The 56,589-nt window shown below is 42.3% G+C and carries 65 protein-coding genes and 1 tRNA gene (1 of these 66 cut by a window edge); 41 read left to right on the top strand and 25 right to left on the bottom strand.

Annotation, left to right across the window (positions count from 1 at the left end; genetic code table 11):
- Positions 1–602, bottom strand: a 602-nt coding sequence (locus tag AE2B122_RS19210) for an MFS transporter (protein WP_254593488.1), incomplete at its 3' end; no start/stop codon positions are given.
- 136 nt (positions 603–738) lie between these two features.
- Here AE2B122_RS19210 and AE2B122_RS12080 point away from each other — a divergent pair.
- The 4 genes from AE2B122_RS12080 (at position 739) to pdaA (ending at position 3,083) form a co-directional block, all read left to right on the top strand.
- Positions 739–1,143: an OsmC family protein gene (locus AE2B122_RS12080; protein ID WP_371809615.1), complete on the top strand. Its 405-nt coding sequence runs from the start codon at positions 739–741 to the stop codon at positions 1,141–1,143.
- A 63-nt stretch (positions 1,144–1,206) separates the two neighbouring features.
- Positions 1,207–2,001, top strand: a complete 795-nt coding sequence (locus tag AE2B122_RS12085) for a YfkD famly protein (protein WP_175074245.1) — start codon at positions 1,207–1,209, stop codon at positions 1,999–2,001.
- Positions 2,002–2,055: 54 nt separating this feature from the next.
- Positions 2,056–2,202 carry an SE1561 family protein gene (locus AE2B122_RS12090; RefSeq protein ID WP_164072015.1) on the top strand — a complete coding sequence of 49 codons (147 nt, stop codon included), beginning with the start codon at positions 2,056–2,058 and terminating at the stop codon, positions 2,200–2,202.
- 89 nt (positions 2,203–2,291) lie between these two features.
- Positions 2,292–3,083 (top strand): delta-lactam-biosynthetic de-N-acetylase, encoded by a 792-nt coding sequence (gene pdaA, locus AE2B122_RS12095; RefSeq protein WP_095271203.1) that lies wholly within the window; start codon positions 2,292–2,294, stop codon positions 3,081–3,083.
- Positions 3,084–3,166: 83 nt separating this feature from the next.
- On the opposite strand, the gene AE2B122_RS12100 is transcribed toward pdaA, so the two are convergent.
- On the bottom strand, positions 3,167–3,718 hold the full coding sequence (locus tag AE2B122_RS12100) for a flavodoxin family protein (protein ID WP_175074246.1): 552 nt from the start codon (positions 3,716–3,718) through the stop codon (positions 3,167–3,169).
- 114 nt (positions 3,719–3,832) lie between these two features.
- Between AE2B122_RS12100 and AE2B122_RS12105 the strand changes: the two genes are divergently transcribed.
- From AE2B122_RS12105 to AE2B122_RS12120, 4 genes are all read left to right on the top strand, one after another.
- Positions 3,833–4,723 (top strand): LysR family transcriptional regulator, encoded by an 891-nt coding sequence (locus AE2B122_RS12105; protein ID WP_175074247.1) that lies wholly within the window; start codon positions 3,833–3,835, stop codon positions 4,721–4,723.
- A gap of 12 nt (positions 4,724–4,735) precedes the next feature.
- The gene (locus tag AE2B122_RS12110) at positions 4,736–5,608 is read left to right on the top strand and encodes a DNA-3-methyladenine glycosylase (RefSeq protein ID WP_095218712.1); all 873 of its coding nucleotides are present in this window, start codon (positions 4,736–4,738) and stop codon (positions 5,606–5,608) included.
- Positions 5,609–5,719: 111 nt separating this feature from the next.
- The gene (gene mbcS / locus AE2B122_RS12115) at positions 5,720–7,300 is read left to right on the top strand and encodes an acyl-CoA synthetase MbcS (RefSeq protein ID WP_095218711.1); all 1,581 of its coding nucleotides are present in this window, start codon (positions 5,720–5,722) and stop codon (positions 7,298–7,300) included.
- Positions 7,301–7,517: 217 nt separating this feature from the next.
- A complete protein-coding gene (locus AE2B122_RS12120) occupies positions 7,518–9,659 on the top strand; it encodes an ATP-dependent Clp protease ATP-binding subunit (protein ID WP_175074248.1) in 2,142 nt (713 codons plus the stop codon).
- Positions 9,660–9,700: 41 nt separating this feature from the next.
- Here AE2B122_RS12120 and AE2B122_RS12125 read toward each other — a convergent pair whose 3' ends face one another.
- The 6 genes from AE2B122_RS12125 to AE2B122_RS12150 all read right to left on the bottom strand — a co-directional run bounded on the left by AE2B122_RS12125 (position 9,701) and on the right by AE2B122_RS12150 (position 13,907).
- Positions 9,701–10,399: a hypothetical protein gene (locus tag AE2B122_RS12125; RefSeq protein WP_175074249.1), complete on the bottom strand. Its 699-nt coding sequence runs from the start codon at positions 10,397–10,399 to the stop codon at positions 9,701–9,703.
- Positions 10,396–11,256 carry an ABC transporter ATP-binding protein gene (locus AE2B122_RS12130; RefSeq protein ID WP_175074250.1) on the bottom strand — a complete coding sequence of 287 codons (861 nt, stop codon included), beginning with the start codon at positions 11,254–11,256 and terminating at the stop codon, positions 10,396–10,398. The genes AE2B122_RS12125 and AE2B122_RS12130 overlap by 4 nt, the downstream gene beginning before the upstream one ends.
- Positions 11,257–11,258: 2 nt before the next feature.
- A complete protein-coding gene (locus AE2B122_RS12135; RefSeq protein WP_095218707.1) occupies positions 11,259–11,612 on the bottom strand; it encodes a GntR family transcriptional regulator in 354 nt (117 codons plus the stop codon).
- Positions 11,613–11,756: 144 nt separating this feature from the next.
- Entirely contained in the window at positions 11,757–12,344 is a 588-nt protein-coding gene (gene lepB, locus AE2B122_RS12140) for a signal peptidase I (RefSeq protein ID WP_254593489.1), read from the bottom strand.
- A gap of 44 nt (positions 12,345–12,388) precedes the next feature.
- On the bottom strand, positions 12,389–13,234 hold the full coding sequence (locus AE2B122_RS12145; protein WP_245840349.1) for a glycosyltransferase family 8 protein: 846 nt from the start codon (positions 13,232–13,234) through the stop codon (positions 12,389–12,391).
- A gap of 91 nt (positions 13,235–13,325) precedes the next feature.
- Positions 13,326–13,907: a GNAT family N-acetyltransferase gene (locus AE2B122_RS12150; RefSeq protein ID WP_095218706.1), complete on the bottom strand. Its 582-nt coding sequence runs from the start codon at positions 13,905–13,907 to the stop codon at positions 13,326–13,328.
- Between the two features lie 126 nt (positions 13,908–14,033).
- Between AE2B122_RS12150 and AE2B122_RS12155 the strand changes: the two genes are divergently transcribed.
- A complete protein-coding gene (locus AE2B122_RS12155; RefSeq protein ID WP_175074251.1) occupies positions 14,034–14,930 on the top strand; it encodes a ComEC/Rec2 family competence protein in 897 nt (298 codons plus the stop codon).
- Between the two features lie 34 nt (positions 14,931–14,964).
- Here AE2B122_RS12155 and AE2B122_RS12160 read toward each other — a convergent pair whose 3' ends face one another.
- From AE2B122_RS12160 to AE2B122_RS12170, 3 genes are all read right to left on the bottom strand, one after another.
- Positions 14,965–15,273: a DUF3243 domain-containing protein gene (locus AE2B122_RS12160; RefSeq protein ID WP_245609699.1), complete on the bottom strand. Its 309-nt coding sequence runs from the start codon at positions 15,271–15,273 to the stop codon at positions 14,965–14,967.
- A gap of 102 nt (positions 15,274–15,375) precedes the next feature.
- Positions 15,376–15,765: a GNAT family N-acetyltransferase gene (locus AE2B122_RS12165; RefSeq protein WP_245840350.1), complete on the bottom strand. Its 390-nt coding sequence runs from the start codon at positions 15,763–15,765 to the stop codon at positions 15,376–15,378.
- Entirely contained in the window at positions 15,765–15,944 is a 180-nt protein-coding gene (locus tag AE2B122_RS12170; RefSeq protein ID WP_175074252.1) for a hypothetical protein, read from the bottom strand. Before AE2B122_RS12170 ends, AE2B122_RS12165 begins: the two co-directional genes overlap by 1 nt.
- 136 nt (positions 15,945–16,080) lie before the next feature.
- Here AE2B122_RS12170 and AE2B122_RS12175 point away from each other — a divergent pair, with 136 nt between their 5' ends.
- From AE2B122_RS12175 to AE2B122_RS12185, 3 genes are all read left to right on the top strand, one after another.
- Positions 16,081–17,526 (top strand): sodium:alanine symporter family protein, encoded by a 1,446-nt coding sequence (locus tag AE2B122_RS12175; RefSeq protein ID WP_095218702.1) that lies wholly within the window; start codon positions 16,081–16,083, stop codon positions 17,524–17,526.
- A 139-nt stretch (positions 17,527–17,665) separates the two neighbouring features.
- Positions 17,666–17,893, top strand: coding sequence for a hypothetical protein (locus AE2B122_RS12180; protein ID WP_095218701.1), 228 nt, complete (start codon positions 17,666–17,668; stop codon positions 17,891–17,893).
- A gap of 99 nt (positions 17,894–17,992) precedes the next feature.
- Complete coding sequence (locus AE2B122_RS12185; protein WP_175074253.1) at positions 17,993–18,577, top strand: NAD(P)H-dependent oxidoreductase; 585 nt, start codon at positions 17,993–17,995, stop codon at positions 18,575–18,577.
- Here the strand turns inward: AE2B122_RS12185 and AE2B122_RS12190 are convergent.
- On the bottom strand, positions 18,570–18,830 hold the full coding sequence (locus tag AE2B122_RS12190; protein WP_175074254.1) for a hypothetical protein: 261 nt from the start codon (positions 18,828–18,830) through the stop codon (positions 18,570–18,572). The genes AE2B122_RS12185 and AE2B122_RS12190 overlap by 8 nt on opposite strands.
- A gap of 86 nt (positions 18,831–18,916) precedes the next feature.
- On the opposite strand from AE2B122_RS12190, the gene AE2B122_RS12195 reads away from it, so the two are divergent.
- The 5 genes from AE2B122_RS12195 to nadD all read left to right on the top strand — a co-directional run bounded on the left by AE2B122_RS12195 (position 18,917) and on the right by nadD (position 22,699).
- Positions 18,917–19,153: a hypothetical protein gene (locus AE2B122_RS12195; protein WP_175074255.1), complete on the top strand. Its 237-nt coding sequence runs from the start codon at positions 18,917–18,919 to the stop codon at positions 19,151–19,153.
- 114 nt (positions 19,154–19,267) lie between these two features.
- Positions 19,268–20,044 (top strand): NUDIX domain-containing protein, encoded by a 777-nt coding sequence (locus AE2B122_RS12200; protein ID WP_175074256.1) that lies wholly within the window; start codon positions 19,268–19,270, stop codon positions 20,042–20,044.
- An 18-nt stretch (positions 20,045–20,062) separates the two neighbouring features.
- On the top strand, positions 20,063–20,626 hold the full coding sequence (locus AE2B122_RS12205; protein ID WP_175074257.1) for a cysteine hydrolase family protein: 564 nt from the start codon (positions 20,063–20,065) through the stop codon (positions 20,624–20,626).
- Positions 20,623–22,083, top strand: coding sequence for a nicotinate phosphoribosyltransferase (locus AE2B122_RS12210; RefSeq protein ID WP_095271232.1), 1,461 nt, complete (start codon positions 20,623–20,625; stop codon positions 22,081–22,083). The genes AE2B122_RS12205 and AE2B122_RS12210 overlap by 4 nt, the downstream gene beginning before the upstream one ends.
- 1 nt (position 22,084) lies before the next feature.
- Entirely contained in the window at positions 22,085–22,699 is a 615-nt protein-coding gene (gene nadD / locus AE2B122_RS12215) for a nicotinate (nicotinamide) nucleotide adenylyltransferase (RefSeq protein WP_095218694.1), read from the top strand.
- A gap of 338 nt (positions 22,700–23,037) precedes the next feature.
- Here the strand turns inward: nadD and AE2B122_RS12220 are convergent, their stop codons facing one another.
- Positions 23,038–24,396: an arsenic transporter gene (locus AE2B122_RS12220; protein ID WP_175074258.1), complete on the bottom strand. Its 1,359-nt coding sequence runs from the start codon at positions 24,394–24,396 to the stop codon at positions 23,038–23,040.
- Between the two features lie 406 nt (positions 24,397–24,802).
- A tRNA-Ala gene (locus AE2B122_RS12225) sits at positions 24,803–24,875 on the bottom strand.
- A gap of 139 nt (positions 24,876–25,014) precedes the next feature.
- Between AE2B122_RS12225 and AE2B122_RS12230 the strand changes: the two genes are divergently transcribed.
- From AE2B122_RS12230 to AE2B122_RS12245, 4 genes are read left to right on the top strand one after another with little or no spacing between them, the layout of a single operon-like run.
- A complete protein-coding gene (locus AE2B122_RS12230) occupies positions 25,015–25,902 on the top strand; it encodes an exonuclease domain-containing protein (protein ID WP_175074259.1) in 888 nt (295 codons plus the stop codon).
- Between the two features lie 44 nt (positions 25,903–25,946).
- Positions 25,947–26,396, top strand: a complete 450-nt coding sequence (locus AE2B122_RS12235; protein WP_175074260.1) for a hypothetical protein — start codon at positions 25,947–25,949, stop codon at positions 26,394–26,396.
- On the top strand, positions 26,378–28,135 hold the full coding sequence (locus tag AE2B122_RS12240) for an ABC transporter ATP-binding protein (protein ID WP_175074261.1): 1,758 nt from the start codon (positions 26,378–26,380) through the stop codon (positions 28,133–28,135). Before AE2B122_RS12235 ends, AE2B122_RS12240 begins: the two co-directional genes overlap by 19 nt.
- Positions 28,136–28,178: 43 nt before the next feature.
- Complete coding sequence (locus tag AE2B122_RS12245; RefSeq protein WP_164072018.1) at positions 28,179–28,328, top strand: hypothetical protein; 150 nt, start codon at positions 28,179–28,181, stop codon at positions 28,326–28,328.
- A gap of 38 nt (positions 28,329–28,366) precedes the next feature.
- On the opposite strand, the gene AE2B122_RS12250 is transcribed toward AE2B122_RS12245, so the two are convergent.
- The 4 genes from AE2B122_RS12250 to AE2B122_RS12265 all read right to left on the bottom strand — a co-directional run bounded on the left by AE2B122_RS12250 (position 28,367) and on the right by AE2B122_RS12265 (position 32,310).
- Positions 28,367–29,224, bottom strand: coding sequence for an AEC family transporter (locus tag AE2B122_RS12250; protein WP_095271248.1), 858 nt, complete (start codon positions 29,222–29,224; stop codon positions 28,367–28,369).
- A 280-nt stretch (positions 29,225–29,504) separates the two neighbouring features.
- Positions 29,505–31,436, bottom strand: a complete 1,932-nt coding sequence (locus AE2B122_RS12255; protein ID WP_095271254.1) for an LTA synthase family protein — start codon at positions 31,434–31,436, stop codon at positions 29,505–29,507.
- Positions 31,437–31,633: 197 nt separating this feature from the next.
- Entirely contained in the window at positions 31,634–32,065 is a 432-nt protein-coding gene (locus AE2B122_RS12260) for a YkvA family protein (protein ID WP_095218687.1), read from the bottom strand.
- A gap of 71 nt (positions 32,066–32,136) precedes the next feature.
- On the bottom strand, positions 32,137–32,310 hold the full coding sequence (locus AE2B122_RS12265; protein WP_175074262.1) for a hypothetical protein: 174 nt from the start codon (positions 32,308–32,310) through the stop codon (positions 32,137–32,139).
- A 417-nt stretch (positions 32,311–32,727) separates the two neighbouring features.
- Between AE2B122_RS12265 and AE2B122_RS12270 the strand changes: the two genes are divergently transcribed.
- A complete protein-coding gene (locus AE2B122_RS12270; protein ID WP_095271257.1) occupies positions 32,728–33,867 on the top strand; it encodes an alcohol dehydrogenase catalytic domain-containing protein in 1,140 nt (379 codons plus the stop codon).
- A gap of 32 nt (positions 33,868–33,899) precedes the next feature.
- On the opposite strand, the gene AE2B122_RS12275 is transcribed toward AE2B122_RS12270, so the two are convergent.
- A complete protein-coding gene (locus AE2B122_RS12275) occupies positions 33,900–35,051 on the bottom strand; it encodes an AI-2E family transporter (protein WP_175074263.1) in 1,152 nt (383 codons plus the stop codon).
- A gap of 324 nt (positions 35,052–35,375) precedes the next feature.
- Entirely contained in the window at positions 35,376–36,272 is an 897-nt protein-coding gene (locus AE2B122_RS12280; RefSeq protein ID WP_175074264.1) for a TIGR01777 family oxidoreductase, read from the bottom strand.
- Positions 36,273–36,358: 86 nt separating this feature from the next.
- Here AE2B122_RS12280 and recX point away from each other — a divergent pair, with 86 nt between their 5' ends.
- Positions 36,359–37,186, top strand: a complete 828-nt coding sequence (gene recX, locus AE2B122_RS12285; protein WP_175074265.1) for a recombination regulator RecX — start codon at positions 36,359–36,361, stop codon at positions 37,184–37,186.
- Positions 37,187–37,204: 18 nt separating this feature from the next.
- A complete protein-coding gene (locus AE2B122_RS12290) occupies positions 37,205–37,534 on the top strand; it encodes a YfhH family protein (protein ID WP_095218682.1) in 330 nt (109 codons plus the stop codon).
- A 29-nt stretch (positions 37,535–37,563) separates the two neighbouring features.
- On the opposite strand, the gene AE2B122_RS12295 is transcribed toward AE2B122_RS12290, so the two are convergent.
- Positions 37,564–37,728: a YpzG family protein gene (locus AE2B122_RS12295; RefSeq protein ID WP_095230634.1), complete on the bottom strand. Its 165-nt coding sequence runs from the start codon at positions 37,726–37,728 to the stop codon at positions 37,564–37,566.
- 104 nt (positions 37,729–37,832) lie between these two features.
- On the opposite strand from AE2B122_RS12295, the gene AE2B122_RS12300 reads away from it, so the two are divergent.
- The gene (locus AE2B122_RS12300; protein ID WP_095218680.1) at positions 37,833–38,096 is read left to right on the top strand and encodes a YfhJ family protein; all 264 of its coding nucleotides are present in this window, start codon (positions 37,833–37,835) and stop codon (positions 38,094–38,096) included.
- Between the two features lie 28 nt (positions 38,097–38,124).
- On the opposite strand, the gene AE2B122_RS12305 is transcribed toward AE2B122_RS12300, so the two are convergent.
- Complete coding sequence (locus tag AE2B122_RS12305) at positions 38,125–39,120, bottom strand: metal-dependent hydrolase (protein WP_095218679.1); 996 nt, start codon at positions 39,118–39,120, stop codon at positions 38,125–38,127.
- Between the two features lie 72 nt (positions 39,121–39,192).
- On the opposite strand from AE2B122_RS12305, the gene mutY reads away from it, so the two are divergent.
- From mutY to AE2B122_RS12360, 11 genes are all read left to right on the top strand, one after another.
- Positions 39,193–40,278: an A/G-specific adenine glycosylase gene (gene mutY, locus AE2B122_RS12310; RefSeq protein WP_095271267.1), complete on the top strand. Its 1,086-nt coding sequence runs from the start codon at positions 39,193–39,195 to the stop codon at positions 40,276–40,278.
- A 74-nt stretch (positions 40,279–40,352) separates the two neighbouring features.
- Entirely contained in the window at positions 40,353–40,607 is a 255-nt protein-coding gene (locus AE2B122_RS12315) for a gamma-type small acid-soluble spore protein (RefSeq protein ID WP_095218678.1), read from the top strand.
- A gap of 183 nt (positions 40,608–40,790) precedes the next feature.
- Positions 40,791–41,318, top strand: a complete 528-nt coding sequence (locus AE2B122_RS12320) for a DUF402 domain-containing protein (RefSeq protein ID WP_095218677.1) — start codon at positions 40,791–40,793, stop codon at positions 41,316–41,318.
- Between the two features lie 73 nt (positions 41,319–41,391).
- Complete coding sequence (locus AE2B122_RS12325; RefSeq protein ID WP_175074266.1) at positions 41,392–43,170, top strand: ABC transporter ATP-binding protein; 1,779 nt, start codon at positions 41,392–41,394, stop codon at positions 43,168–43,170.
- A 315-nt stretch (positions 43,171–43,485) separates the two neighbouring features.
- A complete protein-coding gene (locus AE2B122_RS12330; protein ID WP_175074267.1) occupies positions 43,486–45,519 on the top strand; it encodes a BglG family transcription antiterminator in 2,034 nt (677 codons plus the stop codon).
- Between the two features lie 5 nt (positions 45,520–45,524).
- Positions 45,525–45,992 carry a PTS sugar transporter subunit IIA gene (locus tag AE2B122_RS12335; RefSeq protein WP_175074268.1) on the top strand — a complete coding sequence of 156 codons (468 nt, stop codon included), beginning with the start codon at positions 45,525–45,527 and terminating at the stop codon, positions 45,990–45,992.
- A 5-nt stretch (positions 45,993–45,997) separates the two neighbouring features.
- The gene (locus tag AE2B122_RS12340; RefSeq protein WP_175074269.1) at positions 45,998–46,276 is read left to right on the top strand and encodes a PTS sugar transporter subunit IIB; all 279 of its coding nucleotides are present in this window, start codon (positions 45,998–46,000) and stop codon (positions 46,274–46,276) included.
- 13 nt (positions 46,277–46,289) lie between these two features.
- Entirely contained in the window at positions 46,290–47,645 is a 1,356-nt protein-coding gene (locus AE2B122_RS12345) for a PTS galactitol transporter subunit IIC (RefSeq protein ID WP_175074270.1), read from the top strand.
- A gap of 14 nt (positions 47,646–47,659) precedes the next feature.
- Positions 47,660–48,607 (top strand): 1-phosphofructokinase family hexose kinase, encoded by a 948-nt coding sequence (locus AE2B122_RS12350; RefSeq protein ID WP_175074271.1) that lies wholly within the window; start codon positions 47,660–47,662, stop codon positions 48,605–48,607.
- On the top strand, positions 48,594–49,241 hold the full coding sequence (locus AE2B122_RS12355; protein ID WP_175074272.1) for a class II aldolase/adducin family protein: 648 nt from the start codon (positions 48,594–48,596) through the stop codon (positions 49,239–49,241). The genes AE2B122_RS12350 and AE2B122_RS12355 overlap by 14 nt, the downstream gene beginning before the upstream one ends.
- Before the next feature lie 2 nt (positions 49,242–49,243).
- On the top strand, positions 49,244–49,468 hold the full coding sequence (locus AE2B122_RS12360; RefSeq protein WP_175074273.1) for a hypothetical protein: 225 nt from the start codon (positions 49,244–49,246) through the stop codon (positions 49,466–49,468).
- A gap of 41 nt (positions 49,469–49,509) precedes the next feature.
- Here the strand turns inward: AE2B122_RS12360 and AE2B122_RS12365 are convergent, their stop codons facing one another.
- The 3 genes from AE2B122_RS12365 to AE2B122_RS12375 form a co-directional block, all read right to left on the bottom strand.
- Entirely contained in the window at positions 49,510–50,388 is an 879-nt protein-coding gene (locus tag AE2B122_RS12365) for an aminoglycoside 6-adenylyltransferase (RefSeq protein WP_175074291.1), read from the bottom strand.
- A gap of 84 nt (positions 50,389–50,472) precedes the next feature.
- Entirely contained in the window at positions 50,473–51,540 is a 1,068-nt protein-coding gene (locus AE2B122_RS12370; RefSeq protein ID WP_095218674.1) for an aromatic acid exporter family protein, read from the bottom strand.
- A 144-nt stretch (positions 51,541–51,684) separates the two neighbouring features.
- Positions 51,685–52,974 carry a glutamate-1-semialdehyde 2,1-aminomutase gene (locus AE2B122_RS12375; RefSeq protein WP_175074274.1) on the bottom strand — a complete coding sequence of 430 codons (1,290 nt, stop codon included), beginning with the start codon at positions 52,972–52,974 and terminating at the stop codon, positions 51,685–51,687.
- Between the two features lie 239 nt (positions 52,975–53,213).
- Between AE2B122_RS12375 and AE2B122_RS12380 the strand changes: the two genes are divergently transcribed.
- From AE2B122_RS12380 to AE2B122_RS12400, 5 genes are all read left to right on the top strand, one after another.
- Complete coding sequence (locus AE2B122_RS12380) at positions 53,214–53,639, top strand: potassium channel family protein (protein WP_254593490.1); 426 nt, start codon at positions 53,214–53,216, stop codon at positions 53,637–53,639.
- Between the two features lie 62 nt (positions 53,640–53,701).
- A complete protein-coding gene (gene bcp / locus AE2B122_RS12385) occupies positions 53,702–54,169 on the top strand; it encodes a thioredoxin-dependent thiol peroxidase (protein WP_175074276.1) in 468 nt (155 codons plus the stop codon).
- Between the two features lie 75 nt (positions 54,170–54,244).
- Positions 54,245–55,342 carry an aminopeptidase gene (locus tag AE2B122_RS12390; protein ID WP_175074277.1) on the top strand — a complete coding sequence of 366 codons (1,098 nt, stop codon included), beginning with the start codon at positions 54,245–54,247 and terminating at the stop codon, positions 55,340–55,342.
- 180 nt (positions 55,343–55,522) lie between these two features.
- Positions 55,523–56,479, top strand: a complete 957-nt coding sequence (locus AE2B122_RS12395; RefSeq protein WP_175074278.1) for a D-2-hydroxyacid dehydrogenase — start codon at positions 55,523–55,525, stop codon at positions 56,477–56,479.
- Positions 56,479–56,589, top strand: the 5' portion of a protein-coding gene (locus tag AE2B122_RS12400; RefSeq protein ID WP_175074279.1) for a cob(I)yrinic acid a,c-diamide adenosyltransferase. It continues 435 nt past the right edge of the window; only the first 111 of its 546 coding nucleotides appear in the window; its start codon is at positions 56,479–56,481; its stop codon lies beyond the right edge, outside the window. Before AE2B122_RS12395 ends, AE2B122_RS12400 begins: the two co-directional genes overlap by 1 nt.

Here is a 56,589-nt window from a genome sequence, read left to right on the forward strand (position 1 = left end):
GAGCCGAACCGCTTCAGAAGTCCTTGCTGCTTTGCGGATTGTGTGTTTTCTTCCGTTGGAAACTCATTCCGCAGCTGGAAAAGAGTGAACCAAGCGATCAAACAAAGAGCACCAGATAAAATGAATGGCAAAGATTCTGAAACTTTAACAAGTGAAGTCATAAGCGGACCGACAGCAAAGCCAATTCCAAAGAAAAGTCCATAAATCGAAATATTCCGACCTCGTACTTTTTCAGGCGATGATGATGTAATCCATGTCTGTGTGCCGAAATGAAGGGCATTGTCACCAATACCAATCAACAGACGCAGAACAAACCAGAACCAAAATGATTTCCATAATGGAAAAGCGAGAAGTGCTACGACGACGATTAGCCCACCTGCCATAATGACTGGCCGATAACCGAATTTACGCAACGGAGCTTCCATGAATGGCGATACAAGTAAGATACCGATGTAGATGGCAACTGCATTAAGACCATTCATAGATGAGGAAAGGCCATCCTGTTCGAATATGATGGCAATCAGCGGAAGCAGCAGCCCTTGGCTAAAACCGGAGACTGCGACAATACTGACTAAAATCCAAAAACTGTACGCATTTCTCATATGTCTATTACCCCTGTATGTAAGATGATTTCCCAATCCTACTGTATAGTTTTTCCTGGATTTGGTCAATCGGGCGGCAGGAGGTTAGAAAATCATCCAAGAGGGAATATAATGCATAAAGAATTTGCAAGGAGAGGTGAGGGAATTGAAGCTGACAATGAAACAGCATGGATTCCGTATCGAACTACCACATCAAACTTTGGATATAGACGGAAATGAGCTTTTCGGTATCCGGCCTTATCAGCTAATGGTTTCCTCGATAGCAGGCTGCAGTGCGTCTGTCTTCCGTAAAATCATGGAGAAACAGCGGCTGGAGATTGACGATATGGAAGTGTCAGCAGAGGTGGAACGGGATGAACTGGCTGCAAACCGTATTTCTAAGATTACACTGACTTTCGTTGTACGCGGTTTTCATCTGGACAAAGGGCAATTGGAGAAGAACCTCCAGCTTGCACACAAAAACTGTTCAATGGTGCAAACGGTCAAGGATTGTATCGAGATCGAAGAAAGATTGGAAGTAATTCATTTGAACCATTATTAAATGTATAGGATAGCCCCTGACTTCAGATACTAGGAAAAAATCTGAAAGGCGGGGCTTTTCTTTATGAAATATGCTAGAATCCTCATAGCAATCATGGCACTGGCTTTGCTGACTCTTCCTTTCTCCATAGCCGGGAAAGCTGAGAATGTACAGAAGAAAGATATGGAAATACCAAATCATGTATTGAATATTTCGAAGGAAAATACTTATCCGAACTCAAACAAGGATCAAATTGTACTAGAACCTAGTGAGCTTGTCAGAGAACTAACGGAAGACAGTGCTATTGTCATCCAGAATCCAGAACTGATTCGAATACTCAATGAATCGACGCTGAAACCATCTCCACTTGCGATTGGGTACCGAGGCATGATTTATATGGGGCATTGGCCGCTCGAATACCAGTCTGCAGAAACAAATATCAACTGGCAGTATCAAAAAGTGAATACGAACCAGCTAAGCAATGCAGGTGGAGAATCGGCGAAACAAATGAATTATGAACAGCAGGAAGAGCGCTACGTGAAAGGCGGGCTTACAGCTGAAATCGATAACCCTAGAGATATCAAGCTGATGATGCTGCAGCAGGCTCAGAAGAACACAAAGCTTCCGCTTTCCTTCCAAACAGTAATAGGAAAAGGCACGAATAAGGAAAATGCATACGGTGTGCCTTTGAATAAATCCGGTATTCTTACTGCGTACGCACCGGCAGTTAATGAAAAAGGTACAATCACTTTCGGGGAAGTTTATCTTGAGTTAAAAGGATCAAGAAAGCAGATTGTTGTTAAAAATGTTACCAAACAGGGAATTGGAGCTTGGATTCCGATTCAAGATCATCTGTCTTTCACCTTCAACGTACAATAACGAACAGTGCTGTGGTATACTGGAGCCAGATAATGCGGTAAAGGGGTTTTATCTTTGGCAACGAGTAAAGTTGACGATTTGAAGCAGCGTCTGTCTGCATTCATGGATTATTTGGATAGTATCGAACCGGAAGAGACTTCCTTAGAGGAAATCGATGAAATGCTCCGGATGCTCGATGAAATGGAAAATAAACTAAAATAAGACCGTGCTGAAGCACGGTCTTTTCTAATTTTTACACCGCATAGCAGAAGCTGATTTGGCACAATCTATCTTTAAGGAGAGTGTGTCATATGCGATGGAAATCAATAATGCTGCTGTTATGTCTGCTGCTGGTCACACCATCGTTTGCATCTGCAGAAAGCCCCGTCAGCTATGGGTGGGGATTTGTTAAGAGCAAGGATGGCAGTATACCTGAAATCGGCAAATACGGGCAGCTTTTGAATGAATATCACAGCTATTATCTAGATGATTCTGGTGAGAAAACAGTATATATCACATTTGATAACGGCTATGAACAAGGTTATACAGGAGATATCCTGGATGTATTGAAGAAGCACGATGTCCCAGCTGCTTTCTTTATTACAGGTCACTATGTATCATCAGCGCCTGATCTGGTTAAAAGGATGGTCGACGAAGGACATATTGTCGGTAATCACTCATATCATCACCCAGATCTGACGAAGGTTTCTAAAGAAAAGATGCAGCGGGAGCTTGAGATGCTTGAGGGTGCTGTGGCGGATTTGACGGATCAGGACGATATGCACTATTTGCGGGCACCCCGCGGTACTTTTAGTGCCCGTTCACTGAAATGGTCTGAAGATCTTGGCTATACAAATGTATTCTGGTCACTTGCCTATGCAGATTGGAAAACTGGCGAACAGAAAGGCTGGCAGTACGCATATGATCAAGTGATGGCCCAAATGCATCCAGGAGCAGTTGTCTTATTGCATTCTGTATCCGAGGATAATGCTATTGCATTGGAAAAATTGATCATTGAATTGAAGAAGCAAGGGTACTCCTTCCGTACGCTGGATGACTTGGTCAAACAAGATATCCTACCGAAAGCCATTACGCAATTTTAAGCTGATCTAATTAGGATCAGCTTTTTTATTTTGTTTGGATGATAGCATGAACAATTTCCATGAAGTAGTCATGCCATGTTTTTTTAGATGTGTCCTTCATCGTTTTCCCCTTTCTGTAAATAACTGCGCAGCCATGCCACTTCAGCTAAGGCTTTTTGGTCAAAGCGTACATCACCGGGTTTGTTACCTTCTGCCAAGACATAATGTTGAAAAGGAATGCCAAGAAAGTCGAATATCTGATGAAACTGTAAGATCAAAGGTAAGCCTTTGATGCGTGGTCGATCACCGCCGACTGCTAATATGATTGCTTCCCTTGGTTTTTGATTTATGAAAGCAGGCTGTCTGAAAACATGACTAAGTCGATCGAGAAGCACTTTTAGCTTTCCTGGTATACCGAACCAATAAATCGGTGCAGCAATAACGATTACATCGTGCTCTAGCAGAAAATCCAGTAAGATCTGTGTACTCTCATCAAGCGATGCTGGTATAGGCTCATGACGGAAATCTTCAAAGTCTGTCAGAGATAATTCTGTAATATCAAGTATTTTGTGTGCCGTACCTTTTATAAGTATGTCAGCAAGTATTCTGCTGTTGCTTTTTGTACGGCTACTGCCAAGTATCAATCCGATGGACAAGCAACCACGTCCTTTCCAATATTTATATAAAAAGTGTATACTGCACTCATACATAGGAAAAGCTGAATAATTTGATTATTATGATCGGAAAAAGCGATTTAGGGAGTGTATGCTTTGCAAATAAACTATTTGAAGACCTTTGCTGTAGCGGCAGAAACACTTAATTTCACCAAGACAGCTCAACTGCTCGATTACGCTCAGTCGAGTGTGACCGCACAAATTAAAGCGCTGGAAAAGGAATATGGTGTAGACTTATTTCAGCGTCTTGGAAAGAGGATTTATTTGACCGAAGCGGGAATGAAAATGCAGAGCTATGCTAAGAGAATGCTGGCTTTGCATGAGGAAATGCGACAGGAATTTGAAGAGGAGCAAGAGGAGAAAGGTACAATTCTAATCGGCGCATGTGAGAGTCAATGCATCTACCGATTGCCTGAGCTCCTTCGCTTTATACGCAATCAGTATCCGCAGGTACAGGTCATACTGAAACCTGTTCCATCTAGTAAAACCTCGGAAAAGATGCTCCAAGAAGGTGAGTTGGATTTAGCCTTTATTATGGAGCGGGACGACCAGCATAATGGTTTATTGGAGGCAGTCTCTCTATTTCAAGAGAAAATCGTTCTGATAAGCTCCCCAAGCCATTCGCTTGCAGTTCACCCTTCCAATAGCCTGGCGGAGGTGATGCAGCATCCTTTGATCTTGACGGAGAAAGGCTGTGCTTATCGAACGGAATTGGAACAGGCATTACAAAATCAGAGTTTGCATCCAGAAAATATAATTGAATTCGGCAGTATAGAAGCCATCAAACAATGCGTAATGGCTGGTTTAGGTTTATCGTATTTGCCTCTCATGACAGTGGAGAAAGAATTGCAAACAGGTGAATTGAGCGCTGTACATCTGGATGAACCGATCACCCAGCCTACTACGAAGCTCCTTTGGCATAAGAATAAGCGCTTGTCGAAAGTGATGCATGATGTAATTGATTTTGCAATAAAACAAATAGGATAGGAGATGCTACTGATGTGGGAAAAACAGCTTACAGGAACACATACATACGATTATCATTATTTGATGAAAAGATGGAGTATGGATCAGCTGAATGTTGTTGATACAGAAGAGCATTTGATGAAGCTTCCTGTTGTATTAGGGGATGGTTCGCAGCATATTGTCGTGCTCCAGTTCAGCGGAAAAATCACATCCCCTGTTGTTAAAGTGTCTTCTGCAGATTCTTCAAGGCAGGAGGACATACTAACTTGGGTGGAAAACTGGCTCCAATGGGATATTGATCTTGCAGGGGTAGCAGCCCATTTTGTCGGTTCTGATTTGGAGCGGCTTTTTTATGCACATGCAGGAACGCCTATCGTAAAAGATACTGATTTATATTATTGTTTGATGAAAACAATCATCCATCAGCAACTGAATTTAAAGTTTGCTTACACACTAACGAATCGTTTCGTGGAAGCATTCGGAACTAAAGAGGATGATATCTGGTTTTATCCCTCACCGGAGAGAATTGCTTCCCTCGAGTATGACGACTTAAGAAAGATGCAGTTTTCGCAGAGAAAAGCTGAATATGTCATTGATACAAGCCGCCTTATGATAGAAGGAAAGCTAGATCTCGCACAGCTTGCTGCTTTATCTAATGAGGAAATAGCTGCAGAGCTAACGAAGATTCGGGGGCTTGGAAGCTGGTCTGCGCAAAACTGGATGTTGTTTGGATTGGGACGTGCTGATTTATTACCAGCTGCTGATATCGGGGTACAAAATGCGTTGAAATTCTATGACGAACTCGCAGAAAAGCCTACGCCATCAGCAATACATACGCGGGGAGAAGGATGGGCTCCTTACCGCAGTTATGCGACTATGACGCTTTGGAGAAGTATTGAGACCTGATACTAATATCAAGTTTTATAATTTGGTAACAATTATTGCTGGGAAGTCGTGCTTTCGTCTGCTATAATTAGTGCATTAGTTAAAACAGGCAGCCATTTAGGAGGCGTAAGTATGGAAAGAAAAGATTTGATTGCACCAGAGCAGTACAATATCGTTGATGAAATGGAGCGTTATGTTACAGATGAAGAACGTAAAGCGCTCATTTGGATGGACGAGGCGGGTAATAAGAAGGAAGTAACGTATAAAACGTTATTTCAGGATGTAAACCGCACAGGTAATGTTCTGAAAGAACTGGGCTTGGAAAAAGGAGATGCAATACTTGTAATGGTACCGCGTGTCGTTGAGGCGTATCATATCTATGCAGCAGCCTTGAAGCTTGGACTTGTGATCATCCCTAGCTCCGAAATGCTGAAGACGAAGGATTTGCAATACCGTATCGATCACGGAAAAGTAAAGAGTATTATCAGTTTCTATAAATTTACTGAGCAATTCGAAGAGATTGAGAATCAAGATAGCTTAATCAAACTTGCAGTTGGTGGTACGGTCGAGGGCTGGAAAGATCTCGGGGAGCTCAAAGAGACAGCTTCAGCTGAACTGGAAACAGTAGAGACATCTAGAGAAGATATTGCATTAATGTCCTATACAAGTGGTACGACAGGTAATCCGAAAGGTGTAGTCCACACACATGGCTGGGGATATGCACACCTACGGACAGCTGCAGAAAACTGGCTGTCTGCTTCCAAAGGAGATATCGTATGGGCAACAGCTGCACCAGGCTGGCAGAAATGGGTATGGAGTCCATTCCTTTCTGTTTTAGGAACTGGTGCAACAGGCTTCGTATATATGGGTCGATTTGATGCTAAAACTTATCTTTCTCTACTAGAGGATTATAAGATTAATGTACTTTGCTGTACCCCGACAGAATATCGTCTCATGGCAAAAGTAACTGATCTTGGAAGCTACAACCTGAGTGCTTTGCATAGTGCAGTATCAGCCGGTGAACCATTGAACCGTGAAGTAATTGATGTCTTCCAGAAACATTTCAATATCATTGTACGTGATGGCTATGGACAGACAGAGAGCACATTGCTGCTTGGTATCATGAAAGGTATGGAGCCAAGACCAGGTTCTATGGGAAAACCGACTCCAGGTAATGAAGTGGTTGTAATTGATGAGGATGGTAATCGCGTTAAAACAGGCGAAGTTGGTGACATCGCTTTGAAACTCGACAGTCCTGCATTGTTTAAGACATATTTCCGTGAACCTGAACGCCGTCAGCAAGCCGAACGCAACGGCTACTTTGTTACTGGTGACCAAGCTTCTGTTGATGAAGATGGCTACTTCTGGTTCGAAGGCCGCAGTGATGATATCATTATCAGCTCTGGTTATACAATCGGGCCATTCGAAGTAGAGGATGCTCTCGTAAAACATCCGGCTGTAGCAGAATGTGCTGTTGTAGCAAGCCCGGATGAAATCCGCGGTAATGTTGTTAAAGCATTCGTCATCCTGCGTGAAGGTGTAGATGAGAACGAACCAAATCTTGTGAAGGAATTGCAGACGCATGTAAAGAACACAACTGCGCCTTACAAGTATCCTCGTAAGATTGAGTTCGTCAAAGATTTGCCGAAGACTTCTTCCGGTAAGATCAGACGTGTCGAACTGCGTAATCAAGAAAAACGAAATGCAAAATAATTAGAAGCATCGCCTTAATTAAGGCGATGCTTCTTTTGTTTTTCTTTCTTATTAGTTTTAATACCTTTTCTAAAAAAAAATAAGAAATGAAAGCATAACACTTGAAAGTCAAAGAAGGTCAGACTATAATAAAGTCACAAGGTCAAAGATAGTCAAAGTCAAAATGTGACGCTTGACCAAATAAACTAATCTAACCTATTGGGGAGGTAATTGTATTATGAAATGCCAACATTGTGGTGAACGAGAAGCTAACGTGAACTTGTTAATGCAATTCAATAACCAAAAACAGCAATTACAGCTCTGCCATACTTGCTATAATGAAATGAAAAATATGTCAAAAAAACCTGCCGGTTTCGCTTCCAATGGCGGAACGATGGATGACTTCTTTAAAAATATGTTCGGCGGAGCACAATCCGGCTTCCAGGCGGGTGCAAACAACCAAGCACAGGCTGGCGGCAATGGCCGAGGACGCGGAGGATTGCTTGACTCACTTGGTAAGAATCTGACAGATGGCGCGCGTGCTGGTCTAATTGATCCAGTCATTGGCCGTGAACAAGAGGTCAAACGTGTCATTGAGACGCTGAACCGACGCAATAAGAATAACCCAGTTCTAATCGGGGAACCAGGGGTAGGTAAAACAGCAATTGCAGAGGGTCTAGCTTTACAGATTGTCGAAGGCAATGTTCCTGTGAAGCTGCAAAACAAAGAAATTTACTTGCTTGATGTTGCTTCACTAGTTGCGAACACTGGTGTGCGCGGTCAGTTCGAGGAAAAGATGAAACAGCTTATTTCCGAATTGCAGCAGCGTAAGAATGTCATTCTGTTCGTGGATGAGATTCATTTACTAGTCGGTGCTGGTACTGCGGAAGGTTCCCAAATGGATGCAGGTAATATCTTGAAACCTGCACTTGCTCGCGGTGAGGTGCAGCTGATTGGTGCAACAACCTTGAAAGAGTACCGTCAAATCGAGAAAGACGCTGCACTTGAACGCCGTTTCCAGCCGGTTATCGTAAAAGAACCGACAGCAGAGCAGGCATTGGATATCTTAAAAGGATTGCAGGAGAGATACGAAGCGTATCATCAAGTCTCTTATACAGAAGATGCCGTCACAGCGAGCGTGAGCTTGTCTCAACGTTATATTCAGGACCGCTTCTTGCCGGATAAGGCGATTGATTTGCTCGATGAAGCTGGATCCCGTATCAACCTGCTTACGGTAACGACTGATGAAGATGCAATTCAAACTCGTCTTGCCCAAATTGCGAAAGAGAAAGAAGAGGCAGCAGGACGTGAGGATTATGAACGTGCTGCATACCTTCGTCAGGAAGAAATACAGTTGGAACAAAAGCTCGAGGAACCAAAAAACGAAGATAAAGCCAAAGTGACGGTTGAGGTCATTCAGCAGATTGTGGAAGAGAAAACGGGGATTCCTGTGACGAAGATTCAATCTGAGGAACAGAATAAGATGAAAAACTTAGCAGCTAACCTGTCCAACAAGGTTATCGGACAACAACAGGCAGTTGATCGGGTTGCCAAAGCCATCCGCCGCAGCAGAGCTGGATTAAAATCCAAACAGCGCCCAATTGGTTCCTTCCTCTTCGTCGGACCGACTGGTGTTGGTAAGACCGAACTTACCCGTGCGTTGGCGGAAGAAATGTTCGGCACACGCGAATCCTTCATCCGTTTGGATATGAGTGAGTACATGGAACGTCATTCTGTTGCGAAACTGATCGGTTCTCCTCCAGGATACGTTGGACACGAAGAAGCAGGTCAGCTTACAGAGCGTGTACGCCGTAATCCTTATACGATCGTCCTATTGGATGAAATTGAGAAAGCACATCCGGATGTACAGCATATGTTCCTGCAAATTATGGAAGACGGTCATTTGACTGACAGCCAAGGCCGTAAAGTAAGCTTTAAGGAAACCGTCATTATCATGACAAGTAACGCTGGAACAGGAGATAAACAGATTTCTGTCGGCTTTACGAATTCCAGCAATGAAGCTGTATCCGTTATTGAAAAGCTAGGCGCTTACTTCAAACCAGAATTCTTGAACCGTTTTGACTCTATCATAAGCTTTGATGCATTGAAAGAGGAAGACTTGGTACAAATCGTTGAGCTTATGCTTACTGATTTGACGAAAAACATGGAAGAAGAAGGCTACCAGCTTGAAGTAACAGAAGCTGCGAAGCACTTCCTTGCGAAAAAAGGATATGATCCTCGATTTGGTGCACGTCCATTGCGCCGTGTCATCCAAGATCAAGTAGAGGATAAAATCACTGATTATATCCTTGAGGAAGAGAATGTAAGTAGTATGGTAGTAGATTTGGTTGACGAACAAATTACTGTAGTAAGTAAATAATTAGAAAAGAGACTCATGCTCTTGGGCATGAGTCTCTTTTTTTATGCAGTATGCTGGGAACTGCTAGTACGGATGAAAAGCCAGCTTATTATATAGGTAATGATCGCGATTGCGCATATCAATCCGAATGCTGGTAGTACAGCTAAGTCCTGCATCCATGAGAGCAAGTCGATTAGACGCTCACGGCTGGCTAGAGTAATAGTTACTCCGATTAAAACAATGCCTCCTAGTATCGCCCCTCCAAGAAATCCAAATTTATATACGACGATCCCCAGTAAAAGTCCAGCAGCAAAGAAAGATAATAGGAAAGCAAAATCTAGCGGTAAACTATACAGAATACTTTTCAGCTCGGTGCTCGCACCGATCGGGCGGAGGATTTGGATATTCGTTATATTGGCTGCCTGAATTACAGCGTTGAATACCAATTGCACAGCGACAAGGAAAATGACCATGACGGAACTGATTAATAATATATAGATACCGACAGCCGTATGATAACTTTTTCTGGTGATACCTCTTTTTATAGCGAATGGGAGGCTTTCTTGAATTGTTTTGAAGCCGAAGATGATCATGAAGATATAAGCTGGTACTGTAATGGTAATATACATCTTATCCGCGACGGCAAAAGCAAGAATGGATAAAATAGTGATGCTGAACAGCAGGATAGAGCAAAAAATGGTAACTGTACGTCTGCTATCGACAACAAAGAAATAGAGTAAAGCCTGTATTTGTTTCATCATGCGCGAGCACCTCTTTTTTCTGTTAGATGAACCATCATATCTTGCAGCGGGACTCCCGAAACTGCCAGGTCCCCAGTTAAGGCAGGTGCTTCTGTAGATAGAAAGTATGCTTGTGACGTTCCCGCAAAACTTGTTTCTTTGATGACTTGTTTACCGTTTGTAAAAGTTTTGACCTGTGCTGCTGGCCCAGAGATGCAAAAACTTTGAGCTCTAAGTTCGTCTGCACTTTTATGCAGGAGGATACTGCCTTTATCAAAGATGATTACTTCTTCAAATAAATTACTGACTTCATCAATTAAATGAGTGGATAGTATGATGATTCTAGGGTCGCTCTGGAATTCTTCGAGCAGTACTTCGTAGAAATAAGCGCGAGATGCTGCATCCAGTCCAATATAAGGTTCATCCAGCATCGTAACAGGTGCTTTGCTTGCCAGTCCGACAATGATACCGAGAGCAGATTCCATGCCCTTTGAGAGGCTTTTTACGCGGAGTTTTTTATTTAGGTCGAATCCATCCAGAAGGTCAGCAGCGAGATCCTTATCCCAATTGGAATAGAGCATTGATGCGAATTTCAGCACTTGGTGAACAGTTAAATCCTTTTTGAAGTTATCTGCTTCTTTGATCAAACAGATATTTTCTGTAACAGCGCGGTTATCGAAAGGTTTCATACCATTTACGTGTAATTCTCCGCCAGACGGCTTGTCGTAACCAGCTAGAAGCTGCATGAAGGTAGTTTTACCAGCACCGTTTCTGCCAAGCAGGCCATAGATTTTTGGCTCTGTAATTTGAAGGTCGATTCCTTTCAAAGCTGTGGCAGTTTTGTATTCTTTAATCAGTTTATCAGCTACAATCGTCATTTTTACTCTTCCTCCTTGAGCATACGGATAATTTCTTCCTTGGGGATATGGAGCTTACTAGCTTCTTGTTTCATTGGAACGATATATGCATTGAAAAACTGCTGTTTCCTCTTTTCAAGCAGAATGTCATGAGCTGTTTCTGTGACGAACATACCGACGCCTCTTTTCTTGAATAATATACCTTCGTCTACAAGCTGATTGATTCCTTTTCCTGCTGTGGCCGGATTTATCTTGTGGTGTTGAGCAAATTCATTGGTGGAGGGCACCCGTTCTCCAATTTGAATGGAGCCGTTGAGGATGGCGTCTTCTAGTTGTTCTTTGATCTGGATAAAGATCGGCTTCGAATCATCAAGCATACATATGCTCCTTTAAAGTTCTAGGGTAGTTGGTTCATTACTCATGTAACTAACTATATAACCAAGGGAAAGGGAAGTCAACCAGAATTTGGAGAAAATAAAAAAACAGTGCAAATACCTGCACTGTTCGTCAACTCAACTTATTTAATTGGTCAATCCCATTTGAGGAAATGGATAATAGCGGAACTTTACTTCTCCGATGACTGAGCTTTGCGGGATTAAGCCGAACATCCTGCTGTCCTTGCTGTTTCTGCGATTATCTCCCATGACGAACAGGTACCCATCCGGAATAGTATCTTCTCCTATAACATCACGAAGCTTGAAGTTATTCGTAAATAACGCATCTTCCTGCATAGCGTTTTTCATTTCTTTTAGGTAGGGTTCTGCATGTTTCTTGCCATTTACATAAAGGACATCATTTTTGTATTCGATCTTGTCTCCGGGAACCCCGATTACCCGCTTTACATAGCTTGCATCCTGATCTGGAGCGTGGAAAACAACTTCATCGAAACGATCGATGTTACCGACGCGGCTAATGAGGATCTTGTTTTGATCTTCTAAAGTTGGAGCCATTGATTCACCATAGACGGTACTAGGGAAATAAAAATAAGAGCGAAAAATGAATAGGGCGATTATAGCGATACCTATCGGCAGCAGCACGGCTAAGAGCGTGCGTCTAGCTTTCAGGGAAAGCACCTCCTTTTGTACTAGTGTAACATATGCGAAGAGCACATAGAAAAAACCGGAGTTATCTTAACTCCGGTTTTACAAACAGTTTATACTGATAAGGAATTTTTGGATTTAGCGGCAAATGCTGTCTTTGCCAAATAGTTATAGTAGCCATCTGTGTAAGGATGGATGGAACCTTCCTGCCAAGGTTTTTCTTCTCCGCAGAAATGGACAATCGATGGTGTTTCCCTTACTGTCCGAAGCACTCGTTCTTCCTTGAGTGATTTCGCTTTATATTCTTTCAGGATGACATGTGTCTGGGCATTCCATTTCGGATGAAGCATGAGCCAATCATTCCATAGGATGGCGTTTAGGGCATCCTGATCATGCCAAGCTAGCTTATCCGGGTTTTCGTTGATGAATGTCAGCACCTTATTCGTAATATTACTGTCACGCCAAGCCTTCATATCAATTAGGATCAGACCGGAGTTAAAATAACGATCTTCTTTTGTGATTCCCATTTTCTCCAGTCGGCGGTGTTCCCCATAGTCTCCGACAGCTGCAACAATATTGCCTTCCATATCGGTCTCGAAAAGTTTTTTGACATCATCCAGTACCAGCATATCGCAATCAACATACAGCGTCCGTTCAATAGCTGGATCCATCATTTCAGGTATGGATATACGATAGTAAGCCGCTTTTGAAATATGGCGGCTGGCAATTGCACCTCCGTAAGCATCCAAATTTACATCTAGGAAATCAAGCGGTGTATTGTAGGCAGCTGCAGTTTCCTTCAGCAGCTGTTTCTTCTCTTGGCTAATTCCTCCATCGATGATTGAAATAACAAAATCCTTAGGGTTTGAAGTGTTTTCAAGTAAAGAACTCAATGTCATACCCAAGTGCTGTGCGTAGTTGTCATCTGTCGATGATACAATATGCATTTTCTTCTCCATTGTTCTTCTCATCTCCTTACTGCATATATAGCCGGTTGGAGATGAGACTAAACACATGTAATGCAATTGTAATTAATTTGATATGAAATAATTATTCTTTGGCCTCATCATCATTTTTCTTGCTGTTTTCTTTCGCTTCCCAATCTTCCAAAAGCATGCCGTAAACATTGTGATTCACATAACCATAAACAAGCTTTTCTGCTTGACGAATTGTTCCTTCAAGAGTGAAGTTGAGTTTTTCCGGAATTCTTCTGCTTCGTACATTTCCGATGGCTGAACGGATTTCCACCCGGTTCAATCGAAGTTCAAGGAAGGCATAGTCCAAGGATTTACTTACTGCTTTTTGCATCAGGCCAAGACCAGTGTACTCTTCTCCGAGCCAATACCCTAAGCTAGTAGATCGATTCTGCCAGTCAATCTTATGAAAGCCGATTACTCCGGCTAAAGCGCCCTGATACCAGATGCCTGCTGTAAATCCGTTATTTGATGCGAACTGATCCAGCGTATGCTGGATGAATTGTCTGCTGTGCTCGACGGACGTGTTCTGATCTACCCAAGGCAGCCATTGCCGCAAGTGCTCACGGGAACTGTCGATCAGCTGATACAGCTTGTCGCTGTCCTGTGGTTCCAAAAGCTTCAAATAAGTGGCTGAGTCAATGCGATGTGTAAACATGATTCGTCGCTCCTTTCAATTGATATTAGTATAGCATGTCCGATCGATTGTTAAAATTAGGAGACAAGTATTGGTGCATACGAACTGTAAGCGGACTGCATCCTATGAAAAAGGGGGCGGAACGCAATGAAGAAACACATGATTTTTATATGTATTTGCCTGATGCTTTGCTTCCCGATGCATACAGCAGCTGAAAGCGAAAGCGGCATTTGGGACTATATTTTTTCGCAGACCGACGAAGCAGGGAAGCTGCAGGTGCATTTTCTTGATGTCGGTCAAGGTGACAGCATGCTAATACAAACACCATCACATTATAATATTCTCGTAGACGGAGGAGACGGAGAGTCAGGGGAGAAGGTGATATCGGAGCTTTCTGCCAGGGGAGTAGAGAAATTGGATCTGTTAGTAGCTACTCATCCGGATATCGACCATATCGGGGGACTTCTGCCGGTACTGGAGAAATTCAAGGTGAAGCAAGTACTGGATAGCGGTAAGCTGTATACAACGAGGACGTATCAGCGCTATACCGAGATTCTGGCGGAAAAAGAAATCCCGGTTACCATCGCCAAGGAAGGTTCCTATATAACGGTTGACCCGCTTCTGTCTATTCAAGTATTAAATGCTAATCATCCAAAAGCAACGAACAATCAGGCCTCGATCGTTTTGCGGCTGACATATCGTACGGTCGATTTTCTGCTTATGAGTGACGCTGAATCACAGCAGGAGTATACGATGAAACATAATTATGAAGTGGAATCGGAGGTCTATAAGGTAGCACATCATGGTTCCCGGACAAGCAACACATTCGCTTTCCTGAAGAAAGTGAAGCCTGATTATGCAGTTGTTTCCTATGGAAGAGATAATCAATTAGGGCATCCGACGAAAGAGGTCGTACGTAATCTGCAAAAAGCAGGAGCTGTGCTTTATGCAACAGCTAAGGGCGGCACAATCAGTATTGAAACGAATGGACTTTCCTGTCAGATTAGCAGCGAGAAGCCTAATCCAATCTTCCGTAAAAAATAAAAAAGCGAATCCAATTTGGATCCGCTTTTTCGTATTAGTTTGTTTGATCTGCAAGCTTCACGAGTGTGTTCGCAAGCGGTCTCTTGTTTTCTTCATCAGCAGCTAGCCACAGCTGTTTGAGTAAATACTCCTCACGGTTGCGAGGTTCCTCTTTATCCGCTAAATAATCAGCTACACGCTGAGCGGCTTTTGTCAAAGCTTCTTCACTTAGGCCGAGGCGTTCACCTTGTTTCACTTTATTTCCTAGATAATCTTGGAAGTTCTGGAAATTGTTCAGAATATCGTTCTTATCTTCTTGGGATAGGTTTTCCACAGCATTCTGTGCGCGATCTTCATGTGCCATTTTCATTACCTCCTCTTGTTGAGTTAGTAATGTATTCCCAATTTGCACATTGACAAACAATATATCGATAAAATATATCATATGTACTAGATTAAGAAGATATTACTCCGCATATGTCTTTCGGAAACCATAAAATGGACGGAATTTCTTCTGTTCATAATACGATTTCGATGTACTTGTCGCCAGCATCTCCATTCGCGTCGAAGGGAAGAGATCATGTGCAGCTTGAAGCAGCTTGCCGCCAACCCCTTGTCCGCGCAGCTTTCCATCGACGAGCAGCTCAGCAACGAGAAGGGTGATGACTTGGTCTGTGATACAACGAATATAGCCGCATATTTCACCGTTATGCAATGCAACAAGAGCAGGGGACGATCCTTTCATAGCTTGATCGAAACGAGAAGGATCAGCTGCAAGGGTAGTCCAGCTCTCATCTTTCAGCAAGTCGGTGATTGCAGCCAAATCTTCTGTCTCGTATGGGCGTATCGTCACCATCATTCTTCCTCCTTTTTCGTCCCTTTTGGCATAGTGCCGAAGACAATGCCCAACATACATCCTACAGCCAGTCCAACAGTAGGGCTCTGAAAAGCGATTCCAAAAAGAATGGCAGTGATGATGCCTACTGTAAATGCCAATAGATAACGGAAAGGTTTCTTATCTTTAGATTGCTTCAATTCATATCCCACCTTGTCTTTGTAATACAAGTATAGCATGGATGATGGCTGACTTTGGAAGGAATAAACATTGCGTATCATGTGAGATTTTGTTACATTAAACTGTATGTGTATACTGAAGTAATGGAGGTTCAATATGCAGGGTTTAAACGATTTTATGAGCACGATTGGTGATGGAATCACTAAAATCGTGACAACTTCTAGTGATTTATTATGGTCAAGTCTACTTATTATTCTATTAATCGGTCTCGGAATCTACTTTACAATCCGACTTGGTTTTGTGCAATTCCGGATGATACCGGAAATGATCCGTCTGCTTGGTGAAAGTGGTAAAGGTAGAAAGACAGGGGTAAGTTCCTTTCAGGCTTTTTGTATTAGTACGGCAGCGAGGGTTGGTACAGGTAACCTGGCTGGTGTAGCACTTGCAATCACTTTGGGAGGACCGGGAGCGGTCTTTTGGATGTGGCTGATTGCTTTAATTGGTTCTGCTTCTGCATTTGTGGAAAGTACGCTTGCACAGATTTATAAAACAAAAGAAGGCAGTACTTTTCGAGGCGGTCCAGCTTATTATATGCAGAAAGCATTGCGTGCGCGTTGGTTAGGCATCATTTTTGCGGTTCTTATTACGATTACATTCGGTCTTGCATTCAATTCTGTTCAGGCGAATACAATCACAAATGCATTCGAAAGTTCCTTTGGACTAAATAAAAACATAATGACAATTATTTTGTGTCTCATAACAGCAGTCATTATATTTGGCGGCGTCAAATTAGTCGCTAGATTATCAGAAATTATTGTTCCTGTTATGGCTGGAGCTTATATTTTGATTGCGCTTGTCGTTATAATAATGAATATAAAAGAACTTCCAGATGTGTTTGCACTCATTTTCACAGATGCTTGGGACGGAACGAAACAGTTGGCAGGAGGAGCTATAGGTGCTGCCATGCTGCAAGGGATTAAGCGAGGCTTATACTCCAATGAAGCAGGTATGGGTAGTGCACCTAATGCAGCTGCATCTGCCACTGTCTCACACCCAGCAAAACAAGGATTAATACAGGCAATGGGGGTATTCGTCGATACGCTGATGATCTGTAGTTCCACTGCATTTATCATTTTGCTTTCAGGTTTGTATAAGTCCTCTGAAAGTGATGGAATCGTATTAACTCAGGAAGCGCTTCAGTCCAGTGTTGGTCAATGGGCAGGTACATTCCTAGCTGTTATCGTTCTGTTATTCGCATTCAGTTCTGTTATTAGTAACTATTATTATGGGGAATCGAATATCGAATTTATCAAACGTAGTAAAGTTTGGATATTTATTTATCGCTTGGCAGTTGTTGCAATGGTAGCATTCGGTTCACTAGCTAGCCTGGATTTTGTTTGGACACTAGCTGATTTATTCATGGGCTTGATGGCTATTTTGAACTTGATTGTTATTGCACTCTTGAGTAATACTGCTGTTAAGGCTTTACGCGACTATAAGCGTCAGCGTAAAGAAGGTAAAGATCCAGTATTCTATGCAGATAGCATTGAGGGTCTTCGCAATATTGACGCTTGGCCTAAAAAAGGTGAATCAACCGAATGAAGATAAACAGCCCATCATGAAAGGGCTGTTTTTTCTTATATCTAACTTCCAAACACTTAAAATAGTTAAGTAATTGGATTCGGTATATGGAAAAGGACTACAATAGACGTAAGCTAATTTTTGACAAGGAGATGTTGGTATGAAAAATAGATCCTTGCTATCTCTTGTATTCGGTACTATCAGCCTGTTCTTTTCCTTGTATGGAATCTTTTTTGGTATCATCGGGTTTGTCCTTGCCATACAAATAATTAGAAAAGACACTAATCCAGAGACCGGACGTAAAATGGCAGTAGGGGGCCTGGTTACCAGTGTCATCGGAGCCGGCTATCAGATAGTAGCTATACTTATTCTTCTCCTGACTGCCTGAACAGAAGCAAAAAGAATGCAGCATATCGCTGCATTCTTTTTTGTAACTTTATTCAATTCCTCGCCGTATAACAGGTATCTTACTTTCAGGAGGAAATTGATGAACGCATTGTTAATATATGCCCATCCGAACCATGCATCACTTAACTATGCCTTTTTTGAGGCAGTGCAGGAAGGTATCAAACATAATCCTGCCATCAATGAAGTGGACACAATTGATCTGTATGAAGAGGACTTCAATCCAGCTTTGGTTTTCCATGAAAAAAAGCGCCGCCGAGATATGCATATTGATCCGGATTATGAAATGTATCGCGAGAAAATTAAGCGAGCTGATTTGCTTGTGTTCATTTATCCTATCTTCTGGGGAAGGCCGCCGGCTATGCTGCTTGGATTCATCGATCAGAATTTCTCAGCCAACTTTGCTTATCGGCACGAAGGTCTGCTGCCGGAGGGATTGCTGAAAGGCAAGCAGGCAGTTTGTGTTTCCACAATGAAAGGCCCTGGGTTTTACAGTCGATTCTATTTAGGAAATGCACATAAGATATTGATGAAACGAGCGTTGTTTAAATTTGTAGGAATCAGTAAAGTGAAAATCTTCGAATTCGGCGGCATGGAGAAAAAGAACGGAAAACAGAAAAAGTATCTGAGCCGTGTTGGAGCTTACTTTCGCAAGCTGGCTAGATAGGCAGCTGTTCCAATTCGTAATATTTATTTCTCACATCCTGTATCTCATTAGCGGCTAGACTGCGGCTGATTTGTTCCAGCAAGGAAGCAAATGTGTGATCATCGATACGCTCAGCTTGCTGAGCTATTCGGGTAGATCCTGCTTCCAAAACTCCTTCGGAAATGTTTCCAATTTGATAAATTCGGAAGTATTTCTGGATCTCTCGGAGGGCAGTTTCTTTATATGTCACTTGCCATTCATCATAAGTTGGCATAATTCATACAACCTTTCTATTCAACAAGAAGCTATGTCCTGTTATACTGTCTATGGTATCATGCGACTTGGAAGGGAAGAAAGCAAATGTTACGGAAAATAAACGCTCTGCTCGCGATCATAGTCATTGCACTCGGCATCTATCGATATATCGACCAGGATTATGAAGTGAATCCTCAGCTAATGCTGCCGCTTTTGTCTATTATGTTTCTATTATTCTCAATTGAGTCTATTTTAAATAAGAAAAAGCTGATGACAGGAGTTTATTTGATTGTCTTCGTTATTGCAGCAAGTGCAACTGTCATGTTCTTTACACAGACTTAAAAGTCTTCTCCTTATAGGAGAAGACTTTTTTGTTTATCATTGACAGGGAGAGTGTATTTTACATATAATACAATTAACAATTAACATAATGTTAATTAAAAGGAGATTAACATATTGAAGTCGAATAAAGAAGAGAAACCTTATGATGTTAGTCGATATCGTACCCCTGATGGTTATACATCGGATATAGCTGTATTCACCATTACTTCTGAAAAGACCAAAGCATATGCACCGCCAAAAATGGAGCTTAAGTTAATGCTAATTAAGCGTGCCGAGCAGGATACCGAAGGAAATTTGAACATCGAACCAGGTAAATGGGCATTGCCAGGAGGATTTGTAACACCGGAAGAAACAGCTAAGGAGGCTGCCAGTCGAGAATTGGAAGAGGAGACGGGAATAGCAGGAATACATCTGAAACACTTTGGTGTATACGATGAGCCAGGACGTGATCCACGTGGGTGGATCGTCTCGAATGCACATTATGCCATTGTCCCGGAACACAGATTATTTGAGAGAAAAGCGCATGATGATGCCGCAGAAGTGGAATTGTTCCCTGTACAAGATCTAGAGCAGCATCTTTTAGCATTCGATCATGCCAGTATCATCCGCCATGCTATAACTCATATAACACGAGATTTACTGCAAACTACAGTAGCAAAGCAATTCTTGCCAGAGCTGTTCACTTACTCGGAATTGCAGGCAGTTCTGCTGACCATAACGGATGACAAATCAATTCAAAATGAGCAAGCTTTTGCACGAAAAATTAAAACATTGCCTTTCATCGAAGCAGTTGAAGGGCAGAAGACACAACGAACATCCAAGCTGCCAACTCAGCTTTATCGGTTCATTGATGCAGAAGTGAAACAATCGATTTATACAGCTCGTCATTAATCCAGAGGAGGATGAAAGATGAAAGCATTAATAAATATCGATTATACGAATGATTTTGTAGCAGAAGATGGGGCACTGACTTGCGGAGTGCCAGGACAGGAAATCGAGGAACGACTTACAGCGATTACATCTGAATTCATTGAGAACGGTGACTATGTTGTTTTTGCGATCGATAAGCATGAGGAAAAGGATGCCTATCATCCAGAAACTAAGCTGTATCCGCCGCACAATATAGATGGGACAGAGGGTCGTGCACTTTATGGCAAGCTGTCGGATGCATATGAGTCTGCCAAGCATGAATTGAATGTCTATTATATGGATAAAACAAGATACAGTGCTTTTGCAGGGACCGATTTGCTGCAGCGGCTGAATGAGAGGGGTATCAAGGAGATTCATGCTGTTGGTGTAGCGACAGATATTTGTGTTTTCCATACACTGGTGGATGCCTATAATTATGGATTCAAAATCGTTGTTCACTCAGATGCTGTTGCAAGTTTCAATCAAGAGGGGCATGCATACGCCCTGCATCACTTTAAAAGCGCCTTAGGAGCAGAGATTACAGAAGGAGGAGCGGAACGATGACACATTATCAGGATGATAGCACGGCATTGCACACGGATCTTTATCAAATCAATATGGCCCAGACGTATTGGAAGGATGGAAAGCATAATCGCAAAGCTGTATTCGAACTGTTTTTCCGCAAACAGCCATTCGGTAATGGGTTTGCTGTTTTCGCTGGCTTGGAACGAGTTATTGATTATTTGAAAGAGTTCCGTTTCTCGGATTCTGATTTAGGCTATCTGGAGCAGGAGCTTGGATATGAGAAGGAGTTCATCACCTACTTACGAGACCTGCGCTTTACTGGAGATTTATACAGCATGCAGGAAGGGGAACTTGTTTTCGGAACCGAGCCGATCATCCGGGTGGAAGCGCCACTTGCTGAAGCGCAGCTGATAGAAACGGCTTTGCTTAATATCGTGAATTATCAAACGCTCATCGCTACGAAAGCAGCTCGTATCATGCATGTATTAGATGAAGGAGATACAGCAATGGAATTCGGCTCCAGACGGGCACAGGAGATGGATGCAGCTATTTGGGGAACAAGAGCGGCATTTATCGGCGGCTTTCATGCCACGTCCAATGTTCGGGCAGGCAAAAAGTTCGGCATACCGGTAGCTGGGACACATGCGCATGCGCTAGTGCAAGCCTATCGTGATGAGTATGAAGCATTTCGGAAATATGCAGAAACTCATATGAATTGCACATTTCTTGTTGATACGTACGATACACTGAAGTCCGGCGTGCCAAATGCGATTAGAGTAGCTAAAGAAATGGGCGATAAAATACGGTTCAATGCCATTCGTCTGGACAGCGGAGATTTGGCCTACTTATCCAAGCGAGCACGGGAGATGCTCGATGAAGCAGGATTTACAGAAACGAAGATCACCGCATCCAATGATTTGGATGAAGAAACTATTGGTGCTCTGAAAGCTCAAGGAGCGAAAATCGACAATTGGGGTATCGGAACAAAACTTATTACAGCATATGATCAGCCAGCATTAGGAGCGGTATATAAAATAGTTTCCATTGAGGATGATAATGGAGATATGGCCGATACAATTAAAATCAGTGCCAATCCTGAAAAAGTTTCTACACCAGGACTTAAACGCGTTTATCGGATCATCAACCGAGCTAGTCAGAAATCAGAAGGAGATTACATTGCGCTAGCCAATGAGAACCCGGAGGAAGAAGAACGACTCAAAATGTTCCACCCAACTTATCCGTACATTAGTAAATTTGTAACGGATTTTGAAGCGAAGGAGCTGCAGCAGCCAGTTTTTCAAAAGGGCGAACTCGTCTACAAGCTACCAACCTTGGATGAAACACGAAACTATGTCACACATAGCCTCACCTTCCTGTGGGATGAATATAAAAGGACACATAATCCAGAAGCATACCCTGTCGATCTAAGTACAGCCTGTTGGAATAATAAAATGGAATTGATCGAGCGCATCAAATCACAGCTGGAGGAGAAATAGCATGGGGAAAATCGGAATCTATGGCTCCTCATTTGATCCGGTCACAAATGTCCATTTATGGACGGCCGGCACGGTCGCCCATCGGTGCAAGCTGGATAAAGTCATTTTTCTGCCTTGCTCCAGCAAACGAAAGGACAAACAGCTTCATACGACTGACGAGCATCGCTGGCAGATGGTGCAGATGGCTATACAAGACAATGACTGTTATGTTGCCGATGATTATGAGATGAAGCAGGAAGCTTGGAATGTTTACACGGAACAGACGTTAACTCATTTCAAGGAAGTTTATCCCGATGATGAGGTCTATTTCATCATGGGAGCTGATTTATTAGAGGATATTGGAGCTGGAAAATGGGGCAACAGTGAAGCACTTGTACGAGATAACCGGTTTATAGTGATGGCCCGCAACGATATTGATATGCTGAAGGTAATCAGCCATTCGCCATTGCTGCGCAATCACGATGACGGTCAAACCTTCCATCTGATTGATAAAGGACTGGCGATGGAGATCAGCTCTACTTATATCCGTGATGAATTTGCTGTTGGAGGGGAGCCGAGATATTTGCTGCCGGAGAGCTGTTACCAGTATATTAAGGAGCACCAGTTATACAATTAATATTGTATAGCTGAATAAGATAGGCCCCATTGTAGTCCAAGAGTGTAATAAAAAGACACCTTCTTATGAAAGTGTCTGCTGTTGTTAATTTTCATGACAATATATGCAGGGGTAAAATGAAAGTCATTGATGTATCACAGCAGTAACAGTGAGCGCACTTGATCGACGATATCTATTTAGGTGTTTTACTTAGTTCACTATTCCTCCTATTGCATAAAGTAAAAATGAACCTAAGTATTTACCTATGTTCATGATAAGGGATTCTTGAGAATGAATCTGATTGTGAATCCCTTATCTCATTTCTAAATCGGAGAGTATATGCCATTACATCCTTGCCCCTAACTAAAAACTATTTTGACCCAGTAATAGAGTAGGAACAAAGCAACTATGGTGGAAATAGGGATGACAATAACCGATACTTTGAGATAGTCCATCCACTTCAATTTAATATCATGTTGATTCAGGATGTATAACCAGATCAGTGAAGCCAGCGTTCCGATTGGCAACAGTAGAGACCCAATGTCGCTGCCGATGATACTTGCTAGATAAATTGTCTTTAAAGTGATTGGGTCAAGTCCCATTTCAGTCATCGTAAATGTTCCGATCATCAAGGCTGGATGATTATTAAAGAAGTTAGATAGAATGGAAACCAGACCACCCATGGCAAAGCTTGCATACATCAATCCTTGGCCGACAATCGGTTCACTATATTTAACAAGCAGTTCTGTTAGTCCGATGTTATGCAATCCGTAAATGATGACGTACATGGAAAAGGCGAAAACGAGTATATGCCATGGTGTTTTTTTGATAATGTCGATTGGGTTTGTACGCAAGTAATACCAGCGCCATGCAAGCAACGCAAGCGAACCGAGAACTGCTACGATTGAAATTGGGATGGCCAGATAAGAGGCAACAAATAGTAGGCATCGCATCAAGAACACAAACAACAACAATATAAGCATGAATCTTGATCGTTTTTGTTTAGTGTCTGTAAATATCTTTCTGCCTTTTATCGGTTTGAAGTGTTGTGTGAAAAAGTTTTCCTCGATATCCTTTACAGATTCCGGTAATAATTTAGGCAATCTTTTCTTCACAACGATGAACATTAGCCAAGACATGAACAGTAATGCTAGTGTCGCCGGAACAAACATCATAGCAGTGTGCATGTAAAGTGACATATCAATTATTTCCAGGGCAATCAAATTAACGAGGTTGCTCACTCCAATCGGTGCACTTGAGGCTGTAGCGATAAGGGCACCACTCAATAAATATGGAATTTGCTGATGTGTCGGTAAGCGGAGATTCCTAAGTAGTAAAATTAGGATTGGTGTTGTAATTAAGATACTTCCATCGTTATTGAATAAGAGTGTCATTAAGAAGCATAAGAGTTGAATGTACCAATATAACCGATACCCTGAACCTCGAGCTAAATTAGCTAACTTTGCAGCAACCCAGTGAAAGAAACCGAAACTCTCCAATATAACCGCCATGACGATTGTGGCCATGATCGTAATAGCGGCGCCTCCAATCTTATCCATTATATCTGCCGCATCAGGACCTGAAACTATTCCTGTCAATAAAATTATCGCAGCACCTACTGCTGCTGGGACAGCTTCATTAAGTCCCCGCGGCCTCCAAAAGATGACCAGCATAGTAGCTAGGAATGTGAATACGGTAATTCCTATTTCTAATGTCATCTTGCACAACTCCTTTCTCCTTCCTTTTTTTATCGGAAGTTTGAACCTCCCCCGACCTGTTTTTTACATGTATATTCAAATTCGGATAGAAGGACTAGATTTTTATACCTAAATTGTCGAAATGTATGTTTGTCTGCTAGAGTGATTTGTCTAGAAAGAGAAATGGAAGGCACCGTCCATGTACGTTTACAGGGGGGCTTTCTACAGGAATTATGGAGACGTAAAGCAAAGGGTAACTAGAAACGTAGGTTCTTATGCTAGATTTCTTATAAATGAATAAGTATAGAAGTGTAAAAGGTAGATAGAAGGAAGGAAATGAGGTTAGAGGAACCTTATAGTTAAGTCTGAGGCACGAGCTTAAAAATGCAATAAGAAAAAACCCTTAAAAATAAGGGTTTTTGAAAGATGGAGCATAGCGGGCTCGAACCGCTGACCTCTTCGCTGCCAGCGAAGCGCTCTCCCAGCTGAGCTAATGCCCCGTATTTGATTTATCGTCACAAAAGTATTATAGCGCTTCTTTCCTTTACTGGCAACATTTTTTCATAAGCACGATTATCGGACTCTACCGGCTGCTATGATATAATCTATTTAACAAAAGTCGATTTGGAGGACGATGCAGTGCGGTTTGTGAGTATAGATTTTGAGACGGCGAATCGATATTGGTCAAGTGCTTGTTCGGTAGGTGTTGCTGTAGCGGATGAGACGGGTGTGATTGATGAATGGTATACCTTGATCAATCCATTGATGGAATTCGAAGAACAGAATATCCACGTGCATGGGATCCTTCCGCGAGATGTGGAAGATGCGCCGACGTTCAAGGAAATTTGGCCGAAGTTAAGCAGTTATCTGGCAGGTAATGTTGTCATCGCGCATAACGCGAGTTTCGATATGGGTGTCATTCGAAAAGCGGTGGCACGTTACGGATTGGAAATGCCGGATTTTGATTATCTATGTACGCGGATTATCGGCAAGAAGGTGTGGCCGGATATGGAGAACCATCGGCTGAATACGTTAGCTGCCAGCAAGGAGATCACGTTCGAGCACCATAATGCCATGGAGGATGCGCGAGTTGCCGCAAATATCTTTCTGCATGCGATGGCGGATTCTGGAGTACAGAGTATAGAGGAACTGACCAATGTGTTGAAGGTCAATCGGAAAAGCATTCATGATACAAGCTCATCTGGCAGCAGATCAAGATACGGGGATATCAAGCCACAGACAGATCAATTTGATCCAGCCCACCCGTTCTATCGGAAACAGGTAATGTTCACGGGGACGATGAAGAGTTTGAAGCGAAAGGATGCCATCCAAAGACTAGTCAATGTAGGCGGCGTGCACACAGATAAAATGGACACGTCTACCCGCTATCTTGTTGTCGGAGCTAGAGATTATGAAAAATTCGCTGCCGGCAAGAAAACGAGTAAACTCATTCAAGCGGAGCGGATGATTGAGTATGGACGTCCGCTGCGGATCATCTCAGAAGAAAAATTCCTATCATTGGTGTAAGGAGTTCTCGGTACGAGAACTCCTCTTTTTATGGAGGGGACACGATGTATGAATTAAAGGAAACCGATCTGACTAAAGAGGCGTATATACAATTGCTGGATAGATTATTTGATAGTTGTGATACAGTCAGTTTTGCCGTGCTTCCTAAGAAGATGATGGGGCAAAAGGAAACGCTGCATCGGCTGCTGCAAGAACTGGAGCCGTATTTCCAGGAAATTGTCCATGATAACGCTACAAGAGCTAACCTTTTCGGTGCTAATGTATCTGTACCGAATTATTATTACCGTATTTGTCCGGAATCTAAGCAGTTGATAATGCAGGCAGCGGAAAATCTTTTCTATTGGCAGCAGCCAGAACTTCCAGAGGATCTGTCTTTTATGAGGAAGGAAGAAGAATATTTCGTGACGAATGCTCATGAAGGATATGCAATGCTTTTTGCAGATGATAAACAATTAATAGAACTTGGGGGAACATTATGGAGCAGAATCAAATAGAAACGAAGAAATTTGATTGGCGCTTATTTCTGGCGTTGGTCAAAGGTACTAAACCGCCTAAGGTGATTGTCATTGTCGCGTTGGTCATGAGTTTATTGACGACAGGGGTAGGATTCACAGTACCGTTGTTCACAAAGAATTTAGTGGATGGTTTCTCCGGGCAATCCATTACTGGCGTGCAAATTGCAATATTGGTTATCGCTTTTGTGCTGCAGGCATTAGCTAGTGGATTGTCCATCTACTTGCTAGCGAAAATCGGCCATCATGTCGTGGCGAAGCTGCGCGAGAGACTATGGGACAAGCTATTGCATCTGCCAATCAGGTTCCATCATGATAATGAGACAGGAGAGACGCTCAGCCGAGTGACGAATGACACAGCGGTTGTAAAAGAGCTAATCACGGATCATCTGACTAGTTTCGTTACAGGTATTATTTCCATAGTCGGGGCGATTATTATTCTGTTAGTTCTTGACTGGAAGATGACGATTGTCATGCTGCTTGCAGTTCCGATCGCAATTGGGATCATCATGATACTTGGCCGCAAGATGTATCGGGTATCAAAAATAATGCAGGAGGAGACAGCGAAGTTCACAGCAGTCCTGAACCAGGTGCTGCCGGAAATGAAGCTTGTCAAAGCCTCGAATGCAGAACATGTAGAAATGGAACGCGGTAACAAAGGTATACGCTCTTTATTTACGTACGGCTTGAAAGAAGCAAAGATTCAAGCGTTATTGTCGCCGCTCATGCTCTTCATCATGATGCTGCTACTTGTAACCATTATCGGTTACGGTGGTGTCCGTGTTGCATCCGGAGCATTATCCGCAGGTGACATGGTAGCGTTCATCTTGTATTTGTTCCAGATCATCATGCCAATGACGCAGCTATCCATGTTCTTTACCCATCTTCAGAAGGCAATGGGGGCAACGGAACGTATTTATGATGTACTTGGAGAAGATACAGAGGATAGTGATAAAGGAGAACCGATACATCGCGTAGATGGAGATTTGCATATCAACCATGTAAGTTTTGCTTATCAAGCGGAACAGGTCTTGCATGATCTCAGTTTTACAGCTCCTGCTGGGAAGGTGACCGCGATTGCCGGCCCAAGCGGTGGGGGAAAATCCACACTATTTGGTTTACTAGAGCGCTATTACGAGCCAACTAGCGGTACAATCCAACTTGATAACACTCCTATACAGGATTTCAAACTGCATGATTGGCGGCGCCAAATCGGATATGTGGCACAAGAGACGGCGCTGTTATCCGGTACTATACGTGAAAATATCTGTTATGGTTTGGAAAGGGAAATATCTCAGGAAGAGCTGGAACGCGTATCAGAAATGGCTTATGCCAAGCAGTTCATAGAAGAGCTTCCTGATAGCTATGAAACAAAGGTTGGCGAGCGGGGAGTGAAGCTATCAGGCGGGCAACGGCAGCGTATTGCGATTGCAAGGGCGCTTTTACGTGATCCGCAGATCCTCATGCTGGATGAGGCGACTTCGAGTCTTGATAGCAGTTCAGAGATATATGTTCAGCAGGCATTACAGAATTTAATGCAAAATAGAACTACCTTCGTAATAGCTCACCGACTGTCGACAATTGTAGATGCTGATCAAATCGTATTTATCGAAAAAGGACGTATTACTGGCATCGGAACACACGAAGAGTTGTTTGAGAGTCATAATCTATACCGGGAATTCGCATCCCAACAGCAGCTGCTTGCGGGTAAAATGGAATAAATCGAACCTTTCTTCGCATACTAGGCGAAAAGGGGGTTCTATCATGCCGAAGAAAAAGCCCAATAATGATCATCAATTCAAGGAAAACAAGAATCATGGCGAAAAACGGAATGGCCGATTGAGCCAGTTCAAGAATAATGTCAATGGACCAGGCCAAGCGGAAAACGAATATATTTCTGCTAAGGAAGACTAAAAAAGCTGCTGCCTCTAAATGTGAGGCAGCAGCTTTTTTCAATTCATCCAATTGACGAGGACGAATAAGATTGGTAAGACAACAATAAGCGAAGATGTCGCAACGATCCAATTTGAGTTGGCCAGCTCCATATCAAGATTGTAAAGCCTCGGCGGTACGAGAGATGCTACTGCAGGCGGCATAGCGGACATTATGAGTAACACCTGTAATAATATACCGTCATATAAGTTGCCAAGTCCGAGTAAATAGGCACCACCGGTGATGACAAGCGGCACAGCCAGAAACTTGATCGGAATCAGCCAAATGCTCAAATTCCAGTATTTCTTCACCGATGCAATTCGCATACTGAAGCCGATCGGGATTAGGAGCAGGATGGATGCTAATGCAACAAGGGTTGAATTGCTTGCGCTCAGCCATTCAAATCTATCTATTGGCGATAGGTTCAGCGCAGCACCAACGACGATAGAGCAGAAGGTAATCATAATGAATGGATCTTTTATGATCCGCATCACACGTGACCCTGAGGCATTATCTTCAATTGTTCCGTATGATTTTGCGATTGGGTAGATGATTGTATAGTATGTGAATTCTTCAAGCAGACGGAACATGGCAGCATATGCGACTGCTTGCTCGCCAATGAACAGCACACAGAAAAGCAATCCGAAGCTTCCAAGGTTGAGGAATGCTCCAGAAACGAACATGGATCCAATCTGGTCTCTCGGCAGCTTCTGCCATTTAGAGAAGAGCAAGGCCAGACCTGCACCTAGGAATATCGTTATAATCCCGAAGATAGGTAAGTAGATCAGTTTGACATTAGTAAGGTCAGCTGACCAGAAGGCACTAATTAAGATAATTGGATTCAGGACGAGCAGGACGACCCGAATCAGCGCATTCATGAAATAATTAAGCGAGAACCATTCCGGAAGCCGATATTTCTCGGCGATTATCCGGATGACCCTGCCGATGATAAGTCCGATCAGAATGATGGATATGGCATAGATGAAACTTCCGATAAGGCCGTTCCTCCTTTTAGCAAGATGCTACATGATGTATTCCCTGTTTTCTATTATATACAGCATTCATAATTGTATCGATATTGCAGGGTATTGTCTAAAGAAATTGGTGAATTAGGCTTGTATAAAAAAACACCTGCCATATTAGGCAGGTGTTCCACAATCATTCTTCCTCTGTCTCCGAACGATTATTATAATCATAATCACTTGCCTTTACTGGCGTCCAGCCTTCCGGATCATAGAAGCGCAGCAGGTCACCATAAAGGATTTTATCGTTGAGACTTAGCATCTTAGCTAATTCCTCTTTTTCTTTTTTGATTTCTTCAATCTTGGCTTCATCTTCGACTATTTCTCCAGTCGCAGTATCGTAATACGTGTCGCCAAGTACGGTGTAATCCTTGCTGATGAAATCACCATTACGTAGGCCTACTACATCGTTATGCTCCTCGGACAGTAGATCTGTACCGAACTGGATATACTTAGATGAATCAATACCGAGCAAATGCTCAAGTGTCGGAAGGACATCAAGCTCGCCGCCGTACGTATGGTTTACACCGCCTTCAAGACCTGGAGCCTTGATCATGAGCGGTACACGCTGCATTTGAGCATTTTGATAATCCGTCATTTCTTTTCCAGTAATCTCTTCCATAGCACGATTGTGGTTCGTAGAGATACCATAGTGGTCTCCGTAAAGCAGGATAACAGAGTTATCATACATTCCGGATTCCTTCAGGTCGATGAAGAATTGTTCCAATGCTTCATCCAGATAGCGTGCTGTCTGGAAGTAGTTATCGACAGTAGAGTCTCCGGTTGTTGCTTTATCGATCGTAGCGTCTTCTGGATCAAGTGTGAACGGATAATGGTTCGTCAGTGTGATCAAATGTGCATAGAATGGCTGATCAAGTGATTCGAGCAACGGCATGGACTCCTCGAAGAACGGTTTATCCTTCAGACCGTAGTTGATCGAGTTTTCCATATTGTAATAAGTGGAATCGAAGAAATGATCGACTCCGAATTGCTTGTAAATTTCATCACGGTTCCAGAATGTCTTCTCGTCACCGTGTAATACAGCGCTCGTATAGCCTTGCTCCTGGTTTAGGATGGCAGGCGCTGCTTGATAAGTGTTAGTACCTTTTACAGAGAAAGCAGATCCTTGCGGAAGTCCGTATAAAGAGTTATCCATTAACAGCTCTGCGTCTGCGGTTTTACCTTGTTCTGTTTGGTGAAAGAAGTTATCGAAATAAGTTATTTGCTTATCATTCACAAGTGAATTCAGGAATGGTGTAACTTCTTCGCCATTCAATTTGTAATTGATCAGGAAGCTTTGGAAGCTTTCCAAATGAATTTTAATAACGTTCATGCCTTCTGCTTTTCCGAAGTATTTCGCATTCGGTTCAGCATAGTTTGCCTCAGTGAATTCTGTCACTTCGGATAAATCACTTGGACTTGCCATAACTCGTTGAGTAGAAGTCTTCGCATTTTGTATCGCATCATAAATTGTATAGTTGTAAGGTCCAAGATATTTCACCAAGTACGTGCGGTCGAATGTGCGCTGCAGAAGCTGCGGGCGATCGACTTCAGCTAGTCCAAGGTTGACTGCGAATAGAGCCACACCGGAGATGATGACCATGGCTGTCTTCCGGAAAGCAAGACGCTCGATATTCCAGTTCTTTCTTGTGTAAATATACAAGACGATCAGCAAGATGATGTCTAGGAAGTAGATGAAGTCATAACCTTGCATCAGTCCAAAGATACTGCCGCCCATACCGGAACTTAAATTATCTGTTTGTTTTAATGTTGGCAGGGTAATGAAATCATTAAAGAATCGGTAGTACAGAACATTGGCGTAAAGCAAGAAGCTCATGATGAAATCAATGACTAAAAGCCAAATCCCCATTCGTCTGCCTTTTGCTAGGAATGCAAGTCCCAGAAATACAATACTCGCACTAAGCGGGTTTATTACTAGCAGGAATTCCTGCATGCCATTTGTTATGTCCAGGTTAAATTCCTGTTTATAGGAAAAATACGTCTTGGCCCATAAGAAAATAACGGCCAGCGCAAAAAATCCTTTCTTTGAAGCCAGGAGCTTCTTCATTATCTTTCACCTCTTCATTTTCTTATCAGGCGTCATATTGAGTTGAACAACGACATAGATTCTATCAATTTATAATCTAAAAAACAACTAAGTCCCAAAACAAAATTGGGCTCATAATCTATAAATATAACAGATTCCTACGAAAAAGCAAAATGGGAAATTTATCCCGAAAAAAAAGAGTGCAATTTGCACTCTTTTTACAATGCACCTGCTGCACCCGTTGTCTGGGTTTCAATCGGCTGCTGATGTTTCCATTGCTTATATGCCGCTACATCCTGTTGGATCTGCTTAAAGGTGAAGGCGATGAGCGCAACGTCATCAAGCAGTCCTCCTGGAATAAAATCAGGTACAAAATCAATTGGACTAAGGAAATAGAGGAAGGTTGCTGCAATCATCAGCAGCGATTTTTTAGGCAGGTGGGTGTACGCACCTTTGCGCCAGTCGCGAAGCATGTCCACCATCAACTGCAAATCTGACCAGATCTCCGCGAGTTTACCTTTATTATCCGTTGCTTTAGTTGATACATTTGCAAGGAGCTCCTTCGATTTTTCCTTATCCTGTAGCAATGCTTTTGCCTTTGGAGTATAAGCATGCCGTTTCTCCAGGAGCTGTTTTAGGTTCCATTTCATAAGGTGTGCCTCCTTGTCTGCTTCTAGTTTCTATTATGAGGAACAATTCCCTGTCATGCAAGGAAGGGGCTTCAGTCAATTTTTTTCACGAGCACCCGGTATCGTTCCGGCAGCGTATCTTTTGCCTTCACATGCTGCATGAAGGATTCTGCTTCTTCATATGTGTCAAAAGTGTATACTTCTCCGTCCTTTCCGACGAATTCAAGCTTCACTTGGTTTGAGTCGATTGCAATGACTTTAAACATAGTGCTCTCCTTTCGAATGCTGACAGCACCATTTGGCCGCTGGCAGAAAGAGCTGAGGTATCAGGTTTTTCCAGCTCAGATGACTCAAGATGATGTTTTTTAAAAATGAAATTAAAAAATAGTTCACCTATCTATTATAAAGAAAGTAAGCAGAGAGAGGAAGCGAGAACTCAAAAATGGGGAAAAGCAGGCAGCGGGGGCTGCCTGCTTTTCTGTTGTTGTTAGAAATAAGTGTGGTGAGACGAACGAAATATGTGGGAGGTAATGCTGTTAGAAACATATTTTATCGTTCTCAGTTATATAGACGTGCGCCAATATGAAATGGTTTCATTTTTTTTAAGAAAAGTTTCGAGAGGTTTAGGTTCAACAGGCAAAAGGTATAGTCTTTCAACTAACAAGATAAAGGAGATTGGTACCATGCAAGCAGTCACGTTCCAAGGTAAGGAAAATATCGAAGTCAAGTCAGTAGAAGCTCCTTCGATCGAGAAATCGACCGATATGATCGTACGTATTACAGCTACTGGTATCTGCGGTTCTGATCTGCATTTGTATCATGGTGGAATTACGCCGGAGAAGGATTATATCATTGGTCACGAACCGATGGGTATTGTAGAAGAAGTGGGACCTGATGTAAAAAACCTGAAAAAAGGAGACCGTGTTGTCATCCCATTCAATATTGGCTGCGGCGAATGCTATTATTGTAACCACCAGATGGAAAGTCAATGTGATAACTCGAATGGCAATCCGCATACTGATGCTGGAGGATTATTCGGGTTTGCAGATCAGTTCGGTGACTATCCTGGAGGGCAAGCGGAGTATCTGCGTGTACCATTTGCTGATTTCACCTCCTTCAAAGTACCTGAATCAAGTGAACTGAAGGATGAAAGTGTTGTATTCCTATCCGATGTTATTCCAACAGCTTATTGGAGTGTAGAAAACAGCGGAGTCAAAAAAGGGGATACTGTCATCATCTTGGGTGCAGGTCCAATTGGCCAGATGGCGCAGAAGTTTGCTTGGCTGAAAGGTGCAGAGCGCGTTATTGCAGTAGATAATGTACCGCATCGACTGGCGCATGCTAAACGGATGAATAATGTAGAAACTTATGACTTTACCAATAATCCTGAAATCGGTTCCTTGCTTCATAGCGATACAAATGGCGGAGCTGATGTTGTAATTGATTGTGTCGGTATGGATGGAACAGTCCCGGAAGGTGTAACATTCGGTTCTGAGCATGACAACCAGTTCGGAACAATTCAGCCAATCATTACAGCTAGTGAAGCGGTCGGTAAATTCGGAACTGTTCAACTGACTGGCGTATACGGAACAGAAGCAAATGGATTCCCAATTGGTGATTTCTTCACGCGGAACGTGACTCTTACAATGGGACAGGCTCCGGTTATCCATCTGATGCCGAAGCTATATCAGATGGTAGAGGAAGGGGTATTCGATCCTACGGATATCATCACACACACAATGAAAATTAGTGAAGCAAAAGAAGCGTACAAAATATTCGACGAAAAGTCGGATAATAACATCAAAGTACTATTGAAGCCATAAAAAAACAGGAGCTGCGAGATGCAGCTCCTGTTTTAGTTTGTTTTGGTAGTTTCTTCATATAGGTGTGATCTCTTTTTGAACCAATGGAAGGAATGCGTGACGATGACCTTCAGAATCGCATATCCTGGAACGGCTAAGATAACGCCAACTACACCGAATAGATTTCCGGCAGTTAGGATAACGAATATGATCGTAATAGGGTGTACGCGAATGTTTCGTCCCATAATCTGCGGAGTAATCAGCTTCCCTTCTACTAACTGAACGATCGTCCAGACAATAATCAGCTTCAGAAGCATGAACGGCGATGTAACAATCGCAATAATGATCGCAGGTGTAATGGCTATCGCTGGGCCAAGATAAGGAACTACACTAGTGAACGCCGCGATGACGGCAAGTACTGGTGCGTAATCAAGACCAATAATCATATAACCGATATACAGCAGGATACCAATGACAAAGCTGACAATTATCTGACCGCGTATGTAGGAACTGATCTGATGGTTCATCTCGGACATTACTTCGTAAGTTTGGCTGCGAAAGCGTACTGGAAGCAATTTTAAAATATAGACTGGCAGTTTCTTGCCATCCTTCAGTAAATAGAAGAGGATGAAAGGCACTGTTACAATAGCTATGATTACTTCTGTTACTGCGCCGACAAAGCTCGTCAAGTTAGTGAACAAATTATTCAGCATGCTTGTTCCGCGAGTCTGTAACTCATTCAGAATCTGATTGAAATCAAAATTGCCTGATTGCTGAATCTGATTGACGATATTGCTGCCTGTTATAGATTGGACCACGTCAATGCCTTGCTCAAAATAGTCGGTACTATTTTCAATCAAGCTTAATGTCTGTTCCTTCAGTACAGGAATAACTAAGCTGATAAGAATTGTCAGTAGTCCAATAATTACAAGGTAGAGGACGATGATGGAATAAATGCGTTTAACACGCTTTTTCTCTAGGTAATTGACGATCGGCACTGTCAAATAATAGACAATACCTGATAATATGATGGGCAATATAATTGTTTTCACGATGACGACAATTGGCGTGAAAATAAATGATACTCGTGAATAGATGAGTACATTCAGCCCGATGATGAAAAGAATCAGCATCGCGATGACAAATTTATTATTTAGGAAAAATTTGCTGAATTTCCCCGGTTTGGTACGTTGTAAGTCTGGCATGGCAATCCTCTCCTCTTTGGCCTGCTGTTCCGTAATTCTATCGTTCCTTCTATCGTTCTATCATTATAGCCTAATATAAAGGCGAATAACCGTTATGTTTATTTTAATCTTATGTACAGAATTAATCTACTTAAGTACTCGATGTAAAGCAAGATTAAGTGTTAATAATTTAATTGGGTAAATTATCAACAACATTATCAACAGTAACATCTTTGTGAATTAAACTAAAAATAGACTTATGCACATTATCCACAACCTTAAGTTGGATAATTGTGCACAAGTCAGTTGGTACTGACATAATGTCAGTATACATCATGCAGATGATTATAAAGCTTGTTCCAGCGCTTCGGATAAGGCAGGGAATCGGAATTGGTATCCGCTATCGAGCGCTTTTTTTGGATAGACACATTGTCCTTCGAGAACTAACGTGCTCATTTCACCCAAAGCTTTCTGTATGACTGGAGCTGGTGCTGCAGTCCAATAAGGGCGATGCAGAGTCTTGGCTAGTGCCTTGCTGAAATCCCTATTCCGCCGCGGAGAGGGTGCAGTGACATTGAGCGGTCCTTTGATGGAATCCTGTTCGATTGCATAAGCAATCAACCCTGCTGCATCTTGGACATGTATCCAGGAAAGCCATTGCTCGCCGCTGCCTATCTTCCCGCCTGCGAAATAACGGAAAGGCAGCTGCATGAGCGGAAGTGCTCCTTTATCACCCAAAACAATGCCAAAGCGTGCAAGGACTGTCCGGATTCCGAGCCTTTTTGCTTGCTTAGCGGTTTCTTCCCACTCATATGTCACGTCTGCCAGAAAATCCTGTCCACGCTTTGTTGTATCTTCGGTGAAAGCGTCTTGTTCGCTTGTACCGTAATAGCCGACAGCAGAACCGCTAACAAAGACTTTTGGCTTCTTCGACATTTTCCCGATCATATCAACAAGTGTTTCCGTAGCTTCCATACGGCTGCTTCTGATATCTTCCTTTTTTTCCTTCGTCCACTTGCCGAATAGGCTGGTTCCGGCCAGGTTGACGACTGCATCAATCTCCGGAAGCTCAGAAAGCGGGTCAAATCCTTTTTTCAGCCATCCAATATACGTGACTTGTTTCGTATCCAGTTTCTTCTCTGGTGAACGAGTAAGGATATACACATGATGTCCCTTCTCAATCAGTGTCTCTGCCAGCTGCTTTCCGACGAAACCTGTTCCGCCGCTAATGACGATATTCATGATTGATTCCTCCTTTTATATTAGGTAAGCTTACAATTTTGTATGGTGTCATTTCGTGTTAAAATAGAGACACAGAGGTGTCGAATATGGTTAAAATCACGAAAATCACGACCCAAAAAAACAATATCGGGCGCTATAATATCTTTCTCGACAACGGTAAAGGCGAAAAGTTTGGCTTCGGTCTCGATGAAGATGTCCTGATCACAAGCGGTATCACTAAAGGACAGGAGATCTCCGAGGAAGCTTTGCAGTCCATTATCGAAAAAGATGCTGCACATAAGTGTTTTACCCTTGCTTTACAATATTTAAGCTACCGGATGCGTTCCAAAAAAGAAATAAAAACGTATTTGATGAAGAAAGAGCAGAATCCGACACATGTCGAAGAGACGCTGACTAGGCTAGAGGAACAGGGATACACCGATGATGCCTCTTTTGCCGGCGCTTTTGTTCGGACGAAGGTAAATACGACAAGCAAAGGTCCGCTCGTCATCCGGAAGGAATTGCAGGAAAAAGGTATTACCGGGGCAGCGGCAGATCAAGCGATGACATTTTACACATTCGAAAAAGAGCTGGAGAAAGCTGTCAAGCTTGCCGGTTCGAAGCTGCAGACAAAAGCAAAGAAATCTCATCAAGAGAAAATCCAGCTTGCACAGCAGCAGCTGCTTTCGAAAGGCTTTTCAAGTGCTGCTGCCAAGGAAGCGGTGTCCTTGGTACTCTCGGATTCCGATCAGGATACAGATGCAGAGCTTGAAGCAGTCCGATATCAGGGAGACAAGCTTTTGCGCAAATATGCGCAAAAAGCGGAAGGCTATGAGCTTAATCAGAAAATTAAGATGGCACTTTATCGAAAGGGCTTCCCGATGGAACTGATTCAGAAGTATATTGAGGAAGCTAAAGAAAAAGACCTTTACTAACGGAAAGCAGGTGCGAAAATGCAATTACGTTATAGTGATTTGACAGTGGAGCAATTGAAGGAAGAAATGAAACAGCTGAAGATTCAGCAGCAGAAGGCAGAGCAAATGGGGAACTTCAGTGAATATCAAATTTTGGAGCGAAAACGGCAGATGGCCAAAGCTTATACGATGAATCCGGATGAGTTCAAGCCAGGTGCGACATACCAAATCAAGGGTGATAGGTCGCATGTTTTTACGATTGATTATCTAAACGGAGTTTTTGCCTGGGGCTATCGTCGCCAGGGCAGTGAAAAAGGACAAGAGCTGGAAGCCTTGCCGATCAGTGTGCTCGGCAGGGTGACTATGTAATTGCCTCGGCTGGAAAGCCGAGGTATATTTTATCTGCGGTTTTTCTTTACTGCTTGAGTACGGATAATGATATCAGTCTGTGTTTGCTGTGTTTCTCCATTCACCTGGTTATTCGCATGTTTCGCTGTAGTGCGAGGGGACTGAATAACGGAATTGATGGTGCCTGTTTTAGAAAAACGATCAAACTTGGACATTTTATCTGCCTCCTCGAGCAAGGGTTGGATGCCCCGCAGTACTTCTAGCTTGTGCTAAATTTTCACGAATATGTTGGGATTTTGATGGAAGGGAAGAAAGATGAATGGAAAATAAATTCCGTGAGCTTGCTGCACTTTTGCAGCAGCAGAACGAACGATTGACAATAGATGAGGCTCGGACATGGGTTGAGATTCTTTGGGAGGATTTCGAAGCAACACGTGCAAAGGCCGGTCGTAAGTATCAAGGACAGGAAATGACAGAGGCAATTGTGCGTCAGTGGATCCAGCATTATGGCCCAAGACTAGATGAGTTCCTCGACAGTAATCCGAAGTACCATCATCTATTCATGGAACGAAGACAACAATAAAAAAACCTGGAGAAAAAATCTCCAGGTTTTATAATGCAGACGGATTGTCATCTGTAATCAGTTTTCGCTGCAGCTTTTGTTCGGAGAAAATCCACCCGGTATAGGAGCTCATCACTTGATTATTATCATCGATTTGAACGACTGCTTTGAATGGATAATGCTGTGCGCTATTATGGTAGCGAAGGTCAATCAGCCGTAATTCGGTGAAATCATCATACATGTTTACTTCCCATGTGAAAACGGGGGAGAAGCTGAGAAAGGCTGCAATATTCTTGTCCTCTCTGGCAACTTCTATCAGTTCATTATCTGGCAAGGGCTTCCGTTCGAATTCATCAATGATGCGAAGCTGCCAATTCTCTACTTTCCCAACATAAAAACGATCAGGGGCAGTAATGGCAACACGCCAAAATGCTTGTTTCATTGTCGGTGAAGTAGCGATGATTTGAGCATCAGGTATTTTTTCTTTCACTTGTTTGATAATTCGTCGCTTATCCAAGTAACGCTTCACATAGTACAGGACAAGGATCGCGTAGATAACGGCGAAAGTAAGACCAGGCTCCATGCCGATCAGCCAAAGAACGATACCGATCACATGCATCGTGAAGATGAAAGGATCGAATGTGTTAATGAAGCCGTAAGCGACCCAGCGCCGGGTGAACGGCCTGTATGCCTGTGTGCCGTAAGCGTTGAATACATCGACAAATACGTGCAGCACAACAGCTCCGAATGTCCAAAGCCATAGATGCAGGAAGTTGATTTCTGGTACTAACACGTACAGCAGCAGGGAAATCGCAAGTCCCCACAATATGACAGCGGGCATGCTATGCGTAATTCCCCGGTGGTTTCGTAAATAAGAAGCATTGTTGCGTAATTTCAGTACTGTATCAAAGTCGGGTGCCTGTGAACCAAGGATCGTGCCAGCAAGTACTGCATTGAACAATACAGGATCTTGGTGAACAGCAGGATCGAGTGTGGCAAGCCCGCCTAGGGCTATTCCCATTACGATATGGGTACCAGTGTCCATCTTAATGTCCTCCTTCTGATGAAACCAAACCACCTAATACTTTTAATATTGTAACACGGAGCGTGAGTTAATTTGCAATTAGACGATCTACATGTTAAGTTTCAACATTTTTCTATAAATTTATTTCAAGATGATTTAATTAATTGGTTCCAGCAGGAAAAACGTGCACTGCCTTGGCGCGAAAATCAGGACCCCTACCGGATCTGGGTATCGGAAATCATGCTTCAGCAGACGAAGGTGGATACGGTAATACCCTACTTTCATCGTTTTATGGAACGATTTCCGACAATACAAGCATTGGCCGAAGCGGAGGAGCAGGACGTTCTAAAAGCGTGGGAAGGCTTAGGATACTATTCCCGAGCTCGGAATCTTCAAACTGCTGTACGTGAGGTGTCTGAGATATACGGCGGTAAAGTACCAGACAACGTGGAAGAGCTTGGTAAGCTCAAGGGCGTTGGACCGTATACAAAGGGTGCCATACTTAGCATCGCATACGGAATTCCGCAGCCAGCAGTAGATGGGAATGTAATGCGGGTTTTATCCAGAATTCTATTGATAACCGAAGATATCGCCAAGCCGAAAGCAAGAAAGATTTTTGAGGCTGCAGTCGAAGAAATGATTTCACATAGTAATCCTTCTGCATTCAACCAAGGATTGATGGAACTCGGTGCACTGATCTGTACACCAAAAAAACCTGCATGTTTATTATGTCCGGTGCAGTCGCATTGTACAGCATTCAAGCAAGGATTGCAGGAGGAGCTTCCGATTAAATCAAAAGGCAAGAAGCAGAAGACGATGCCATACCTTTCTGTTGTTGTGGAAAACGAGCAAGGAGAGGTACTTATTGAAAAAAGGCCTGAGGAGGGCTTATTAGCGAATCTGTGGCAATTTCCGATGGCAGATGCAACGGAAGTTTCCATGGAGCAGCTTGCGTATTGGTTCGGGCTTGAATATGGAATCGCTATCAAGCTAGAGGAGACTTTGCAGCCTGTCCGGCACATCTTTTCCCACATCATTTGGGAAGTGATTGTCTTGCGTGCAACAACAAAAGACAAAGTACCCGAGCAGGGCAGATTTGTTGCGCTGTCTGATATAGATGATTATCCATTTCCGGTTCCGCATCAGAAAATTCTGCAGCAAATTCGCATACCAGAATAAACCAATTTCTTTTTTGTCTTTTTTGGATAACAACGTCACATTCTGGAGAAAGTAATGTGGCGGAGGTGATAACGATGAACAAAAAGACACAATCTGGTACTGAAGTAAACCACGTAAAACAACAAAACCAGAAGTCCCGTCAAGGCGGTTCCAGCCAACAATACGGTACTGAGTTTGCTTCTGAAACAGACGTACAGCAGGTTCAACAACAGAACCAGCAGTCTCGTCAGAAAGCAACTGGCGGTTCCAGCCAACAATACGGTACTGAGTTTGCTTCTGAGACAGACGTACAGCAAGTTCAGCAGCAAAACAGACAGTCCCGCAAGTAAAAAGACGGACATCGTCCGAACTGTTACTTTCGTATGAACCGAGCCCTTCAGCACTCGCTGAAGGGCTCTTTTATCTTTGCTTGGACAACTATCAGCGTTTTTCATTTCCATTGTGTCTGAAATATCTTTATAATATAAAGAAACCATCTTACATAGGACAATAACAAAGGAAGGAAGATTCGCATGGCTGGCCCAGAGGCAGGAACGAAAATTCAGATACACAGCTTTAAGCATAATGGCCAGCTCCATCGGGTATGGGAAAGCAGCACAGTATTGAAGAGTACGGCAGATATCCTGATTGGTGCCAATGATCGGACGATGGTCACGGAAAGCGACGGACGGACGTGGATCACGCGCGAACCAGCCATTGTTTATTTTCATGCGAAGTACTGGTTCAATATTATCGGTATGCTGCGTACAGACGGCATTTATTATTATTGTAATATCAGCTCCCCGTATGTTTATGATGGGGAAGCGCTAAAGTATATCGATTATGATCTGGATATCAAAATCTACCCTGATATGACATTTACGCTGCTTGATGAAGATGAATTCAATGTACACAAGCGCCAAATGAATTATCCACCCGAAATCGAACGAATCCTGTGGAACCAGGTCGATATTCTGATCAGCTGGATCAGGCAAGGAAAAGGACCGTTTTCACCCGATTTCATCGATACATGGTATGAGCTGTTCCTAACCTACAGATAAATAACATAAGCTATGAATCCTTGCCGGAAGCGGCAGGGATTTATCATTGTGCACAACAGAGAGGTGATATGTGTTGAGCAGTACAAGACGGTATTTACAATTTGTAAAGCCGTATAAATGGAAAATTATTTTTACGATTCTGATTGGTATCGTTAAGTTCGCAATACCTTTATTGATTCCATTGATTTTAGGGTATGTAGTCGATCATGTTGTTAATGCAGATTTATCTACATCTGATAAAGTGAATCGGTTGATATGGTTGCTTGGCGGTTCCTTGATTGTCTTTCTCATCGTGCGTCCGCCGATTGAGTACTATCGGCAATATCTGGCACAATGGACAGGGAACCGGGTCCTCTATGATATCCGGAATCAGCTTTTTGATCACATCCAGCGCTTGAGTCTGCGCTATTATTCCCAAACAAAAACCGGGGAAATTATTTCTCGTGTCATCAATGACGTTGAACAGACAAAAAACTTCATTATGACAGGCCTGATGAATGTATGGCTTGATTTGGCTACGATTGTCATTGCAGTTGGTATCATGTTCACGATGGATGTGTCACTCACATTGGTCGCAATTGTCTTGTTCCCTGTATATGGTGTCGCGATCAAGTATTTCTATGAGCGTCTCCGCAGTCTGACAAGGCAGCGTTCGCAAGCTTTGGCAGAAGTGCAGGGGCATCTGCATGAACGGGTACAGGGTATTCCTGTTACACGAAGCTTTGCGCTTGAGGATTATGAACAAAAGCAGTTTGATACACAGAACCGTAATTTTCTAGAGAGCGCTATTCAGCATACGACCTGGAACGCCAAAACTTTTGCGGTAACAAATACGATTACGGACTTGGCGCCGCTGCTCGTTATTGGATATGCTGCATATGAAGTTATCCAGGGTAATTTGACATTAGGAACGATGGTTGCTTTTGCAGGCTTCATGGACCGTGTTTACAGCCCGCTCCGTCGACTAGTGAACTCTTCTACAACACTGACGCAAGCAGTCGCATCAATGGATCGGGTCTTCGAATTTATTGATGAGAAATATGATATTGAAGATAAGCCAGCAGCAGCGAAGCTGACTAAGGTTGATGGACATGTGTCTTTTGAAAATGTTTCCTTTCGTTATGGTGAAGGTGAAGAGCTTGTGCTTAAGGATATCTCACTAGATGTGAAACAAGGTGAGACAATCGCCTTTGTCGGAATGAGCGGAGGCGGTAAATCAACAATCGTCAGTCTAATTCCTCGGTTTTATGATGTGACGGACGGACGAATAACCATTGACGGGACAGATATCCGGGATGTCCAGTCACGTTCCTTACGGGATAAAATTGGTATGGTGCTGCAGGATAATATCTTGTTCAGTGAGTCGGTCGAGATGAATATCAAACTAGGAAGACCTGAAGCAACACATGAAGAAGTTGTTGCTGCTGCTAAAGCAGCCAATGCCCATGACTTTATCGAGCATCTAACCGAAGGATACGAAACACTTGTAGGAGAGCGCGGCGTTAAGCTATCTGGAGGACAAAAACAAAGAATTGCTATCGCGCGTATCTTCTTAAAGAATCCGCCGATACTCATCCTTGATGAAGCGACATCTGCACTTGATCTAGAGAGCGAACATCTGATCCAGGAAGCGCTGGAAAAGCTCGCATCAGATCGGACTACCTTTATCGTTGCCCATCGGCTGGCAACAATTACACATGCAGACCGAATCGTCGTCGTACAGGATGGACAGATTGTAGAGCAAGGATCGCATGTTGATCTGATGACACTTAAAGGTAATTACTTTAACCTTTACCAGATACAGCATCTGGATGAGGATTCAGGTACTTTACGTACAACTGAGAAAGGATAGATGGTCATGCCATCTATCCTTTTTTTATTTATTTGATGATGAATATATATATAGAAAACGCATCTATTGGTTTCATGAATATAGAATCTTATGTTTATAGAAGCTTAGAAGCGAAAAATTCCATTTTCTCTGCTCAGTCAAGGGGATAGGGGAGGGAAATGATACTAAAGGGCGAAGCAATAACTTATTCATTTAGTATTATCCTTCATCACAATTTTAAATGAAAGCGCTTACTAAGGTTGTGATACATCGACCTTCACACGATCTTTCGTCGAATATAATGAGAGTAGAAAGAGTTAAGAAGGGAGTGAAAAAATGAAAAAGGAAGTGAGTGATTTAGTAATGTATTTTCTTGAGCATCACTCATCGTCAATAACAGCAGTTGAAAAAGAAGTATTGAGAAATAAGCTTAGCCTTCAGGCCTGTGTAGACGATGTGAATCAGTACCTAAAAAAAGAGGACAGAGAAGTTATTTTGATAGATACAAAGAAAGGAAGTATTACAATCAATGATAGTACTAGGGAAGGCTTATATTATATTTTAAAACATGGCAATATGATAAATCTGGATTATATAGCTCCGGAGATGCGCGAAAGTTTGTTGTTCATCAAGCTCTGCATTACAGATGAAAATCCTACACTTCAGGACTTAGCAGACTTCGTTCAAGTAAGCAAAAATACGGCCCTCCAAGACTTAAAACGAATAAGGGAAGTACTTTCTGAAAAGTTGATTGAGTTAAACTACACCAGAAAAAATGGATATAGTGTCAGTGGAGAAGAGTGCAAGATACGAAAGCTATTTATTGAAGAAATCAAACGGGTTTTAGCAACACAATTTGGTTTCTCCATCCTATGCCGTCTTGAGTTTCTTAACGGACAGGAAATCTTTTTCTTACGACAGCGATTGATTAACATGGAAAAAAAGTTGTCAATAGCTTTAACCGATGAGCAGATAGATGATTTACCAGTTGTCTTGTACTTTCTTATTCAGAGAATGAAACATTCAACTGCATCTTGGCAGACAGAATTTGATTTAGCTGATATAGAACAATCAGATGAAATTCAAACCTTAAAGCATATGTTCTGGGATAGTCATTTGGATGATAAAGATAAAACATATTTGGCTTTACAAATTTTGTCATCTAATATGCTTGAATCTGTATTGGCCATATCATCGAGCAATGAATTATCCTTGGCCGTCCGAACTGCAATCGACATGATAGATATACAACTTGCCACTAACCTACTGGATAAAACCGAACTTATGACTAAAATATTGCTGCATCTTAGACCAGCAATATATAGGATGAGATTCCATCTGCCGATTCAAAATCCTTTAACTGATCAATTTATTGCAGAATTTCCTGCTATGTTTGCTATTGTTTCTAAATCAGTCTATCCTATCGAAAAGTGTATCGGAGCATCTATTTCTAAGGAAGAACTGGTTTATCTGGCTATGATTATTCAAGCATGGATTTATCGTGCTGAGGAAAAGCAAGAGTACGCGTTTCAAGCATTAGTGGTATGCAGAAATGGAACTTCTGTCTCTAAGCTTTTATTAGAAACGTTAAAGGATATGTTTAGTCATATTCAATTTATCGGAGCGTATGCAGAGAGGAACTTCAAAGAGTATGAACAAGAAGTAGATTTTATTTTTTCAACAGTTCCTCTTAATACACCTAAAAAAACATTTATAGTTAAACCCTTCTTAAATCGAGCTGCTAGATTAGAGATTCGAAATGCAATCAATAAACATATTAATCACAATGCTGATAAGAGAGCCAGGGAATTAACTTACTATCTGAAAGAACATATCACCGAAGAAAATTATCAGATCGTACATGATAAGATTGTAGACTTTTTTAGTGAAACTCCAAAATTAGAAGCAGAAGGCAGTACTAACTCAGATATTTTCTCTTTTAAAAAAGAACATATTCTATTTCTGGATGAAACAATTCAATGGAAGGATGCACTAGCGTATGCTATTAAACCTTTATTGGCAAGAGGCTCCATAACTGAAAACTACTCACAAAAGATGTATGAGATATTCGGACGGGAAAGTGACAGAATGATGCTTGGACCACAGGTTTATCTCCCCCATGCTAAACCGTCTGATGGGGTACAGAAGCAGGATTTCTCCATACTTATTTGCAGGAATCTAATTCAAATGCCGGATACTAATTTAGCTAAAATAATTGTTGTCTTAGCTCCAAGTGATTATCACCTTCATGTTCCTACACTATTACATTTAAATGAAATATTTTTGGAAGAAGATAAATTGAACAAAATTGTAAGCGCTTCACATAAAGAGGATGTATTGAAAATTATTGAAGAAGGAAATAGGGGGTGATTCACATGAATGAAGCTGACTTGCTACATGAAGAACTCGTGTTTCTGGACGTTGATGCAAGAAATGCTGAAGATCTTTTCTTATTTATTGGCAAGGAGCTGGAAAAGAGAGGGTATGTAAAATCGACCTTTACACGTGCGATAACAGAGCGGGAAGCACGGTACCCAACAGGTTTGGCTCTTGAGCGAATTAACATAGGTATCCCACATACGGATCCGATTCACGTAAATACAGGTTTTGTAGCAGTGGTAAAAAATAAATATAAGATTCCTTTCATTCATATGGGTACGGATAATCAGCAAATTTTAATTGATTATTTTTTTGTCCTTGGTATAAAAAATCCTGAAGACCAAGTAAAACTCCTTCAGTTATTAATGGAAATGTTTTCGAGTTTCGAGTTTATTCAAGGACTTCAGTCTAGTCAAGAACAGCGTTCGTTGTTTTCCTTTATCAAAAATAAATTTGAGGAGTGAGCAAGATGAAAACTGTTATTGTTGCGTGTGGTTCCGGTGTAGCCACCAGTCAGACGGTAGCTTCCAAAGTAAAAAAGATTCTGAATGAAAATGGTGTGAAAGCTAACGTGGAGGCAGTTGATATTAAATCATTAGATCATTATATCAAGACCAGCCATGTATATATCGCAATCACCAAAGCCAAGAAACAATATGATATCCCTACTTTAAATGGAATTGCCTTTTTAACAGGAATGGGTATTAAGGAAGAAACAGAAAAATTAATCTCGCTTTTAAAATCGTAGGAGGTGAAGAGGGATGGATCTTTTACAACAAATTTTTCAATATGTATTAGATCTGGGGGCGGCCGTTTTTGTACCGTTACTGATGTTATTTGTAGGGGTAGCAGCAAAAATGAAATGGAAAGAAGCATTTAGTGCAGCTGTCATTCTTGGTGTAGCTTTTATTGGAATGAATATTGTTATCAGCTTTATGCTCAATGCGCTAACGCCTGCAGCGCAAGGACTTGTGGAACGTACTGGTATTGAGCTCAATATCATTGATGGTGGCTGGACTTCTTTGGCAACCTTAGCCTGGGCATGGCCTTTAGCCTTCCTTATGTTTCCAATGCAAATGGCTGTTAATGCAGTCATGTTGATTATCAACAAGACCCAAACCCTAAACGTGGACTTGTGGAATGTGTGGGGAAAAATCCTTACGGCAGTACTTGTTATTGGGGTAAGTGGAAATGTCATTCTTGCATTTTTAGTAGCAGCTTTACAAATGGTCATTGAACTGCTCTTAGGAGATGTAAATCAAAAGCAAATCGAAAAAATTACCGGAATCCCTGGAGTTACGGTGTCGCACAGCATGATGATATTTGGGGTCTTTCTGCTTCCATTTAACTGGCTAATTAGTAAAGTGCCATTTCTTGATAAGCATGTAGATGCAGATACATTGAAAGAGAAAATTGGTATCTTTGCGGAAAATCATGTAATGGGTTTTATCATAGGTCTATTATTAGGGATTGTTGCAGGTTATTCCGCACAAGAGACCTTGATGCTTGCGGTTCAGGCAGCGACGGCGCTAACGCTGTTCCCAATGGTAGCAAAGTTGTTTATGCAAGCATTATCTCCTTTATCAGAAGCTGTCTCTGAATTTATGAGAAAGAAATTTCAGAACCGACAATTGTTTATCGGTCTTGATTGGCCAATTTTGGCAGGGAGTAACGAGGTATGGGTCGCGATGATTATACTTGTTCCGATTACTCTTATTTATGCGATCATCCTGCCTGGTAACAATGTTCTCCCTTTTGCAGGGATTATCAATACGTCTTTAGCAGTTCCGGCTTTGATCATCACGGGAGGAAACTTACTAAGGATGATTTTACTTGGTATCGTAACAACTCCAGTATTTTTATATATTGCTACAGGATTCGCACCTACAATGACACAGCTTGCTCGAGATACAAATACTGTAAATATTGCAGACGGTCAGCTCTTGTCCTGGAGTACACTTGAGTATCCTGTTTTCCGTTATATATTTGCAAAGGCGTCAAACGGCAGCATACTTGGAATTCTCTTTGGAATTGTATGGATTGTTTTACTGGTTGTTTACTACAGAATGATGAAAAAGCGTACGGCAGCATTAAAGAAGGAGGAAGAAGTAGCATAAGGAGGCTAAAAATAATGATTTATACTGTTACGCTTAATCCGGCAATTGATCGGCTTATCCAAACAAACGGATTATTGATGAAAAAAAGAACCAATCGAGTGAAGACAATAGAATATGATTTGGGCGGAAAAGGATTCCACGTTTCATATACGTTAAGCAAACTTGGTATGGAAAATATTGCGTTAGGATTTATTGGTTCAGAGAACCAACAGCAAATGGAGGAGATTTTACAGGAGAAAAAAGTGACTCATCAATTGATAGTCGAAAAATATGCATTTACTAGGGAGTGTATTGTGTTAATTGATGAGGAGAGCCAAGGAAGTACAATGGTTACGGGAAATGGCTTTCAAGTTTCAAGAGATAATCATGAGAAGTTAATTTCTCAACTGAAAAAATTATTGCAACAAGATGATATGCTCGTTTTAGCAGGCTCTTTGCCTCCTAATTATACATTGAAACAACTAGAAGAAATTATTGATGTTGGTAAAGTTGCTGGAAGCTTCATTGCATGTGATCTTTCTGGAGACGCGCTTAAATTAGCTGTAAAAATGCAGGTGAATTTTATTAAGCCAAATCAGTTTGAACTAGAAGAATTACTTCCTCCAGAAAAGAACTCTATAAAAAATCGTTTATTAGCTTTAAATGAAAAGATCCCATATGTGGTTGCATCCTTGGGGAAAGAAGGCAGTTATGTTGCTCATACTGGTGAAATCTATCGAGTGATCCCACCTATGATTAGAGAAGTAAACGATACAGGAGCAGGGGATGTATTTGTTGGGAGTTTTCTTGCACAATTAGCACAAAAAGCAAAGTTGGAAACAGCGATAGCATACGCTACAGTTTGTTCCGCATCAAAAGTAACAAAACGAAATTGCACCGATTTTGATTTAATGCAAGCAGAACAGATGCTACCGATGATAAAAATTAAAAAATTGGAGGGAAAATCAGATGCTATATCGTAGAGAACGCGAGGACTTATGTAAAGTTGTAAAGATAATGTTTGATCGCTTCGAGACAAATGCTGCTGGTGGAAACGTGAGCGTGCGCATGAGTGATGACCACATCGTTATGACGCCCACTTTAATGGCCCAAGAAAAGTTCTGTGATTTAAAACCATACGAAATATTAGTAGTAGATATGAATGAGCAGAAAATAGAAGGTGAAGGAAATATAACACGTGAGATAAACATGCATATGGCTTGTTATAAACAACAGCCGGATATTGGTTGCGTCTTACATGCACACCCTAAGGAATCTATGGTATTTGCCACATTAGGTATGGAGCTACCTAACTTAACAGAGGCTACTCAAAAACTCGGGAAAATTCCGACATTGCCATTTGCACCTGCTACTTCTAAAGAACTAGCAGCTATCGTAAAAGAACATTTAAGTGATTGTCCGGATGAAACACTACCTAAAGCAATGCTGTTGAATAAACACGGTATACTTGTTGTAGATAAAACACTTCGGAAGGCTTATGATGTGCTTGAGCGAATTGAATATAATGCATATGTTGCCTCTAAAGCCCTATTATTTGAAGCATTAAATATTTCAAAGCGCTCAAAAGAAGTTCATGCCTATAATTTGGAAGAGTAGATATGAAATACTCTATTCAGTTATGGATTTTTATAAGTGCGGTGTTGTTAGCGGCAGGAATTTTCAGCTCATCTTATTGGCTTACAGGCGTTGCACTTGTTTCCGCTCTACAGGCGCAACGTATGTTTAAAAGAACTTATGACAGTTCTTATTTTAATTACAAAGAAATTATTAAAAGAAGACAGGATAAATTGGATAAAATACAAAAGAAGCCTGTTGAGGAATAAAACTCAACAGGCTCCTTTATACATTAGGATCGAAGGCTATGTTATAGAATGGCTTCAGCATCAGCTGGAAGCTCTTTTACAGCATATAGGTAATGAAGCATGGCTGTTTCTTCCTCTTCTGCATAAGTGAATCCTAATTGGGTTGCTACGTTCAGGGCCAGCAATCGGAACAATTTGCACACGGTGAAGATACTATCCCAGAACTCTTGGTTCGAACTGCCGGAATAGGTTGCTTTGTAAAGCTGCCAATAGTCAGAAGGGAGATAGATGCTGAAGTATTTTCCCATCTTTCCGGGAGCTGCTTGAAAATCATGCTGACACCCTATCCACCAATCTACCATTTGGTCCAAGCAAGGACGTATGACTAGTTCGAACATTTGCTTGGCATACGGCAGTTCAGCCCGCCATATCCCTTTAGCGACATTTTGAAGACACCACCAAAAATTATTGGTGCAGGCGTAATAACCTGCTTCTGTTGGCTGACGGACGTGGTAATCTTTATCGGAGGCGGCAGGAATAGTCGGTAAAATATGATCTTTATCTAAAACTGGTATGGTAAGGCTGTCTGCTTTGTATGTATGACGCATTTCTTCAATCGTTTGTAAACGCAAATCAATCCGATTGCCATCTTGGAAAAGCATAAGATATCCATAACTATTTGGATTGACAGGAAAACCTCTTTGTTTATCCAACTTATCGGGTTCCTGTATCATCAGTCGTTCTCCAAAAATATCAATCCATTGCGGATTATTGAGATAGGGTGCTAGATCTGTTACCACATAAACAATGTCATAGTCCTGAAAAATATCTTTAGGTGCTCGTGGATTCGTCCTGGATCCATTCATGTATACTGCCCGGATTCCTTCCTCATTCAGCGCTACCGTTTTTATTACATTCATCATATCTTTCTCGGTTCGCAGCTTGAATCCCTCCTAACTATAAGCTCTATACTTCTATACTATCACGCATATAAAAAAGTACATCACTCACAGGAGTGATGTACTTTATTCCTTCGGCATGACTACCGTAGAATCTTCGTTGTGGTATTTTAGGTAGCTGTTTAATAGTCGCTTCAGTCTGTCTAGTTCTCTGTGATATTCCATCAGACGAGAAGCGAGTGGAAGGAAGAGCATCTTCTCTTCAATTTCCTTGTTTTCGAAGACGTGGATAAGCAGGTCGACGAGTGCCGGGATGTCCGGATCGAGCGTTTCGCGGAAATTGCTATCTTCCTGCTGGTGCTTGATGCGTCCCATTGCGCTTAAGATTAGTTTTTCATGCGACATGATTGCTTTATCGAGTTCTTCGACGAATGTATCACTTGAGCGTGTCGGAAGCTCAGTCATCTTATCGCCAAGGTCATAAACTTCTTGCAAAATACCGTGTGACTGCTTCAAGGTTGTGATCAGCTGACGAAAGACGACTAGCTTCCGAGCCTTCACGAGTTTTTGTTTTTTCGTGTATGTTCTTTCTTCCGTGAAACGGGTATAGATATCGTCTATTTTCTGGATTTCCGATTCGATCCTGGCTATTTCGTCCTTCAGTGCCGGCTGATCGGACCAACTGCGGGTCGCAACTCGAAGCCATTGCAGAATTTCGGTACTAAATTGATCGATTTTCTGCAGCAGAACGACTTCATACTTAGGAGGTAGAAAAACCAGATTCACGAAGAAAGCGGACAGAATACCTAATGTCAGTGTCGAGAATCGCAGCAGTGCGAAAGGAAGGAAATCCATATCGCTCGTATTCTCCATTACTGAAACGAGTGATACGATCGCAATAACGCTTTCCCGTATTTTCAGGCTTACACATAGTCCAATTGTCAGGATGGCGGAAACGCCAATGATGATCGGTTCGGTTCCGAATGTATAGAACATTGTAATGGCAACAACCAGACCAACTACATTTCCTTTCACCTGATCCATGAGTCCGATATAGGATTGATAAACGGACTGCCGCATTGAAAAGGCAGCTCCGATTGCAGCGAATACCGGCGCTAAGCCAAGTAATGTTGCTGCATATAAGGCAAGTGTGATTGCCACGCCAGTTTTTAACATTCTGGCACCAAGTTTCATAGTCTTGGATCCTCCGTTCTTTCCTTGAAAAACTATTCTATATGATGTTACACGAATGCTCCTAGATAATAAAGTATTTACTGAAGAAAAATTTCAGACCAAAAAAAGGCATCAGCGAAAGTGCTGATGCCTTTAAGCATACCCTTATTTCATCTTTTCGAAGCTTGTTTTCACAGCTTCCAGTGTGCGATCGATGTCTTCTTCTGTATGAGCTGTCGTGATAAACCATGCTTCATATTTGGATGGAGCCAAGTTGATACCCTGTTCCAGCATAAGCTGGAAGAATTGAGCAAACTTTTCGCTGTCGGAGGCAGAAGCTTGTACATAATTTTTTACTTTCTCATCGGTGAAGTATACGGCAAGCGCACCCTTCAAACGATTGACAGTAATTGTTACGCCTGCGTCTTTAGCATGCTGTAAGATACCAGCTTCCAATTTTGCGCCGAGCTCTTCGAAGCGGTCATACACTCCTGGCTGCTGCAGCACTTCTAGGCAAGCGATACCTGCTGCCATACTGGCAGGGTTTCCGGCCATAGTCCCAGCTTGATAAGCAGGACCTAGTGGAGCTACCTGATCCATGATTTCTTTCTTACCGCCGTATGCACCGATCGGCAGACCGCCGCCGATGATTTTACCCATCGCTGTCAAATCCGGTTCAACACCGAGAAGCTGCTGGGCGCTGCCGTATGTGAAACGGAAGGCTGTGATAACTTCATCATAAATCACAAGGGCGCCTTTCGCATGCGCATATTCATTCACTGTCTCGAGGAACCCTGGCTCCGGTGTTACGATACCGAAGTTTCCGACGATCGGTTCAACGAGGATACCGGCAATTTGGTCGCCCCATTTTTCCAAAGCATCGTACAATGCTTGCGGGTCATTGAATGGAACAGTGATCATATCTGCTGCGATTGACGCTGGAACGCCAGCGGAGTCCGGTGTACCTAATGTAGATGGACCTGATCCTGCTTCTACTAGTACTGGATCGGAGTGGCCATGATAGCAGCCGGCAAACTTGATCAGTTTATTGCGGCCGGTATAAGCACGAGCAACTCGGATAGTCGTCATGACTGCCTCTGTACCAGAGTTAGTGAAACGAACTTTATGCAAGGAAGGAATAGCTTCCTTCAGCATTTGGGCAAATTGGTTTTCCAGTCGCGTCGGTGTTCCATATAATACACCGTTTTGGGCAGCCTTTGTAATGGCCTCTGTAATATGCGGATGTGCGTGTCCAGTGATGATCGGGCCATATGCAGCCAAAAAGTCAATGTACTTGTTACCATCTACATCCCAGAAATAAGCTCCTTCTGCTTTTTCCATATAAACTGGCGAACCGCCCCCGACTGCTTTAAAAGAACGGGATGGGGAATTCACTCCCCCGACGATATGCTCCTGTGCTTCTTTATGTAATTGCTCTGATTTAGTCTTATTCATAATAGGTAAACCTCCGTAAATTTCTCTTATCAAGTATAGCATATGCGCTTCCAGCCATCGAAAAAAGCGTCTTGGTGCACATAGTCGGGACATGCCACTCGTAAACTAATAATAATTAGGAAAGTGGAGAAAGCCGTTTAGGAACGTAAGGATAAGAAAGGAAGCCTGGAGTGGGTGTCCTTCCCGCTCTTGCTTATCCCCTAGTTTCTGGCTTTTGCAGCTGGACCGGAGGGATGTACATGGTGTTTGTTTTAGTGATAGTGATATTTTTTGCCCTGATCGGCTGTATGTATTCCTTTTTCAAACATGAGGTAAGAGGCTCCTCCATATTTTCCGTGGACTTGTTCTTATCTTTGTTATTTCTATATATAAGTGTCATGCTCGCTTTCGGCTTGATTTATTTCATTCTGTCAATCGAGGGCATCGTGCTTGCGGAAGGAGGCGACTTGATTGATTCGTCTCTTGCGGGTTCCTTGATGCACGCCATCTATTTCAGCGGCGTCACGTTACTCACTGTCGGCTACGGGGATATTCTGCCTGTAGGAGTGGGACGTTTCCTAGCGTTGATTGAAGCATTGATCGGATACCTTCTGCCTTCGGGACTTGTATTGAAAGTATGGCAGCACACGGTTGTAAGGCAGAAGATGAAGGGGGAAGGAGATTAGTTGTGCTCTTTGCTTAAATCGGATAGGCTAAGAATATATCAGAAACTAGAGGAGGCCTATTTATGACAACTGAAATTGGCAAAGCAGCACCTATCTTCACCTTACCTGCAACTAACGGTGAAATCGTATCACTGCAGGACTTCAAAGGGAAAAACATCGTACTTTATTTCTATCCAAAAGATAATACACCTGGCTGTACTACAGAAGCATGCAGCTTCCGTGATAACCATGATAAGTTCACTGACTTGAATGCAGTCATCATCGGTGTTAGTCCGGATCCGGTTGAAAGCCATGAGAAATTCATGAATAAATTCGATCTGCCATTTCTTTTACTTGCTGACGTAGACCATGCTGTGGCAGAAGATTACGAATGCTGGAAGTTGAAAAAGAACTTTGGTAAAGAGTATTACGGAATTGAACGCTCTACTTTCATTATTGATAAAGAAGGAAATCTCCAGAAGGAATTCCGTAAAGTGAAAGTGGATGGCCATACAGAAGAAGCGCTGGAGTTCATCCGGGAAAATCTATAATAAAATCTGCGATCCAATGTACATACATTGGGTCGTTTTTTTGTTATTGTGGAAAATAAAGGGAGATGATTCTGTTTGAGAGATCCACGTCTGAATAAGCTGGCTAAGCTGCTTTTATCTCATAGTTTAAAGCTTAGTGAAAAAGAGAAGGTAATCATTAGTGCTGTTCCATCCAGTAAACCGCTTGTGAAGGAAATTATGAAAGAGGCATATGCGTTGGGGATCATTCCGTTTATTGTATGGCAAGAGGAAGAGACAAACCGGATAATGTTGGAGCGTGCTCCTGATGAACAGTTCCGCTTACAGGATAAATGGTTCCTAGAACTGTTTAAGAATGCCGATGCTTTTCTTTCCATCCAGGGAGAAGAAAATGATGCGGAGTTTGGCAGCGTCCCGAGTGACCAGTTCGTCAAGCATGGGAAACTGATGAAGACTTCTGATGATTATCTATACGAAAACCTCAAATGGGTCCTATTCGAATATCCAACACCAGGAGCAGCGCAGAAGGCAAAAATGAATTTTGATCAATTTTACGATTATGTACTCGATGTAAGCACGGTCGACTATGATGCAATGCATCAAGCCCAGCAGCCATTAAAGAATTTGATGGAGCGGACAGATCGGGTTCGTATTGTCGGTCCAGGAACAGATATTGTATTTTCTATAAAAGACATTCCTGCGGTCATTTGTGCAGGTACGCATAATGTACCGGATGGAGAAGTATACACTGCGCCTGTCAAAGACAGTGTGAATGGTACGATTACATATAATACCCCAAGCCCTTACCAGGGTGTTGTTCACCAGAATGTATCCCTGACATTTAAAAATGGAAGAATTATCAAGGCCGTTTCCGATCAAACGGACAAACTGAATGAAGTGCTGGATACAGATGAAGGAGCTCGTTACATTGGTGAGTTCGCCTTAGGTTTGAATCCTGTCATCAAGGAGCCAATGGGAAATATCCTCTTCGATGAAAAGATCTCTGGAAGTCTGCATTTCACACCAGGGGATTCCTATGATGAGACCGAAAACGGAAACAGCTCTTCTGTCCACTGGGATATGGTACTTATTCAGCGCCCGGAATACGGCGGCGGAGAGATTTATTTTGATGATGTACTTATCCGGAAGGACGGATTATTTGTGCTGGAAGAACTGAAAGGACTCAATCCGTGACAAGCGCATATACCGGAGGAGGATCGTGCGCATATAGTACATTATGAAACCTCCCCTACATGAAAATTGGCTCAGACGTTTATCGTCTGGGCTTTTTTTATGAAGGATGTCGCTTTTCGTGCGGAATGGAAAAGGGTTATAGTAGAAGAAGGCAAACAAACTTTCTTGGAGGGGATACATATGCAAGTATTAGTTGCGGTGAAATTAGATCAAAAAATGAAACAGCATTTCGAAAGCTCTTATCCAGATGTGACATTCCACTTCAGTTCCTCAAAGGAAGAAACAGAGAAGCTGGTGAAGGATGCAGAAGTTTTGGTTACTGGCGGAAATGGAGCAGATGAAGCATCACTCCGTACAGCAGATAAATTGAAGTGGATCATGGTAATTTCAGCAGGAGTCGATTACCTGCCGCTGGATATTATCGCTGAGAAAGGTATCATGCTGACAAACGCAAATGGTATCCATCGTATCCAGATGGCGGAATATGCGATTTCGTCCATCCTTGCAGTTGCCCGTAACGAACGCGCTTTTCTGAAGAAGCAGGAAGAGCATGTATGGGATAAGGATATAATGATAGACGAAATCACAGCGAAAAAACTAGTCGTCGTCGGAGCTGGTGCGATTGGCCAGGAAGTGGCGCGTTTAGGGAAAGCGTTCCGTATGCATACAATCGGTGTAAGCCGCAGCGGATCTCCAAAAGACCATTTTGATGAAGTGTATAAACAGACTGATATCGAAACAGTTTTGCCTCATGCGGATTACCTGATTTCCATTCTTCCAAGTACGAAAGAAACGAAGTACTTCTATAAAGAGAATCATTTTGATCTTATGCCAAAGCATGCAGTGTTCCTTAACATGGGACGCGGAGATGCGGTAGCTATGGATGTTTTGCTGGATGCATTGAATAAAGAGAAAATAAAAGCAGCAGTATTGGATGTCTTCGAGGAAGAGCCGCTTTCGGAAGATCACCCATTCTGGGATCATGAACGAGTCATACTTACTCCGCATATGGCCGGTAAAACTCCTTATTACACAGAACGAGCAATGGATGTTTTTGAAAAGAACTTAGATATATACACAAATGAAGAAGCTGAGAAGCAGTATATAAATAAAATCGATTTAGACAGAGGATACTAATGAAGATTTATACCAAAACCGGAGATAAGGGAGAGACTTCTCTTATTTATGGATCACGAGTCCCGAAAGACCACCCCCGGGTCGAAGCTTATGGCACTTTGGATGAAGCT

The organism is Terribacillus sp. AE2B 122 (assembly GCF_902497585.1).
GTDB lineage: Bacteria > Bacillota > Bacilli > Bacillales > Amphibacillaceae > Terribacillus > Terribacillus saccharophilus_A.

Bases quoted from the DNA above. Each gene is read 5' to 3' on its own strand.
- AE2B122_RS12085 (WP_175074245.1), top strand. From the start codon at position 1,207: ATGAAATATGCTAGAATCCTCATAGCAATCATGGCACTGGCTTTGCTG.
- pdaA (WP_095271203.1), top strand. From the start codon at position 2,292: ATGCGATGGAAATCAATAATGCTGCTGTTATGTCTGCTGCTGGTCACA.
- AE2B122_RS12110 (WP_095218712.1), top strand. From the start codon at position 4,736: ATGTGGGAAAAACAGCTTACAGGAACACATACATACGATTATCATTAT.
- mbcS (WP_095218711.1), top strand. From the start codon at position 5,720: ATGGAAAGAAAAGATTTGATTGCACCAGAGCAGTACAATATCGTTGAT.
- AE2B122_RS12120 (WP_175074248.1), top strand. From the start codon at position 7,518: ATGAAATGCCAACATTGTGGTGAACGAGAAGCTAACGTGAACTTGTTA.
- AE2B122_RS12125 (WP_175074249.1), bottom strand. From the start codon at position 10,399: ATGATGAAACAAATACAGGCTTTACTCTATTTCTTTGTTGTCGATAGC.
- AE2B122_RS12130 (WP_175074250.1), bottom strand. From the start codon at position 11,256: ATGACGATTGTAGCTGATAAACTGATTAAAGAATACAAAACTGCCACA.
- AE2B122_RS12135 (WP_095218707.1), bottom strand. From the start codon at position 11,612: ATGCTTGATGATTCGAAGCCGATCTTTATCCAGATCAAAGAACAACTA.
- AE2B122_RS12145 (WP_245840349.1), bottom strand. From the start codon at position 13,234: ATGGAGAAGAAAATGCATATTGTATCATCGACAGATGACAACTACGCA.
- AE2B122_RS12150 (WP_095218706.1), bottom strand. From the start codon at position 13,907: ATGTTTACACATCGCATTGACTCAGCCACTTATTTGAAGCTTTTGGAA.
- AE2B122_RS12155 (WP_175074251.1), top strand. From the start codon at position 14,034: ATGAAGAAACACATGATTTTTATATGTATTTGCCTGATGCTTTGCTTC.
- AE2B122_RS12160 (WP_245609699.1), bottom strand. From the start codon at position 15,273: ATGGCACATGAAGATCGCGCACAGAATGCTGTGGAAAACCTATCCCAA.
- AE2B122_RS12165 (WP_245840350.1), bottom strand. From the start codon at position 15,765: ATGGTGACGATACGCCCATACGAGACAGAAGATTTGGCTGCAATCACC.
- AE2B122_RS12175 (WP_095218702.1), top strand. From the start codon at position 16,081: ATGCAGGGTTTAAACGATTTTATGAGCACGATTGGTGATGGAATCACT.
- AE2B122_RS12180 (WP_095218701.1), top strand. From the start codon at position 17,666: ATGAAAAATAGATCCTTGCTATCTCTTGTATTCGGTACTATCAGCCTG.
- AE2B122_RS12185 (WP_175074253.1), top strand. From the start codon at position 17,993: ATGAACGCATTGTTAATATATGCCCATCCGAACCATGCATCACTTAAC.
- AE2B122_RS12190 (WP_175074254.1), bottom strand. From the start codon at position 18,830: ATGCCAACTTATGATGAATGGCAAGTGACATATAAAGAAACTGCCCTC.
- AE2B122_RS12195 (WP_175074255.1), top strand. From the start codon at position 18,917: ATGTTACGGAAAATAAACGCTCTGCTCGCGATCATAGTCATTGCACTC.
- AE2B122_RS12205 (WP_175074257.1), top strand. From the start codon at position 20,063: ATGAAAGCATTAATAAATATCGATTATACGAATGATTTTGTAGCAGAA.
- AE2B122_RS12210 (WP_095271232.1), top strand. From the start codon at position 20,623: ATGACACATTATCAGGATGATAGCACGGCATTGCACACGGATCTTTAT.
- nadD (WP_095218694.1), top strand. From the start codon at position 22,085: ATGGGGAAAATCGGAATCTATGGCTCCTCATTTGATCCGGTCACAAAT.
- AE2B122_RS12220 (WP_175074258.1), bottom strand. From the start codon at position 24,396: ATGACATTAGAAATAGGAATTACCGTATTCACATTCCTAGCTACTATG.
- AE2B122_RS12235 (WP_175074260.1), top strand. From the start codon at position 25,947: ATGTATGAATTAAAGGAAACCGATCTGACTAAAGAGGCGTATATACAA.
- AE2B122_RS12240 (WP_175074261.1), top strand. From the start codon at position 26,378: ATGGAGCAGAATCAAATAGAAACGAAGAAATTTGATTGGCGCTTATTT.
- AE2B122_RS12245 (WP_164072018.1), top strand. From the start codon at position 28,179: ATGCCGAAGAAAAAGCCCAATAATGATCATCAATTCAAGGAAAACAAG.
- AE2B122_RS12250 (WP_095271248.1), bottom strand. From the start codon at position 29,224: ATGAATGCGCTGATTCGGGTCGTCCTGCTCGTCCTGAATCCAATTATC.
- AE2B122_RS12255 (WP_095271254.1), bottom strand. From the start codon at position 31,436: ATGAAGAAGCTCCTGGCTTCAAAGAAAGGATTTTTTGCGCTGGCCGTT.
- AE2B122_RS12260 (WP_095218687.1), bottom strand. From the start codon at position 32,065: ATGAAATGGAACCTAAAACAGCTCCTGGAGAAACGGCATGCTTATACT.
- AE2B122_RS12265 (WP_175074262.1), bottom strand. From the start codon at position 32,310: ATGTTTAAAGTCATTGCAATCGACTCAAACCAAGTGAAGCTTGAATTC.
- AE2B122_RS12270 (WP_095271257.1), top strand. From the start codon at position 32,728: ATGCAAGCAGTCACGTTCCAAGGTAAGGAAAATATCGAAGTCAAGTCA.
- AE2B122_RS12275 (WP_175074263.1), bottom strand. From the start codon at position 35,051: ATGCCAGACTTACAACGTACCAAACCGGGGAAATTCAGCAAATTTTTC.
- AE2B122_RS12280 (WP_175074264.1), bottom strand. From the start codon at position 36,272: ATGAATATCGTCATTAGCGGCGGAACAGGTTTCGTCGGAAAGCAGCTG.
- recX (WP_175074265.1), top strand. From the start codon at position 36,359: ATGGTTAAAATCACGAAAATCACGACCCAAAAAAACAATATCGGGCGC.
- AE2B122_RS12290 (WP_095218682.1), top strand. From the start codon at position 37,205: ATGCAATTACGTTATAGTGATTTGACAGTGGAGCAATTGAAGGAAGAA.
- AE2B122_RS12295 (WP_095230634.1), bottom strand. From the start codon at position 37,728: ATGTCCAAGTTTGATCGTTTTTCTAAAACAGGCACCATCAATTCCGTT.
- AE2B122_RS12300 (WP_095218680.1), top strand. From the start codon at position 37,833: ATGGAAAATAAATTCCGTGAGCTTGCTGCACTTTTGCAGCAGCAGAAC.
- AE2B122_RS12305 (WP_095218679.1), bottom strand. From the start codon at position 39,120: ATGGACACTGGTACCCATATCGTAATGGGAATAGCCCTAGGCGGGCTT.
- AE2B122_RS12315 (WP_095218678.1), top strand. From the start codon at position 40,353: ATGAACAAAAAGACACAATCTGGTACTGAAGTAAACCACGTAAAACAA.
- AE2B122_RS12320 (WP_095218677.1), top strand. From the start codon at position 40,791: ATGGCTGGCCCAGAGGCAGGAACGAAAATTCAGATACACAGCTTTAAG.
- AE2B122_RS12330 (WP_175074267.1), top strand. From the start codon at position 43,486: ATGAAAAAGGAAGTGAGTGATTTAGTAATGTATTTTCTTGAGCATCAC.
- AE2B122_RS12335 (WP_175074268.1), top strand. From the start codon at position 45,525: ATGAATGAAGCTGACTTGCTACATGAAGAACTCGTGTTTCTGGACGTT.
- AE2B122_RS12340 (WP_175074269.1), top strand. From the start codon at position 45,998: ATGAAAACTGTTATTGTTGCGTGTGGTTCCGGTGTAGCCACCAGTCAG.
- AE2B122_RS12345 (WP_175074270.1), top strand. From the start codon at position 46,290: ATGGATCTTTTACAACAAATTTTTCAATATGTATTAGATCTGGGGGCG.
- AE2B122_RS12350 (WP_175074271.1), top strand. From the start codon at position 47,660: ATGATTTATACTGTTACGCTTAATCCGGCAATTGATCGGCTTATCCAA.
- AE2B122_RS12355 (WP_175074272.1), top strand. From the start codon at position 48,594: ATGCTATATCGTAGAGAACGCGAGGACTTATGTAAAGTTGTAAAGATA.
- AE2B122_RS12360 (WP_175074273.1), top strand. From the start codon at position 49,244: ATGAAATACTCTATTCAGTTATGGATTTTTATAAGTGCGGTGTTGTTA.
- AE2B122_RS12370 (WP_095218674.1), bottom strand. From the start codon at position 51,540: ATGAAACTTGGTGCCAGAATGTTAAAAACTGGCGTGGCAATCACACTT.
- AE2B122_RS12375 (WP_175074274.1), bottom strand. From the start codon at position 52,974: ATGAATAAGACTAAATCAGAGCAATTACATAAAGAAGCACAGGAGCAT.
- AE2B122_RS12380 (WP_254593490.1), top strand. From the start codon at position 53,214: ATGGTGTTTGTTTTAGTGATAGTGATATTTTTTGCCCTGATCGGCTGT.
- bcp (WP_175074276.1), top strand. From the start codon at position 53,702: ATGACAACTGAAATTGGCAAAGCAGCACCTATCTTCACCTTACCTGCA.
- AE2B122_RS12395 (WP_175074278.1), top strand. From the start codon at position 55,523: ATGCAAGTATTAGTTGCGGTGAAATTAGATCAAAAAATGAAACAGCAT.